This is a genomic window from Pseudoalteromonas sp. GB43 (assembly GCF_054923805.1).
Genome location: NZ_JBPCHJ010000003.1, coordinates 1 through 57671, shown reverse-complemented (window position 1 = coordinate 57671; position 57671 = coordinate 1). Strand labels below are relative to the sequence as shown.

The window sequence follows — 57671 nt, the reverse complement described above, 5'->3', positions numbered from 1 at the left end:
CTCAACAACAACTGATTTGCAAAATAACCTTTATGATAGCTTTTCAACTTACCTCTACTCAACTGAATTCAACAACAGTGAGGCAGTTAGACAAGCTTCATCATTACTCTCTACCGTATTTGATATGTCAAAGAGTGAATACCCAAAAACCAAAATGACTTTTCAAAACGCACAACAAAATGGGTATGAAGTGACAAGTCAATTGCACCGTGATATTCAAAAAGTATGGCGTGAACAAGAGAAGGAGCAATAAAATGGCTAAGAAAAGAGGTTCAGTCTCTCCGTTAGGCAATGCACCAGGCTCTCAAGAAGCCATTGCAGATAGTAACAAAAACCAAATAGAAAGCTTAGCAAAACGCTTGAAACTTGAAGCTGAAAAGAGCAAAACACCGCTTGAGGATGTGTTATCTCATCATCTTGGAGTAGTTAGCGTCGGGCAAAGTAAAATTTGGACATTAAAATCAGGCCAAAAAGCTACATTCACACCAGTTACATTGTCATATGAGCAGCTTAAATCAAATACGGTCGTCACTTTTGAAATCAACGACGAGAGCAGTCACTGCTCACAGAAGAATCACTTCAAGACTTATCAACATTAGATGATCAACAGTTCTACCCTGCAATTGGTAGGCGACTAGCTGATAATAAAATTGATGTACTAGATGGTTCTCGCCGCCGAGCCTATGTGTTAGATAAAGGCGGTACAATAAATACTTTCACAATGCTTGTTACTGATGATGAAATCACCTTAAGTGACGCAAAGGCACTCGCTACATCACTGCAATCAGTTAAAGAACACAGCCTTCGTGAGATAGGATTACGTCTAGAAAGAGACAAAGAAACGTACTTCAAAGAGTATGGCGAAAAGCTAACTCAGGCTGAATTAGCTAAACGTCATGGTCTGAGCCAATCAAAAGTAAGTAAGGCATTACAAGCGGCAACAGTCGATAATGATTTAATCTCTGTTTTCCCGGATATTTCACTGCTTAATCACAGTGACTATAAAATCCTTTTGTCTACACAAGCTCTACTGGGTGATCAGTTGTGTGACTTTACTGAAGATCTCAAAAGCAAAGCTAATGAACTGAAGATAGCTAAAGGTTTAATCAAAGAAGATTTAAAGGATATGCTAAGTAAACTAATAGCAAATGAATCAAGATCTTTTAAACCTTCAGTAGATAAAGCTGTAGTAACTACGCTTATAAAATTTGAAAATAAAGACCAATTTGCGCGTAAAAAGGTTAAAGGTAGAAATTTCTCATACGAATTTGGCAGAATTCCTAAGCAAATTCAGGAAAAATTAGATACCGCTATTAATGAAGTGCTAAGTGGTTTAGAAAGCTAATCATATGAATAAAATGGGTGAGTTTTTACGAGCCCATTTCTCATCTCATACACAACCGTCTGGTGAACTACCCAGCGACATCGGTTCACTCTGATCACTGGGCTTCTACAGTCTAGCTTAACAGCTAGGCTGCGTCTTTTTTTTCAGATCCAAAATCCAACTTCGATAATTCGAAGGCTTTCGTTTTAACAGATTGTTTCTGCTGAGATGCGGGTGTTACCCTTGCGACGATTCCAGCCGCAATTATATCTAATTCACCTGTACTAGCTATGCTTTTAGCAGCAGCTAGATCGCGGCTTTGATACGCTCCGCAAGCCGTACAAGTAAAACGCCTATCATTCAATGTTAAAACATGGCGTTGCCCGCACTCCGAACAAATTCCAGTGGACTTTTCAAAACGACCTATTTCATGATAGAGCTTGCCTTCTAGCTCAGCTTTGTACTTTGGAAAGCTGAGTTATCAGCCCCATTACGTTATCGGCAACCATACTACCATTGAACTTTTGCATCGCTTTTACGTTTAAATCTTCGAACACTAAAATATCATTTTCATTGGTTATCTGTCGTGAAGTTTTGTGCGCAAAGTCCAGCCTTTGCCTTGAGATTTTTCCGTGTAATTTATTGATGCGTTGTTTTGTTTTTTGCCAGCGATTTGAACCTTTGGTTCGACGTGCAAGCTGGCGTTGCAATTGATTTAACTTCTCTATTGCTTGCTTTAAAAACTTCGGATTGTCGGCCACGAAACCGTTCGAACCAACCACCGTTTGCTTTGAGTTGATGTCAAAGCCAGTGATCGTTTCAAAACTTGTTTAGCCGTTTTGCATTCCACTTCCTGAGTGATACTGCATTCCCATTTTCCGTGACGATATTGAACAGTGACGGTCTTAATTTTGCTCACTAGCTCACGATGCAGGACGATTGGCACTTTGCCGACCTTTGGGATGCTTATAGCGCCATTTTCGATTCGAATGCAATTGGAATTATTGACGGCTCGAAACGAGTCGTTGTGAAGTTTTTTCTTTTTGTATGAGACTTTATGCTTTGGAAAGCGCTGCAAACGAATCTTTGAAAAAGCATTCTTAACAGCAGCATGATAAATCTTTACAAAGTGCAGTCATGGTGTTCCAAGATATATCTGAATTGAATGATATCACTAAAAAAATGGGATTTTTGGCATCTCATGACTCGTTGACTAGACTACCTAATAGAAGGTACCTCCAAGAGTACCTTCATGCTCTTTGCACAGACTACTTGAAACTAAAGTCGCAGTTTGCAGTTTTATTTTTAGATTTAGACAGCTTCAAGATTATTAACGATACACTTGGCCATGCAAAGATGATGAACTGCTTCATATTATAGCAAAGAGACTTAGCAACCAATTACCATCAAGTGTATTTATAAGCCGTCTCGGTGGAGATGAGTTTGTTATTGTAGTCCCAAAAACGGATAACATCCAATATATGTGATTCGGTTTAATGGGCTCTATTGTCGCACCGAATTTTATGTAAACTATTTAAAGAGTATCCGGAAATTAAGTCAAACTTCATTTGTGATGATAAGCATCTTGACTTGATAGAACATGGAATTGATTTAGCAATTCGTGTTAGAAAATCAAGAGACTCAAACTATACACACAGCGCCTAGGCAGTTTTAAAGACATTCTTTACAAGGCAAAAGGAAGTAACGTCTCCCTACAAGACCATGTATATATATCAAACTCACGGGAAAAAAGAAGAATACCTTCTAACTCATAAACTCTCACCACATACTTTGAATATAAAATTTAAAGAATTTCACAGAACAATTCATTAACAGAAACGGTCAGATTTTGGAGTAGGAATTGTCCCAAAACTATTTGATATCAGCAAAGTTGATATAGAAGAGTTATGCCCAGAGTATTCATTGCTTGATGTCAATTTTTTTGCTTTGCACAACTGTGGTTCAAAAGCTTCAGCAACAATAAAATTAGCTAAAGAAGCGATCGTTAGTTTTTTAGACTCCAAAAGCTAACTTTGCCTTCCCTAGACACTATATAGCCATACTTGAATTATTCGCAAACTTTTTAATAATGTGTTTAGGTGCTGCAGGGATTGATGTGCTTAGCCTGATTGACTTATGGAGATTTCAATTTCATACAAGGAAACAGTCCACCCAGTAAAAGGCACTTAACTAACAAGGCTAGATACTATTAGCCCGATGAAGCATTTAACAATGAAAAAGTAATAATATAAGAAACCTAATATTATCTTTAATCTTATGTATGATTCATAAGGGGTTATGATAGTTTAAAAAACCAAACGATTTTGATGGTTCACAATCCTCTAAACAAAACAATAATCCCATCAGAAATAATTTCATGCCTAATTTAACATAACAGAATATTTTAGCTTTCGCAGTATATGACTTTTGGTCTCTTATACATTAAAGCCCTCTTCTGCAGCTCAGAAATACAAATTGTACGAGAGCCAATTCCAAGCAACTTAACCGACTTCCCCCAATTTGCTGTATGATACTTAACATCACTCTTGATAACCCCAAGCCAACTTGAAGCTCTACGGGTACTGACATCAAAGTGCTTAGCAAGTTTTTTTGCTGTGAAGTATCCACCATTTTCGAGCATAAATTCAGCTGCATCATTTACTGATAACATAAGGTCCTCCAAGTATTTCATTCGTCTGCAAGCATAGGTGGTCTAGTAACAGCAAAGCTTGGTTTCGTAGGCTTCTCAAGCGAGGTTTTCGACAATTGATACCACCTTTACGGTACGATTTGGGAAACCAGTATCAACCGTCTTATACTTATTGGATGTACGCATATTATATAGGAAAGCACTTTTATTTTCTGAAATTAAAAGTGCTTTCCCGAGGGATTGGGTCTTATAAAACTCCCCTTTCTCTAACATTAATTTAGTTACTGTTTTTGTCGATGCCATTTTCAAACCTTTTTAATTGTAGATTTTTAAACAATATCAAAAGATGAATTTTGCGCTCATTTTAAAAAATTAACTTAAAATGCCAGCCTTTGAGCAAAAGTCATTTTTGCTACAACCTTATGTGCACCGGCATCACAGACCTTGTTGATGGTTGAAATTACATCATCAACCAAAACGGTTGTACTCTTAATATTCTTTTGAGCTAATTGAAACGCGCTTAGGAACTTATCAAGTCGCGGGTTCCATTCATTTAACACCCATTTATCTACATTAGAACCTATAGCGCCATGAAGTGACTTCTCAACGCCTTATCAGATGATGCTTCTTATTTCATTAGCCGTTGCTAAATAGTATCGAGACTTACGCAGCTTCCATATGCAGAAATGACCGTCCAGCCGTTTTTAATTTCAAAATGCCTTTGTCACGGATATTAGGAGCGGTATTTAAGTCGCGATCTATATCCATAACTCCGCAGTTGGAACAACCCCACTTGCGAACTGATAATAGCATTTCTTCCATTTTATGACCGTAGCAAAGCAGGTTTTAGAGCTGGCGTAACACTGTTCTATTTTTATCACATGGTTGCCCTGCTCTTCCGCTTTGTAATCCAATTTATAAAAAAGCTGTTCCTGCTCGCATTAGCAATGTGCTTTGCCAGCTTGCGGTTCTTCAGCACATTGGCTGATTTCAGAGTCTGAACAATATTACTTGGTTTTCGTCAACAAGGGGTCGACTGAGTTTATGTTAAAATCAGCGCGAGCATTCGCTACTTTTTCGTAACTCTTGGTATATTCAAGCACCCTCTTACTGGCACAGTTAACAAATATTTGTATAGATATCGCTTCTGCTTTTGTATTAACTGTCGAAACGAACAATGGATATCCTGGCTCAATGGTTTTACTTCAATAGCTTGGCGATAAGCCTCCATAACAATTAATAATGTAACAGTTGATTTTTTTCCGATAGAGCATAAAGAAGTAATTTTTAGAGCTCTGATATCAGCTACTGATGAAGAAAAGGCTGAGCAACTATTTCTCTCTACTTACTTTGTTAACCGTTCCAACAACGCTATCGATGATGTGTATTTGATTAACTTTGAAACACTAACTTCACACTCCAACCTAAATTTTGTAACTATTGTCACATAGGATATAGAACAACCTTTGAATGAAGTGCTAACTAAATATTCTCCATGATTATTTTTTTAAAAAAGTCATATAGAACAATAACTAAAATATATCCACACTAAATTATTCAGGGTGAATTCGCCAAATTATTTACTTCAAAAAACATAAAGCCAGCCTTAGTGAACTACCCAGCGACATCGGTTCACTCTGATCACAGGGCTTCTACAGTCTAGCTTAACAGCTAGGCTGCTTCTTTTTTTTCAGCTCCAAAATCCAACTTCGATAATTCGAAGGCTTTCGTTTTAACAGACTGTTTCTGCTGAGATGCGGGTGTTACCCTTGCGACGATGCCAGCCGCAATTATATATAATTCACCTGTACTAGCTATGCTTTTAGCAGCAGCTAAATCTCGGCTTTGATACGCTCCGCAAGCCGTACAAGTAAAACGCCTATCATTCAATGTTAAAACATGGCGTTGCCCGCACTCCGAACAAATTCCAGTGGATTTTTCAAAACGACCTATTTCATGATAGAGCTTGCCTTCTAGCTCAGCTTTGTACTTTGAAAGCTGAGTGATCAAACCCATCACGTTATCTGCAACCATACTACCATTGAACTTTTGCATCGCTTTTACGTTTAAATCTTCGAACACTAAAATATCATTTTCATTGGTTATCTGTCGTGAAGTTTTGTGCGCAAAGTCCAGCCTTTGCCTTGAGATTTTTCCGTGTAATTTATTGATGCGTTGTTTTGTTTTTTGCCAGCGATTTGAACCTTTGGTTCGACGTGCAAACTGGCGTTGCAATTGATTTAACTTCTCTATTGCTTGCCTTAAAAACTTCGGATTGTCGGTCACGAAACCGTTCGAACCAACCACCGTTTGCTTTGAGTTGATGTCAAAGCCAGTGATTGTTTCCAAAACTTGTTTAGCCGTTTTACATTCCACTTCCTGAGTGATACTGCATTCCCATTTTCCGTGACGATATTGAACAGTGACGGTCTTAATTTTGCTCACTAGCTCATGATGCAGAACGATTGGCACTTTGCCGACTTTCGGAATACTGATAGCGCCATTTTCGATTCGAATGCAATTGGAATTATTGGCGGCTCGAAACGAGTCGTTGTGAAGTTTTTTCTTTTTGTATGAGACTTTATGCTTTGGAAAGCGCTGCAAACGAACCTTTGAAAAAGCATTCTTAACAGCAGTTTCTAAATCGCGAGCAACCTGCTGAGCCGCTGCTGAATCAAAAGATTTAATCCACGCAAACTCTTAGAAAGGCTTTAATTCCTTAAGAAGCGAGGCCATTTCTTTGTAAAACAAGAACGTCTTATCGTACTCATATCGACGCATATTTTCAGACAACAACAGATTCCAAATGCCACGCGCTGTCGCACCAAACTCAATAAGCTTAGCTTCTTGCTCTGGCGTAGGATTTAGCCTGTAGTTGTATCTGAGCGTCTTTTTCATGTACTGTATAGACTACTGTATAAGGTCGAGTTGTCAAGTTGGAATATGAAACTAAATCTCACTGCAAATATTTAATTGCACTTCATTTAATTCTGGTAGTTAAGTACAGAAAACCTTAAATATTCGCCAGGCAAAGAAATTAAAAAAAGCCAAATTCATCAGGTGGTTACACTATTCCACCTTAAATTATTCAGGGTGAATTCGCCAATTATGCAAGGTTAATTATTTCAAAAGTGCACATTATGGAATCAGGTTATAAAGCAATATTTGGATCAGCAAGAAGGTTTTAATTAGAGCCACAACTTCGTGGTGGAGCGCGTTTCACCAACACCTAGATTGACCTCGCTTAGGCTCTTTAGATTTAGATAGAGCACTAGGCGCTATCTGGTAGATTCCTAAAAGCTAAAAAGTAAAATTGCTCTCCATGGAAAAATAAAAGCAGGACATTCCAACAATTCACTACAATGATTCAAAAGTTCTTGAACTTAACAAGTAGCACTGAATCAAAACAAATAACAGGTGAAGCTCAGTACGAAGATGTCCTAAATTTATGTCGAGGCTATTTAACCTACATTTTCAATTGAGAACATAAGAGAACACAAGACCGTAGGAAGGCTATGTTTACACGAGCAACTTTTGCAAATGCACAGGGCTATGTAAGTCGCTCATTAATGAATGAAATGTTATTAGATAATTTGATAACATGGCAACGAATCAATCTAAACGGCATAGCTGGCTCTTCAATCCCCTGTCGCGACACTCCACCTTAATAAAACACTCGATGACTTCCTAAATAGTGAAAATGAAAAGCTCGGTATTATTGCCAACGCTCTATCAATTGAACGCGGTATAAAGCAACGAATACCTCATAGAAGCTGACCGTTAGTTTTGGAAAGTGGTTCTTTACAGTAGTCTCTTACAAATGAACAAATAAACTCCTGGTGTGATGCATTCGATGAGGAATATTACGAAGATGTTTCATTTCGACAACACCATGTCATTGTGAAGTCTTGATATGTGACAAACTTTATTCGTTAAGGTTGGTATATATCAACCTTAACCTTAGATCAGTATTTTACCAACCTAAGGCTTTATCATGCCTAAAACTAAGTATTTAGAGCTTTGAGTATCCTAAATTCACCTTAATTTGTTGATTAAACAAGCATATCAACCATCGAGTTAGTAAAACTCTGTTTTGTCCAAATCCATGAAAAAAAGCAAAAATCAGTAATTAATCTCCCCTTTTCATTCTATAGCCAAGATTACAATGACATGTATGTCAATTTAAAGAGTAAGTCACAATGTCACTAAAGAAAAAAATTACGGCTCTTGGTCTATTAGCAACTGTAAGTCTTTTAAGCGTATCTTCAATGGCTAAATCAATTAATCCGACAGAATTAAAACAAACACTTTCCCAAAAAGGTGATATCGAAGGTATTCAAGAACTCCCTGTTGAAAACTTAATGCTAGTTAAGACTAAATCAGGAGAAACATATTTTGTATCTAAGAATGGCCGCTTTGTCTTTCAAGGGCAGTTAATTGATACATGGTTTAGACGAACTATTGATGAGTTGAGCGAAGCAAGAAATGCTCACCGTGTTCCTCTTGAGAAAATGGGCGTAAAACTAGATGAGCTTGCAACACTATCATTTGGTAACCAAGACATACCTAAGCAAGCAACAATATTCGTTGACCCTAATTGCGGATACTGCCACGCCCTGTTCAATATAATTCAGCAATCTCCAGAAAAGTACAATGTCGACTTTGTACTAACAGCAATGCTAGGCAGCCAATCTTTACTTGAGTCCAAACGCCTAAATTGCGCTGTTGATAAATCTAAAGCTGTCATCGACCTTATGAACAAGACAAAACTAGCAACAGAAATGAGAGAAGACTGCGATGCAAAGGCTGTTCAAAAAGCACCTATCGTTATGGGATTGCTTGAGGCTAGAGGAACCCCATTCTTAGTTCGTGAAGATGGTTTAACCTTTAATGGGCTACCAAGCGATTTTGATGCATGGCTTGAGATGGAGTAACTAGCAATGAAAGAAATCTTTAAAATCAGCTCAATTCTAGCCATAGCCTCATTATTTTCTGGGTGTTCGGCATTTACGATTGGTGAAGAGGAATTTTCATGTGCAGGTAAACCGGAACTTGGTCTCTGTAAAGGGCCGATGGAGGTTTATGAGTTAACCAACAATCAAGACCAACTTGAGCACATGATGACTGCAGAATATGCAAAAAACGAAGGTGAAAAAAAGTCAAATTCAGAAGGAAACCAAAAAGTCATTTACGTTAATAGTGAAGGGGAAGACATCACATACGTATATGAACCAAGAAGTTTGCGAAGACAAAACGCACAGGATTATGACAAAGCCAACATTGTTGGTATCGCGAGCAATGACACAATGTCATATTCGAAACAATCACACGATGAGTTAGATGACTTAAGAACTTTCAATTACGTTCCAAATGATATCGCGCCAGAGCCTCTCGCTGTTCTAGAAGAAGCTAAAGCAATGCGTATTTATGTTGCTGCTTGGGAAGATAAGTCTGGAGATTTGAATATTCCAGGCTTCGTATATGTTGAATTACAACCAAGACGCTGGGTAACAGGCCATCAAGCTCAAATGCGCCCAAGTCGAGTATTACCATTTCAAACAATAAAGAAAAGCAAAGTAACAAGCCAAAGAAAAGAAACTATGGCCAAAGGTATCGATCCGTTGAGCATTTCTAGACCTCAGTCTGAGGCTAATAAGTAAAATAGGTGTATAGCATGCTGAATAAAATCCAAGAAGCTATCGAAAAGATATTGAATCCAGATATCGAAGAAACCCAGCAGAATTTTGCTGGCCCCCTTTGGCGAAGCACCATTGAAGATCAACAAAAGCTTCTCGGAGGTAATAAAGCCGCAGAATTAAACTGTGTAATGGAATATATTAAAGAATATCAAATGTTCTTAATGGAAGGCGGTTACATTGGATTTGTTATCGCCTGCCAACCAACTAACGGGGTAAACAACGAAATAAGAACAGCCTACGAAGGCTTTCTATCTGATGAGTTTCCTCACAACACATTAATTCAACTAAGCCTAGCTGCTTTACCACGAATAGATGGCTTTCTAAATGGTTACAGGCAACTACGAGGGAAGCGGATTGGTGGTGAAGACGGTGAGCTTGCTGATGCAATGAGCGAATCAGTAATTAATTATTACTCTAAAGCAAGAAAAGAGTCTCTTGATAAAAAATCAGGTATCCGGACAAGAGATTTTGAACATTGGATCACAGTAAAAATCCCAGTTAAAAACTTTATCCCTTCTGATAAAGAGCTCAAAGAGTTCCTAGAGATAAAAGATAGAACATATTCAATATTCGAAGGGTTAGGCTTAGCCCCATTGATTTTAAATGATGAAGAATGGCTTTCAAGAATGCAGACTTTCTTCAATCACTCACCTAATGCGCTTTGGCGAGATAAAGTAAAAATCAACAAGCTTGTCCCACTGGGTGCGCAAATATTAGAGCAGGGCGGAATAATTAACCGTGATGAATATGGTCTAGAATTTTCATCTTTAGATGAGAAATCAAATGGATTTGCTTCAGTCATGACCCTCAAGCAAACACCCGATTACTTAAACTACGGTGATATTATAAACCTGCTAGGTGATTGGCGTTTTGGCAAGCGAACGGTTGCTTGGAACCCATATTTAATGACGCTTAACGTACAGTTACCAAGTATTCATTCTGCAAATGAAGAATTTGATCGCCGTAACAAATGGCTAAAAAAACAAGCAAAAGGAAAAATGCTGGAGTGGGTTTCAACCTTAAAAGACCAAGCACAAGACTACTTTGCAATTGAAGATGAACTTAAAAACTCCAGATTATGTAAAATTAGCCTTAATTTAATAATCCTTGGTGGAAGTAAGAAAGAAACATTCACGGCGACTAGGAAATTGCAGGCATTCTTCAAGCGTAAAGAGTATAAATTCAACATAGAAACAATTTTGGCACCTAGCACCTTCTTAAACGCTTTACCTCTTGGCCTTGATGATGAATATATAAAATTATCAGACCGGTTTGATGAATGGACGGCAAAAGGGGCTGTATTTTTATTACCACATAGCGCGAGTTGGAAAGGAAACACTTCACGGCCAATTCTAGAGTTTGTCACGCGCTTTGGGCAAATATTCGGTTTAGACATATTTGAAACAGATGGTTCCTTTAATGCACTTATTTGCGCTCGCTCTGGAGCTGGTAAGTCATTTTTCAATAATAAGCTAATCACTTCATATCTAGGCTCTGGTGTTAAAAGCCGGCTTGATGTGGGCAGCGATACTGACGGCGCTCAAGTGTTTGTTATTGACAAAGGTCGCTCATATGAAAACTTAGCAAGCCAGTATAAGAATGCTCAATTCATTGACTTCAATGAGAACATGAAGTTTTCACTTGATCCATTTGCAAATATTGATGACTTTTATGGCAAAGAAGGTCAAGCAGCCATGGTTCATTCCTTGCTGAAAGCAATGGCGTCAGAATCAGGTGATTTAAGTGACTACCAATCTACAGAAATGCTTACAGTACTCACTGAGCTTTGGAACCTTAAAGGGAAAGATTCATCAATAACAGACTTTTCTGAGCTGTGTGAAAAGCACCAAGATGTTGAAATAAAGAGGATAGGACGCCAACTAAAACCATGGTGTGAAGGCGGTATTTTTGGAGACTTTTTTGGTAAGAAATACCCACCAATAAACTTCAAATCACGATTAATCGTTTGTGAGATGGATGAACTATCCTCGCAACCTCACTTATCACAATGTGTTCTGATGAGCCTTATCAACGCAGCTCAACATGCAATGTTTTTATCAGGTAACAAACAAAGAAAACTTTTCATTCTCGATGAAGCTTGGGAATACCTTAAAGACAAGCCGGGTAAAGTCAATTATCTAGCCGAGTTCCTTGAAACTGGTTGGCGTCGATTCAGGAAAACACGTGCAGCTGGCATTTGTATCACACAGAGCTTACTTGATGCTTACCAAAGCCAAGCAGGGATGGCCATTGTTAATAATAGTCCATGGAAGTTTATGTTGGCCCAGGAACCGGAAGCCGTTGATAAACTCAAAGAGTTAAAAGCGTATGATGGTACAGATCAAGACTATGATTTAATGAAAAGCGTTCATACTGATAAGGGCCATTACTCAGAAATCTTAGTGAGATACGGGCAATCGAGGGAAATAGTTAAGCTATTTGTAGATAAAGAAACCCAACTAGTTTACTCAACAGATCCAGATGACAGGGAGTTAGTAGACAAGTTTAAGTCTCAAGGTTATTCAATTAAAAAAGCTCTAGAGCTTGCAAATAAAGAGAAGGGTAGGGGGTAGTTACCTTTGTACATACACGTATATTGAAACGTATATTGAAATAGTCTTAGCTTGCTCTTTCTGGTTGGACTAATAGAACTTAATTAAATCTGACAGTCAATTGTGTACTAATTGCTGACCGTGGGACTAACAAGTTTCTGTCCTGAGGCGGGTTATGTAATTAACTCACCTTTGTCGGATAGACGACACCTGTTACCAAGTGTCGCCCTCCTAAGAACCGTACGTGCAACTTTCACTGCATACGGCTCAAGCCTTCACGAAGGCACCTAATTGGTACCCAGCAACTTATAAAGCAGCGAGATTAGGCTCATTCCAAGAGTTGCGGCATTGCCTCTTTGCTTTTCTCTTTGCCAAGTATTCTTGGTATAAAGGATCAAAAGGCGTAGCTTCACTCCTGATTTTCACATGTCTCTCTATTGGCACCTTAGCTATTTGAAATAGATTAAACTGACAATCCATATTCATGCTCTTCTGCCAACCGTGAAATTGCCATTAACATCGACGGTTGATAAAGTATTTCATGGCGATCCAAGTTTTTGATTTTGTTGGATGACGCCTTTTAGCCCAATGCCATAACGCTAGAAATAGTTTGTGGCTCACATATCCGAATACTTGTTTGGCAACGCAATGGCGATAGTAATTCGACCAACCCCTGAGTTTCGGATTTATCAACTTGATTAGATCGTTAACGGGGGTGGTTGCGTGCTTTTTAGTGAGTTCGCGCAAGTTACTCAGAAATATTAACGTGTTAGATTTACTCGGTTTAATGAGCAGCTTTCCTTTGTACTTCCTATGGTTAAAGCCTAGGAAGTCAAAACCACGGCTAATGTGAGTAATGTGCGTTTTCTCTTCGGAGAGCGTTAAGCCTCTGTGTGCTAAGAAGTCAGCAATCAACGGTTTGATATCGTTCTCCAGCACGTCCTTTGAAGTGCAAGTGACGACGAAATCATCAGCGTATCCTATAAAGTTGGCTCTCGCCCCATTTTTAAGTGCGGTGGACTTTATGCGTTGCTCAAGACCTGCAAGAGTCATCAGCATCAAGGTTGGAGATATGATCCCGCCTTGTGGTGTTCCCTCGTCAGTGCGATAGAACAGCCCTTTGTCCATAAAACCAGACTTTAACCATTGTTCCAACATTCGTTTATCTACAGCTATATTATTCATAAGCCATTGATGCCCAATTTTGTCGAAACAGGCTTTAATATCTCCCTCAAGAACCCATTGAGCGGATTGCTTTTTACTCAAACAGAGAAAACACTGAGCAATAGCATCAGCAGTACTTCTGTTGCGCCGAAAGCCGTAACTATTTGGGTCAGCAAGTGTTTCTGACACAGGCTCTAGTGCGAGAAGATGAAGCGCTTGCAGCGCTCTATCGACCATACACGGGATACCCAAAGGTCTGAGCTTGCCGTTTTTCTTAGGGATGTAGATACGCTTGAGCGGTTTGGCTTGATAAGCTTTTCTGCTCAATTGATTGACTGCTTTCATGCGGCGCGTATCCGTATTCCAGATGACGCCGTCTATTCCGGGCGTTTTACTGCCTTTGTTTTGTGATACTCGCTTAACAGCAAGAAGTTTTGCCGAATGCGAGTGAGTCAGTATCCACTGCAATGCTTTCGCTTTGCCGTGTTTACTTTCTCTTGTTGCTTTTGCAATACGCATCTGAAGCTTTAAAACGTGTGACTCAACAGTTTTCCAATTTATGGATTGCCATTGAGCACTGTCAGGAGAGGCACTAATCTCTTTTGAAATCATCATTTGCGTTTCTCCTTGAATAAAGTTCTTCAAATTCTCTTGCAAAGGAAGACCAGTCGGAAGTCAGCTCACTTTCGTGCCAGACAGACGTCTGTATCTGCATCATTACAATCCAGCCTTTGCTTTCTCCAACATCCTCTACCTGCATCACTATCAGCTATATAAGCTTTCCCAAAGGGAGTGATACAGGCTTACCGTGTTCCGTATGTTGCGCAATGTCAGGTTAGATGCCCGCTATAGTGCGGAGAGTTCAGTGATCACGAAAGAGCATGGGGCAATCTCTTTCCGACTCTCGCGCCTTTTGGCTACAGCGTATTAACCACTTCCGCTGTTTCATCATATAACGCACCTTACGCGGATTCACTTATGTTCATCATACTGACGATCCTAGCACTCACCCGATTTGTGGTTATCAGGAGGATCGTCCTCTCACGATTAAGATCCCGATTGGCGCATACCAACCTTCGTTACATTGTCAGAGCCGCTACTTTATTCAGGCTCCTAGGATCATCTGGTGATACAGATGGTTCACTCATTAAGCGGTGAACAGCGCTTCATACGACTTCACGTCGCACGCCCCAAAATGAGTTAAAGTGAATGCTCTAATGACGGCTTTGAGCGAATAGCGGTCATTAGAAAATTATTTTTCAACACTGATTTTGTGTCCAATTGCTATGTGTTTCTCCTATATTCAGGAAAACAACCCATTTGGTCGTTTTTACCTTTTTCATAATCTCTATAATGATTAAAAGTTTATCTGTAGCAACAAGTTAGTTAGTGTGGTAGAACTGGTACAATGATAAAAATGACCCGCGGCTCGGTAGAAAAACGACCCAATGAGTCGATATTAAATTGTTAGCTTCCAAGGAGTAAAATGCAACCAATTTGGATTGACAAGATAGAAGTTGCTAGACGACAGATTACTGAAGCAGTGACTCTGTTTTTTGAGTTACGTGATTTTGTAGTGATTCATACTGTTATTGCATCTGCTCATCAGGTGTTAATTGATGTGGGCAAAGAGCAAGGAATAGTAAGTGTAGTCAAGAACCCAAAAGGCATGACGAGAGAGGAATTCAGGAAGCATGTAAGAACTGTCAATGAACCTTATAATTTTTTCAAACATGCAGATAAAGATCCTGAAGGAAAGATAAATATCGCTCCAATTGAGAGATTTACATCTGATTTCATGCTTGATGCAATACTAATGCTTCAAAATATTTCGGGTGAAATTCCTCTCGAAGCAAAGATCTTCTGGAGTTGGTTTGTCAGTACATACCCAGATGAGCTCAGCGATTGTCCTGAAGATGGAGCCCTTAAGCACCTGATGTCTTTAGGGCTAAATGAGTGGGATTTTCCTACAATCAGGCAGTTTCTAACATTTGGTGAAATCATGCAGGAGGCTAACAAGTAAATCCAGGTGACGCCTAGGGCGCACCTGATTTAGGCGTTAGCAATTTAATTTAGCATTTAGAAAATCTTTTAACCCCTTTTGGTGTGTTCGAACGTTATTAAAAAACAATAATTAAAATTTCAGGAAAATATGAACAATAAAGTCTTTAAACCCCTCATCGTTAGCTCACTCGTTCTATGCAATTATGTCAGCGCTGCAGATTGTTATGATGTGTCACAAAATATTGCCAAACAACTTGAAGATAACTACGTCATTGAAAATACAGCAACAAGGTTAGCTCAGTTAATACGTTCGCAAGTATTTTTATCTGGTTGTGCACGTCAAAAGTCATCTGAAGATATTGCTGAATTTATGACCTTGGAATTAAACAAGATTGCAAATGATAAACATCTTTCTGTTGTTTATGATCCAAATTGGGTTAGTGAATTGAAAGAAGCGCAAGACAAAAGGCACACAAAATATTAGATGTACTTTGGAAAGAGTGTGGTTTTGCAAGAGTTGATGTGTACAGACAGTTGGCTAACTACCTAGAAGTTAAACCTAATGATTGTCATATTGGTAAATTCACCGAACAACAATGTGAATCAGCGATAAACTTTACGAAACTTATAATTTAATTATTCCACAATACCCGTTAATACTTTTGGCATTCCCAACCCATAGCCTTAATCAAAACAAAAGCCAAGGCCTCTTGCTAATTCTACGTGTTCTTCAGTCTCCAAGCCCTCAGCACAGACTTTACATCCGAAAGACTCGTTGAAAGTCGATACGAATTTAAAAACCTTCTGGCAGTTAATATCATGCAGAGACTTAATACCAAAGTTTCCATCAAGCTTTATCATGTACACATCAAGCTCGCATAGCATTTCAAAATTAGAGACACCGGTACCAAAATCATCAATCGCAAATAGATACCCATTTGCTGTCATTGAATTGGTGTTCACCAAAACATCATTGAACATCTTGTGCGAACAGGGGCGCTCAGTAATTTCAAATATCACTCTTGTCATATCAATTTTGAATTTTCGAAAATAATAATTAACCAGTCGCTTAAAGCCCTCAGAAGCAACTTGGGCAGGTTGTGACTTCTCATCGCCTTATCAGGCGATGCTTCTTATTTCGTTAGCCGTTGCTCGATAGTATCGAGACTTATGCAGCTTCCATAAGCAGAGACGACCGTCCAGCCGCCTTTAATTCCAGAATGCCTTTATCCCGGATATTTAGGGCGGCATTTAAGTCGCGATCAATATCTCTGGTACCGCAAGACGGGCAATCCCATTTGCGAACCGATAAGGGCATTGCTTCCATTTTATGACCGCAACAATAGCAGGTTTTAGAACTGGCGTACCACTGATCTAGCTTTACTAGGTGCTTACCTTGCTCTTTCAGTTTGTATTCCAATTTCGCAACAAAGCTATGCCATGAGGCATCAGCAATATGTTTTGCAAGTTTGCGGTTTTTCATCATATTGGCTGATTTCAATGTCTCAACTATCACCGCTTGGTTTTCGTCAACGAGAGTTCGAGAGAGTTTGTGTTGAAAATCAGCGCGAGCATTCGCTACCTTTTCATGACATTTAGCAATAAGTATCCGAGCTTTTGCACGATTAGCACTGCCTTTGGCTTTTCTGGATAGCTGACGCTGCTTACGTCTGAGATTCTTCTCAGCGCGTTTTACAAATCTTGGGTTGGCTGTCTTTCTGCCGTTTGACTCAATCGCAAAATGAGACAAACCCAGATCGACACCTGTCACTGCTCTTAACGTGTGGAGAGGTGTTGAGAGTTCCACTCCATCATCCGCAAGGATTGATGCGTAGAACTTACCTGTCTTGCTCAGGTTTACAGTGATGCTTTTAATCACACCCGCAATCTCACGGTGAACATTCGCCTCTATAGGCTTCATTTTTGGAAGCTTAATTGCCCCATCAAGTACCCTTACACCCACGCAGTGGTAGCTCGACTGCTTGCCATGTCTACGTTTGAATTGTGGATACTTGGCTTTCAACTTCGGATTAAAGAAGTTGTCGAAGGCTTGGTGAAGATTGATCACCGATTGCTGTAAGGCGATTGAATCATATTGCTTCAACCAGTGGTATTTGCGGGATTTCTTAGCAACGGCAAGCAGTGGTTTTATATCCTTTTTTGGATTCAGTGTGACACCATGCTTGCGGTACATGTGCGATTTTAAATGCAGCGCTTTGTTATACGCAAAACGCACGGCACCAAACTGAGCGATTAAAAACTCAGCTTGCTCTTGTGTTGGATAAATGCGTACTTTTGTTGCTTTTAGCATTTCATTGCTCACCTGTATAATTTCAAGATATTATCGGCTTATATTGGGGTTGTAAAGTGAGTGCATACAGCAAAGAGTTACTTCAAGACTGCCTCAAAAAAGGCACTGCCTGAGCAAATTGATTATTCATCTGGTATTTACAACGAAGTACAGGCGCAAGTTGTTTACTGGAGTTATGATCGAACAATTAAGGGAAGCTTTTGACTCAGTGTGTGTAAAACTTGAATGCGAATTGATAGAAATGGATGGTGAACAGGATCACGTTCATTTACTGATCTCATACCCTCCTAAACTTTCAATCAGCCTAATGGTTAACAACTTAAAAGCAGTTTCATCTCGTATACTACGACTACAAAACACGCACCTTACAAGGCAGAGCACAAGCTCCGCCCTATGGTCTCGTTCATACTTTGCTTGCACTGCTGGCGGTGTGACTATTGAAACATTAAAAGCTTATGTGGAAAGTCAATCAACCCCAGATTAAGACGCTATCGCGTCTTACGCCTTATATCCCCGCCCTAATCGGGCGAGGGTTTACGGCGAAATCGCTAAAATAATCTGGCCTGATGCGCGTCCGTTACCCAAATCTAACCACATTAGTGATTTATTATAACGAGAACCACGATTATCATTAGCAAAAAAACGCCCCATATCAGCACGAACCTTTGCTTTATCGAAAATTCACCGAGAAAACCCCGTGATCAGAGCGAAGTGATGTCGCGGGGATGAATCTGTGTCACCCCTGCTCTTGAATATATTTTCGTATTATCTCTGCACTAGCATTTCCTACAGAACACACAAAGTATCCATCAGACCAAAATGTTTTCTCTTTCTAAAATTGGTTTTTGAGGTAAGGAAATGATTTCCAGATTTTAGTAGTTGTCGCTTGTTTAATCCTCCTTGCGTACTAGCCTACAGAATATCGAGTGCCGATTGTAATCAGCATATGAATGTGATCTTTGTCTATTTCAACCTCTTCGATCCTGAAGTCAGAAGATAGAGAAACATCGAAAACCGTTTTCTTAACAAACTTACCCAGATTTCCGTTTAGTAAAGGTTTTCTTGATTTAACTACCAGAATTAAATGAAGTGCAATTAAATATTTGCAGTGAGATTTAGTTTCATATTCCAACTTGACAACTCGACCTTATACAGTAGTCTATACAGTATATGAAAAAGACGCTCAGATACAACTACAGGCTAAATCCTACCCCAGAGCAAGAAGCTAAGCTTATTGAGTTTAGTGCGACAGCGCGTGGCATTTGGGATCTGTTGTTGTCTGAAAATATGCGTCGATATGAGTACGATAAGACGTTCTTGTTTTACAAAGAAATGGCCTCGCTTCTTAAGGAATTAAAGCCTTTCGAAGAGTTTGCGTGGATTAAATCTTTTGATTCAGCAGCGGCTCAGCAGGTTGCTCGCGATTTAGAAACTGCTGTTAAGAATGCTTTTTCAAAGGTTCGTTTGCAGCGCTTTCCAAAGCATAAAGTCTCATACAAAAAGAAAAGACTTCACAATGACTCGTTTCGAGCCGTTAATAATGCCAATTGCATTCGAATCGAAAATGGCGATATCAGTATTCCGAAGGTCGGCAAAGTGCCAATCGCTCTGCATAGTGAGCTAGTGAGCAAAATTAAGACCGTCACTGTTCAATATCATCACGGAAAATAGGAATGCAGTATCACTCAGGAAGTGGAATGCAAAACGGCTAAACAAGTTTTGGAAATGCTCTCTGGCTTTGACATCAACTCAAAGCAAACGGTGGTTGGTTCGAACGGTTTCGTGGCCGACAACCCGAAGTTTTTAAAGCAAGCAATAGAGAAGTTAAATCAATTGCAACGCCAGCTTGCACGTCGAACCAAAGGTTCAAATCGCTGGCAAAAAACAAAACAACGCATCAATAAATTACACGGAAAAATCTCAAGGCAAAGGCTGGACTTTGCGCACAAAACTTCAAGACAGATAACCAATGAAAATGATATTTTAGTGTTCGAAGATTTAAACGTAAAAGCAATGCAAAAGTTCAATGGTAGTATGGTTGCAGATAACGTGATGGGTTTGATCACTCAGCTTTCAAAGTATAAAGCTGAGCTAGAAGGCAAGCTCTATCATGAAATAGGTCGTTTTGAAAAATCCACTGGAATTTGTTCGGAGTGCGGGCAACGCCATGTTTTAACATTGAATGATAGGCGTTTTACTTGTACGGCTTGCGGAGCGTATCAAAGCCGCGATCTAGCTGCTGCTAAAAGCATAGCTAGTACAGGTGAATTAGATATAATTGCGGCTGGAATCGTTGCAAGGGTAACACCCGCATCTCAGCAGAAACAATCTGTTAAAATGAAAGTCTTCGAATTATCGAAGTTGGATTTTGGATCTGAGAAAAAAAGCTGCCTAGCCGTTAAGCTAGACTGTAGAAGCCCTGTGATCAGAATGAACCGATGTTGCTGGGTAGTTCACCATCGTCATACCCTCTGATGTTTAAGTGAACTTGATGATTAGTGACCTTTCGCAACAAATAATCAAGCTGAAAACATTCTGATAAAAACGCATATCCTGTACCACCCGCACCAATTACTGATACATTTAATGGTTTAGAAATCCACTCTGATGAAATTAAAAGTATGTTTATTTTTTAACCTTTTAATATGGCCGGACATATAATGTGAATTATTCACAAGGCCGAGCTTAAAAACTCTCCCAAACGCATAAATCGATTTAACTCTCGCATTCTTACTTTTGCATTACTTAGGCTCCTTGTGTTGGCTTTAGCGATCCAAAATGCGAGCAAATTTTGCGTTGTTACAACTTCCTTTGCTTTAAGGGTCTTTTCGTGGTTTACGTGAGTAAAGTTTGAAGCCAGTACAGTTTTCTCAACATCATTCATGCCTTCATTCATTCAGTAATTGATGTGATTCTTTTTGGGTAAAGTTGCATTTCCTTGGCAAACAACTCCATTCGAATAAATATTCATCAGTGGCGCATGATACAAATGCGTATTTTCATTAGGTCGTTGATTACTTGGCAAAGCAAACACAATTAACCCATTTGGTTCTTCTTGTTTATCTTTTTCCAAACAAAAAAGAAGGGCAGGGTAGATAATTGAAAAGTTCGTCTTGGCGTTATAACTTATATACCAAAAAATACCTTTATGAGAAAGTTTGTGCCATATACTGTACCTTCTGCTGACCAATAGAAGTGGCTCACATCAAAGAAAAAGCCAAAGTACCATCAGGCTGTGCTTGTAGAAGCATTTCAGCAAGCTTAAATGGCAAGATACCATTCAAATCATCTACAGAATTTTCTAACTGAATAATATCCTTAGCCAATCTATGACCATCACTAGTGTATAACTTCATCTGATGAGAATTTATAGAAAAGTTAATATGATTTAGGAACGGTATTACATCGTTATTCGCCTTGCCATAAAAAATACCAGAAATAGCAGACTTAAATGAGTCAGCATCACAAGAAAATTGAAAGCCAATAGGAATTACAATTTTGGGAATAGGGTAGCTATCGCATGACATTGTAGCTATTGAAGCTCTTGAACGACCATGTTTAACAATTACTTTATTTTCATCGAATTGAAATTTTAGTGGCTTACTTTCATCGGTAAAGCTACTTATAAAAGTATTAAGTTTTTTGGCTTTGATACAAATCTCATAATCTTCAAACGCATCAATTGGTGAAGATTGCCTAACAATCGATTGAGTGTCCGTTCCTAGCACTTCTGCTATGCCGCCAATTAATGAGAAGTGGATATAATCCAACGCAGATATGTTGCATTTTGAGCCATTTGCTACACCACAAGCATCCACAAACAGATGTTTTGCGGTAGAGAGTGAGATTGAAAAATTCATGAATATGCCTTCTATTGTTTATTTAACAACAGAATGACAGCTAAATTACATCGTGCATTTTGCAAAGAACTAATTAGCTAAAGGTATTGAGCTTAGTTCTTTTTAAATACCAAATATCATTTTTAATTTGATTTGTTGAGAGCTAAGAATAAATATTAAGGATAATGATGGTTAAATATATAGGTTAGATCTTTAGGTTAGCGCTGTGGATTGTGTTATTAACTTATTGATTTTTATAGCTAATAAAAAATAAATGAGATTGCAATTACACGTTATTTAGATTGCAATTACACCTTACTTAGATCGCAACTACACGTTACTAGCACTTATATTGATATTATTATCAACAGGTTATAAAGGGTTGTCTGTAAAATATCCACAACGACATTGCTCAAGATCGCATTTACACTTTATTTCATTCACAATCACAGTTTGTTTTTTATTCAAAATGATTGAAAATAGGCCAAATTACTGTGCCAGATCGCAATTGCACGCTTCTCAGATCGCAATTACACCTTTTTTTACTGGGTTATTCACAGCCCTGCTGAATCCATACTACAGAAGTTTAGTGAATTTTCATTTGAAAATAGTTTTTTTTCGCCCGTTACCTATGTTTGTGTGTGGTACAATTCTGTAACCCACTGAAATGTATGTGTTTTATTTTTCAGATCGGTTTTACACTTTATTTTGTAATTTCTCTGTCCTTTTGAGAGCAAATTCTTCCGATTTATTTTTGACCAATAGTTTTAAGTTCACATCGGGTACACAGAAGTAAGTTGATGAAATAATAAACTGAAAATAAATCTCAGACCCTAATTACACGTTATTCAGTAGTTTTGTAGCTTCTCAGATCGCATTTACACTTTATTTTATGAGCTAAATTTTTGTGTCAGATCGCATTTACACGTTATTTTATGACTTCAAATTTCATCCCAGATCGCATTTACACGTTATTCTATAGCCTCAAATTTCATCCCAGATCGCATTTACACGTTATTTTTCGGCCTCAATTTTCATCCCAGATCGTATTTACACGTTATTTTTGAACTAAATCTTCACCTCAGATCGCATTTACACGTTAATCAAATAGATAGGTTTTGAACTCAGATCGCAGTTACACGTTATTCAAACTGTTACTCAAACTACCAGATCGCAATTACACGTTATTTTTAATAGGTTTATTAGGTAGTCAGATCACAGTTGCACTCTATTATCGCTCTGATTATAAAGAGTTTTTTAATAATGGTGCATTTTGCTGTGTTATTTATATAGCGATTTGATATATTTGAAATTCAAGTATGCGGGAATATCGGTATGAGAAAAAACAAACTTACAATAAATAATTTGCCAGAGACTATCAGCACCAAAGGGCTAGTAGTTCAGGAAGCCGCTGAGGTTGAGCAGCTTAAACTCTTTACTGATGTGCATTTTGAAGGTTTGAAATCTAATTCATTATCAAATACCTTTCCTTTATACGATTTATGGTCTCGTTTTGTAAGAGTTAAAACTACCATATACCCAATTAGACAAGCACCAGAAAGGCTCGTTAATTCTCGCTCTATTTCTGATAAGTTGGATGGTGTTGAATACACCGGTGAATTGCAAATCTCACCAGCTGTAATCAAAGGTAAAGAAACAGACTATGTTGCTTGGTCATCTGACCGCGAAGAAAAGGTAGAAAGGGCGCTTATTTCACTTGCAACAAAAGGCAATATTTCTAAGATTAATAACGCAAGCGGCACTCGTTACGCAATTCATTTTAAAATGAATGAACTAAATGCAGAGCTTAAGTCAGTTAATCAATCATTATCTTATCCAGATTTAAAGGAAGCGCTACTAATCCTGTCAGGGAGTCAACTGTCTTTTAACTACAGCACCAGCTCAAATGGTGAAGTAGAAACAAATGAAGCAAAAATGCCTTATCTGGGGTCAATTCATTTTTCTGGTAAAAAAGGGCCAAGCACTCAGAGATGCATTGTATTTCTTAATGAGTACATGGCTCAGCAAATTGAAACTGTATCTTATAAAGGATATTACTTTAACCAGGCGCAACAATTTAAGAGAACCTTATCTAGCTGGCTTACAACCAGACTTTATACATTGTTTAGATACGCCAGCCCCGAAAAGACGTATCACTTCATGCTTGTAAGAATAATGATTAAGTTTGGCTCTATTGAGTCAGAAGACATCACTGAAAATCGCTTAATCGCTATTCGCAGAAATATGACTTCAACAATGAAAGACCTTATTAATGCTGGCATTTTAGAGAAGTATGATATAGCTGCTGTAAAAGACGATGAAGGTAAGGTTATCGATTACAAGTACACGTTATACCCAACAGAAGGGTTCTGTGATGAAATCGTGTCACTTAACAAACACGCTAAAAAAATTAGAATCAAAAGCAATACGACGGAAGAAGTTGTTGAAACTCTTTTAATCGAGCAGTAAGGGGCAGTACATATATTGGTTATGGGGACTGCACTGTTAAAGTTGAACAGTGCAGTGGATTAATCTTAGTTAAGTTTAAACATCTTCTTCCACAGAAGATCATTAAACCAGCTATGTTTACTTTATCAATTTACACTGTGTTTTGGTTAAGCTTGTATCCAGTCATGGCAAAATTTCCCATATGGAAGACTGTTGCAATCTATTCAGAAATAACTTTATGCATATCGATGTATGCTATTTTCTTTGTTGCTTTTAATGACAAAGTTAAATGTGATAGTGCAGTTTGACTAGGGTTGGCTGGAAATTTCTTTAATCACTCCCTTCCAAAATTAATAAAACGAATTTTTCTTCTATTTCAATTTTTTTTCAGGCTTTATTGATTGGCTAAGTTGGTAAGTTAACTCTGAGTAATTCCAACAAGGTCTAATAATGAGTTATTTAAAGGCAGCGGCTTTAACTACTTTGATGTTTTCATTTAGCGCCATTGCTATCACAACTATCAAAGGAACGATGAATGTCTACAAACCAGAATTTGTCATCGAGAACAAATCAGGCACACTTATTTCAAACGTAAGAAACTTCAAGCTTGAGGCTCGCCAAACTGTTATAGACGATTACTGTACTGTCACTACAGATAACAATTTAGCATTACAAGGGGGAACCTTAAGCGCTGGATATTGTTTATTTGAATGGAATAACACGGCCGGTTATTCAATTGATGGATTTAAAGTTGAAGGCGTTGCTTCCAATTCAGGTCCGAATAGTATTGGCTACTCAATTTATTATTATTCAGGGTCAGCAAAAGCTAAAAAGTTAGTTGATACAAAAAACTTTATTTTTAATTTTGAAGCTCCAGTTAAGCCCACTGTCCAAAGATACTCAGTTAAGCTTGGAAACTCATGGAAAAGTGTAGGTGATCATACCAATTACAACCCCACAAACAAGTTTTCTGCAGTTAGAGTTAATGTTGACGCAAGGGATTTCAGTCAGAAGGTATCTATACCATCGCTAGGTAGCTGCACTGTAGTAAGTGGCGCTACGTCATGCGATATTTCATTTTCAGGAATAAAGCTTGGCGATGCTATTTCAAATAAAGTGGGCTCTTTAAGCTATCAAGTGTCAGTTGATTCGAGTAATAGTTATTGGGGAGTTAGTAACACCAAACATGCTTTGACTGTTCCTTGGACTTACCAACCAACAAAAATTGGCCTTTTTGAGGTTAATTCAATGCCTGCTAGTTATACGACAACAAAGACAATAAACGTTAATAGCAAATCAATTCAAGTTTCGAATAACACAGCTAAACTCGTTTTAAATAAGCCTTCAAGCGAGATTGTTGGCGATTGGTGGGCCCCATCTGAGTTAAATGTAAAATTCAGCCGAAATAGTCAGCCAACCATTTCAAGTGGCATCACCTATAGCGGGAATGTTCTATATACAAAAGATGGCTCACTAGTTACAGCAAATAAGACTATTACGAGCACTAAGAGAGAAAGTGTAAATGGTGCATATGTTTACACGTTCGATATGACGCAAATTGAAGATGGTTATTATGGTGCTTCTGTGGCTTTCACAAATTCAAGTGGCATCCCTTCTAACCAAAATTTTAATGGGTTAAGAATTAACAAAACTGCCCCAAAAATTGAAATTTTCAAATCAGGTGTTAAGCAAAATAACAGCAGTAACTTTGCATACAATCAAGAGTTGGTAATTTCAACTTTCAATTCATTTACAGATGACGTTGACCTGGTATCGATTCAAGTTAATTCTTCTAACGTTGCTTTTAACAAGCCAAAAATTGGTGTGGCTACAATACCTGACACTGTTATTTTCAAAAATGGCTTAAATACAATAAAAGTTACGGTCAAGGATACTCTGGGACATTTATATTCCAGAACAATCACACTAAATAAAGTTCAAGATGAAATCGAGTTTAAGATTAACAATTTAGGTGGTCGATTAGTATCTCACGTAAAAGAGTCTAGTTTTGAAGCAGTCCAAACTAAGTTTTCAGGTTTCTGTAACATTGTGACTAATGAAGCGGTTGCAATTGGTACCAACAAAAATGTATCTGGAAAGTGTTATTTTGAATGGGTTGGTATGGATGAGCTTGATAGAGATAACTTTTCTCTTAAAGGTCGATTGAGAATGAGCGGAGTTGTGCCTGTTGGGTATAAAGTGTTTGCCTATTTTGGCGCAGAGAAAGAGAAAACACTAATCAAGTCTGGAACTACTTCTTTTAACGTCGAGGCCCCAATTGCGCCTGAACTAACAAAATATTCTATTTATGTAGGGAATAAATGGATCGACAATAATAGCGATGTCAATCACGATCCAAACGCTCAGGTTAAAGCCATTTCAATCACTACTAAGCCAGTTAATTATTCACAACAGGTGATTGTCGATAATTTGGGGAGTTGTTTAATAAATGCTGGAAGTACATCCTGCACAATAAATATCACTCCTTATTTCCTTGGAAATAAAAATTACATTGGCTATGAGGATGGCATTGTTTCTCACCAGTTTAAGGTAAATTCAATTAATAAGTACTTTACTGATAAAGAAATAAACTCACAACCATTGTAAGTTGGGAATATGCATACTCTCGGGTAGAGCAAGTAAAAGTTAATGCAAGGGCTAGTGGTTTGCCATTGAGCTTTGGCTTGTTAGGCGCTTCTATAGATGTTGAGAACGAAACAGCGAGAGTTGTATTTGATAAACCGTCTCCAGCTATATCAGGTACATGGTGGCTTCCTAAATCGATTGAACTTGAGTTTAAAGTTAGTAGTTCGCACGAAGTCCTTAAGGAACTTGAATTTGACGGTACTACTCTTTTTAAAAACGATAATATTACTGAAGGTGAAACTGTAATAGTAAAAAATCTAACCGGGCCTGAAGTTATTAATAACAAGTTTATTTATACAGCTGATGTGCAGAGTGTACCAGATGGACACTACGATATTACGGTTACTTCAAAGTACTTATATTCAAAATCAGATAAAAAAGAATTTAAAAACGCTGCATTCTTATCTCGTAAGCAGCCATCAATTTCTATTTTCAGAAACAGCCAAAGTATGGAGGAAGATGATGAGTTCTACTTTGATAGTGAACTGTTAGTAGCAGGGTTTAATGGCTACGTAAATGGTGTCACTATTGAGAGTGTACAATCAAACGGCGTGCCATTAAGTTTAAATTCTGTTGGTGACGGTATTGTCACTATTAATGGCTTAACTCAGCAGTTATCACCAAAAGATAATGCAAAAATTAGTGTTGTAGTTAAAAACTCTTCAGGTGATAAATTTAATTATATTCTAAATGTTGTCTTTGCTCCTATGTCGTTTGATATAAAGCATCGTGAAAACGACTATCTACCGTTCAGACTAATTGAATTGGTTTATTTAGATTCTGAACAAGTGAGCGGCGAAGAGTGCCGGTTCTATAGTGAAAGAGACCTCGCGGTTAAATATGCGCGCAAAGGTGCTAAAAGCTGCATATTCAATTGGGTTAATTTACCAGAAGGCTTTGAAATATCATTGCGAGGTAGAACACCATCGGCTGTTGGTTATTTAGACAAAGCGCTTGTAGAAATTGAAAGCGATATTGAAATAATTAATGAGTTTGGTGAAACGCTGATCATACCTAATGAAAAGACACTGATTTCTTCTCAGGAACCAACAGGGATTTCAGTTGAAGCTAGCTCAAGGCGAGAACTTATAAACGGTTTTTATCCAGTTGAATACTCGGGTGGTGAAATTGTCAGAATGGGTACTGTATCGAGCCCAGGTTCATTAGATATGACATTCGACACCAAAGGGGTTAGCCAAACATTTCCGAAAAACCCTTCTACAAGAACAGGTGAAATATTTAGAACATCTGGTAGGTTCGATATGCCTTTTGAAGTTGAACGCAATCTATGGGAAGTATTCCCTATCGATTACAACGTTAAGTACCATAGAATGCCAGAAATAAATGCATCCCAAAGCATTAAAGCTTTAGTCGTTCCTGATAGCACACTTGGCGTTAATCTAGATTTTCAAGATGATCAGATCCTATCTACCGATGAAGTAACAGCTAAAATCAACCTTGGGAATTACAATCGAATCGATGGATGGGTTTATGACAAAAGCTCAATGGGTGAATGGGAAGTTTACATAGGTAAGTATGACAGAAGAAATATACCTGAACCATTAACAGAAACTGTCACAATAGATGAGAAAGGAGAAGCCTTCATAAAAATGCCAATGGAAGTTATTGGCGAAGAAAGTGGAATTTATGTTGCAGTAGCAAAAGCAAAAACACCTATACCTGATTATGAGTACTATATTCAGTCTGCTCGTGCATACTTTATTGTGTACAAAGGCACTAAAATTGAAGGGGAGCTAAAGGATGGCTTAATTAAGGACCGGATACCATTGAGAGCTTCAGCAATTTACTCACCTGAAGACCGAGCAGATGTTGGATCACTTGGCCGAGTTGTGTGGGAAGTTTCAAGTAACGGTTCAGATTGGAGGGAGTCTACAGAACATAAAGATACTTTACGTTGGCGTAAGCGATATGAAAACGAAGAAATTGAATACTTGAGAGTTAAAGTTGAAAATAAGTTTACAGGCGAATGGTCAACTAGCGGTACTCTAAAAGTTGTTGCTTATGAAAAACCTGAACTATTAATTCAACAAACTAATGAAGTTCTATTTAATGAAGCTGCAAAGTTCGTTTTGTATGACGGAGATAACCTCGTTCAAAATGGGGATGGTGTTATCGAGTGGTCAACTGATAATCGTAAGTCTTGGTTCACAGGTCCAGCAGAAATCTCATTCTATAAAGATGACTTTACAGGAAGAGATATCAATGCCCGAATGAAATATAACGGGATAGCAAGTGACAGTAGTTTGGGTGATGAAGCTTTTGTCGAAGCTAGGGCGCGATACTACTTCTTAAGAGCGCCACGATTCTATTTTGATTTAGATGTCCCTGATCTAGTCGAAGTCGGCTCTACACACCACATTAAAGGAAGCTCTTTCACTAGAACTGAGTCTATTAATGGTAGGACTCAAAACCAATGGGTGTTACCGGATGGGAAAGTAATAAATGATAGTGAATTTGACCTGACATTTAGTGAAAATCTTCTTGAAGGAAGAAACTTTATTCTGACCTACCAAGCTTGGGTAGAGGGGTCAAAGCAAGAGACAATCAACGAGACTAGAGTTCGTGTGAAAAGCTGGACATACGAGTTTCCTGAAATTGAACTAAACATGCCAGCTACAGTAAATTATATGCCTTCTAAACATATTGCATGGGTAGGCTTAGAGCGTCATTTTGCTCCTGGCGTCGAGTATACATATGAGCTACTAAAAACACCCGGAGTTAAAGTGTTAAATCAAGATGACGGCAAGTTTACTCTGCAGTTTTCCCAAGAAGGAATGAAAAATCTCACATTTAGGGTTACTAACAGCAGGGGACAAAGCAAAGAAGTAAGCCAAATTGTAGAAGTTTTACCTCCAACCCCATTAGAAATTGAGATCGTGCGTACATTCAGTAATGAATACCTGAGATATCCATTAGATGTATCACTTAGATCTCGTGTATGGCTTTCACATCCAGATGATAGAGTTTCAGTGTATAAATGGTACTTGGATGGCGAGCTTGTCATGGAAAGCAAGCGCTATAGAGAAAGTATTGGAGATTTATCAGTTGGTGATCATACTATCCGCGTTGATGTTGAAACTGAGTTTGGTCAGACAGGTTCGCAGTCATTTGAAGTGAGCGTGATACCAAATCAGAAACCAACCGGTAGTATTAATATGCATGAAACAGATCAAGTGTTTGAATTACATCTCAACTGTAATGACTCGGATGGTCGAATTGCTGCGACTACATGGCAGTTAAATGGTGAGTTACTAACGCATTCTCATAATATTATCCAATTCAGCAAGGATAAGCTAAAAGGTACAAATTATGTTGTAGGTAGATGTTATGACGATAGTTTCGAATACATAGATATCACTCAGACAATTCATTAAATGATATGTGAATATGGAAGCTGTTTTGAATGCTATATTCAAAAAAATGAACAGCCTATGATTGGGCTCAATTATTGCCAAAAATGAACCTAAAAAGCTATTTAAGACATGAACTTGGATATAAACATTAAGCTTAAGAGCGGTTTTTATAGCATCCGTTAAAATTAACTTTAACAAAATAACTCATAAATGTTTTGACGATATCAATTTACTTATTCGAAAATTTATATTAGTATAAGAGGTGTATTTTTATGAGGATTTTATGTCTAAAGCATTTTCAAAAGTCTTAGTAATAACGCTTATGCTATTTGCCTTTGTAGGGCAAGCATTTGCTTATTCTGCTATGTCTTGCGAAATGTCATTAGGTTCTCACGAATCACACATGAAGATGGATCATGGTGATATGAATAAAAGCAGTAATGGTCAATCAGAAGATTGTTGTGACGTTGAATGTATTTGTCCTGCAAATGCTTGCTCATCTACGACAGTCCTAAATTCCAGTGTTGACTCGACAGATATTCAAATATTGAGTGAATCTGTAGCTGCTATGCAATCTAAACAACCTCATTCAATTTCCACTTCCCTTTATCGTCCACCAATTTTTGCCTAATACAGGATTAGTGCGTCTAAATTTCGCGCACATGTAATTAATTTTTCTGTTAGTCAATATAGCGTCGTAGCGCTATAGCTATTTTCCAGCGATGTCTGGGGGCAAAAATGATCAATAAGTATTTAAAAATAGCAGTTCTAATGCTGCTTTCACCTGCGTTTGCAAACTCCAATGAACATAAGCATGCACACAATAACGACGTAACACCTTTGGAGTTAATCGTTTATAAAACCCCAACTTGTGGGTGTTGTAAAAAATGGATAACTCATATTGAAGACAAAGGGATCGTTGCGCATTCCAAAGATTTCCGAAACATCGGCAACATCAAAACTAAGTATGGTATCAAACCTAATTACCGTTCATGCCACACGGCAGTGAGTAGAAATGGATTTGCCTTTGAAGGTCATGTACCCGCTAAGTTTATTCAGAAGTTCTTGTCAGAAGAGCACCCCAATGCGATTGGATTATCTGTCCCAGCAATGCCTGTTGGCTCTCCTGGTATGGAAGTCGGCGACCGCTTTATGTCATATAACGTATTAATTTTATTTAAAGATGGAACGAGTAAAGTATATGCAGAAGTTAAGGCTTATGAGGAGCAATTCTAATGAGATTAAATGTTTCAAGCCTTACTCTAATTTCAACTTCGCTAATGCTCGGCTTGTCTGTATTCTCAGCTCAAGCTGAGAAAGTAGTGTCACTTGAACAAGCTATCACCTTGGCTCAGCAAAATGATCCTTGGCTTCATGGGAGTCGGTTAAAACAAAGCGCGGTTGAAAATAGAAGTATCGCTTCAGGTACTTTGCCTGACCCCAAAGTATCACTAGGGATAATGAATTTACCAACAGATACTTGGGACTTAGATCAGGAAGGAATGACTCAACTAAAGGTTGGTGTTTCTCAAATGTTTCCTAGAGGTGATAGTTTAAAGATTAAACAAGAGCAATTAAAAATTGAGTCAACGAAATTTCCACTGCTACGAGAGGATCGTAAGGCTAAACTGATAAGCCAAGTATCACAGTTATGGTTAGATGCTTACTTAGCTCAACAAACCATTAAATTGATTGAAGCGGATTGGGCGCTCTTTGAGCAGATGGCGGAAGTTACTAAAGCTAGCTACTCAAATGTTGTTGGTAAAACCAGACAACAAGATGTTATTCGTGCTCAATTGGAAATCGTGCAGTTAGATGACCGATTAACTTCGCAAAAGCAGAAACTAGAAACAACAATCGCTCGCCTTAATGAGTGGCTTCATATCTACGATGCTGCTGGCTTGAATGAATCATTTAACTTTGATACGCAACCATTAGAGTTTAGGGTTTCTAAAAAGTTGCCTGCAATTCATTTGAACAATTCAACAGTCCTAAAAGCATCTAATTACTCAAGAAATCTATTGGCTCAGGAGCTTTCGAATCACCCAGCCATACTTGCAATTGATATAAAACGCAAAGCTTCAGAAAAAGCAGTTGAGTTAGCTAAACAGCAATATGAACCGCAATGGGGTGTTAATGCTAGTTATGCCTATCGGGACAATATGCCCTCTGGTGATAGCCGAGCTGATTTATTTTCTGTTGGAGTAACGTTTGATTTACCCTTGTTCACCGAGAACAGACAAGATAAGCAAGTTGCAGCTTCTATTGCAGATTCAGAGACTATTAAAACCGAGAAACTATTACTGACAAAGCAAATGATCAGTATGGTGGAAAAGGAGCTTAGACAGCTTAAGCGTTTATCTGATAGGCAATCTATCTATCAAGAACAACTCCTTAAACAAACTCATGACCAAGCAGAAGCGTCATTGACAGCTTACACAAATGATGATGGCGATTTTGCCGAAGTTGTTCGAGCAAGAATCGCAGAATTAAATGCCAGAATATCAGCCTTAAGAATTGATGTTGACGCACTTAAAACAGTTGCTCGTATCAACTATTTCTTTGCACGTTCTCAATCTAACTCAAATGCTGAACATAAGTCGATGCAAACTTCACACAAAACTAATCAGCACTTATCCAATCAGCAATTTGGAGAAAAATAATGTCAACGAATACTAAAACAATTATTGCCATCATCATTGGTGCTGCGCTAGGCGCAGGAGTATTGAGCTTATATCAAGGTGCAGGGTCAAACAGTAATACAGATGAAACAACATCAGCAGAGAAAAAGCCTCTGTATTGGGTTGCACCGATGGATTCTAATTACCGCCGGGACAAGCCCGGTAAGTCGCCTATGGGGATGGATTTAATTCCTGTGTATGAGGAAGAATCATCTGGTGATGATTTTGGTCCCGGAGCAGTAAAAATTGCGCCTCATGTAGTGAATAACCTAGGGGTTCGCACTGCACCTGTTGAGCTGAAAAATATGCATACTGAAATATCAACGGTTGGTTACGTTCAATATGATGAAGATAAGCTAATTCATATCCACCCACGTGTTGATGGTTGGATTGAAAAACTCTATGTCAAAGCGGCAGGTAACCCTGTAGAGAAAGGGCAGCCTCTTTATACACTGTACTCTCCTCAGTTAGTTAACGCGCAAGAAGAACTTTTAATAGCTTTAAAGCGCGACAATAGTTCCTTAATTTCGGCGGCGAAAGATTGCCTTAAAGCGTTACAGCTTTCAGCAGATTTCATTCAAAAGCTAGAAAAGACTAGAAAAGTTCAGCAAACCATCACCTTTTATTCACCACAAGCAGGTGTTGTTGACGGTTTGAAGATTAGAGAAGGCTTTTATGTCAAGCCGGGAAACACCTTATTAAGCATTGGTCAACTAGATCAAGTTTGGGTTGAAGCAGAAGTGTTTGAACGTGACGCAGCCTTAATTAAAGAAGGACTGCCTGTATCAATGACACTGGATTATTTACCCGGAGAGGACTGGGCTGGTGTCGTTGATTATGTTTATCCAACATTGAATAGTAAAACACGCACACTCAGAGTGAGACTGAAGTTTGACAACCCAGACTATCAATTAAAACCAAACATGTTTGCACAAGTCTCTATTCACGCTAATCAAGCTGATAGCACGATACTCGTACCTAAAGAAGCCGTCATTCGCACAGGTAAACAAGACAGAGTTGTACTTGCCTTGGGGGATGGGCAATTTAAGTCTATCGAAGTGACAATTGGTCGGGTTGATATCGATAGTATCGAAATCTTAGAGGGTCTTAATGAAGATGATGTTGTGGTGACATCTGCTCAATTCTTGATTGATTCTGAATCAAGTAAAAACTCTGATTTTAAACGAATGACTCATGACGAAGTGCCTAGCTCTGTTTGGATGGAAGGCGAAATCAACAGCGTCATGGCGGGACATCGTATGGTTAATATTACTCATGGTCCTGCTGAGGCTTGGGATTGGCCTGAAATGACAATGGACTTCGATGTAGGTGAAAAGGTAGATATTGATTCACTGAAGTCTGGTCAATCTTTGCACTTTGAAGTGAGCAAAACCGAAGAGGGTGGATATGAAGTTACTGGAATTCATATCATGAGTGAGCCTGCTGATATGAGTGAAGAAGTATCATCAGCAACAGTATCAGGTTTAATTAATGCGATTGATATTGATACACGGATTCTAAATATTAGCCGAGGCCCAATAGAGAAGTGGGATAGACCTGCTGCGACGATGGATTTTATCGTCGCGGACAATATAGAAATAGTTGATTTCAATGTTGGTGATAATGTCACTTTCACTTTTGAGGTTAGGGATGACTTAGTTATCACTGAAATCTCTCTTGAATCAGATGAACAACACGGCAAGGAAAATAAAGCTGCTGTTGATCATTCTAATCATTAAGTGGGAGAAAAATAATGATTGAATCAATTATTAGATGGTCTATCGGCAATCGTTTCTTTGTTTTGTTGATTACCTTAATTATCGCGTTTGGTGGTTTGTATTCATTACAAAAAACGCCAGTAGATGCACTCCCAGATCTTTCTGATGTGCAGGTGATAATTAAGACGAGTTATCCGGGACAGGCACCACAAGTTGTGCAGGATCAAGTGACATTTCCACTTACTACAGCGATGCTATCAGTGCCGGGGGCGCAAACTGTTCGTGGTTACTCATTCTTTGGTGATTCCTACGTCTACATTATTTTTGATGATGATACTGATTTGTATTGGGCTAGAAGCCGAGTACTTGAATACTTAAGCCAAGTAGCATCAAGCCTGCCTGATTCGGCAAAACCTCAATTAGGACCTGATGCAACAGGTGTGGGTTGGGTATACATTTACGCTTTAACAGATAAGTCTGGAAACCATGATCTAAGCCAATTAAGAAGCATTCAAGACTGGTTCTTAAAGTATGAACTACAAACTGTTCCGGGCGTGTCCGAAGTTGCCGCCGTTGGTGGTATGGTTAAGCAGTATCAAGTGCAAGTAGATCCTGACAAATTGAGAGCTTACGATATTCCTCTAAGTTTAATACAAATAGCCTTACAAAAAGGGAACAAAGAAACTGGCGCATCCGTTGTGGAAATGGCTGAAGCTGAATATATGGTTACCGCAACGGGGTATATTCAATCAGTTAGTGATATAGAGAAAATTCCACTTGGTATTAACGAACAAGGCACGCCGTTGCGTATTGGTGATGTTGCCAACGTTAACCTTGGTCCTCAAATGCGCCGTGGTATCGCAGAACTTAATGGCGAAGGCGAAGTTGTTGGTGGTGTTGTCGTTATGCGCTTTGGTGAAAACGCTCAACAAACCATAAATGGGGTAAAAGAAAAGCTTGAGTCGCTCAAATCTTCTTTACCAGAGGGGGTGGAGGTTGTCCCTGTCTATGACAGATCGAAGTTAATAGATCGTGCTGTTGATAACCTTTGGAGCAAGTTGCTAGAGGAGCTTGCGGTCGTGGCTATTGTCTGTGTTGCTTTCCTATTTCATCTTCGCTCATCAATTGTGGCAGTTGTTACTCTACCATTAGGTATATTGGTGTCATTCATCATCATGTATATGCAAGGCATCAATGCCAATATTATGTCTTTAGGCGGTATCGCTATTGCTATTGGTGCGATGACTGATGGTGCAATAGTGATGATTGAAAATATGCATAAACATATGGAGAAAACACCACTAACAGATGAAAACCGTTGGCAAATTGTAGCTAAGGCTGCGAGTGAGGTAGGCCCTGCATTATTTTTTAGCTTGCTGATCATAACTGTCTCATTCTTACCTGTGTTTATCTTAGAAGCGCAAGAAGGAAGAATGTTTTCACCGCTCGCCTATACAAAAACCTATGCAATGGCTGCATCAGCAGGCTTGGCAATAACATTGGTGCCTGTTTTGATGGGCTACTTTATTCGAGGCAAAGTCGTCTCTGAAAAGAAAAACCCATTAAATCGATTATTGATTGCTATCTACATGCCTGTTTTAAAGCAAGTCATGAAGTTTCCAAAATTGACAATAGTCGCAGCAGTATTAGTGACTATCGTTGGTTTTTGGTTTGTCGATAAAATTGGTAGTGAATTCATTCCGCCATTGGATGAAGGCGACCTTATGTATATGCCTACTACATATCCCGGCATTTCAATCGGTAAAGCAAGAGAGTTATTGCAGCAAACGGACAAGCTTATTCGCACTGTGCCAGAAGTTGAAAATGTATTCGGTAAAGTAGGACGAGCTGAAACCGCAACTGACCCTGCGCCTCTAACCATGATTGAAACCTTTATTCAATTGAAGCCACGGGAGGAGTGGCGAGAAGGCGTGACAACTGAGTCGTTAAAAGCTGAGTTTGATAAGTTGGTTAAATTTCCGGGCTTAACCAATGCTTGGGTCATGCCAATCAAGACCCGCATTGACATGTTAGCTACAGGTATAAAAACGCCTGTCGGTATTAAAGTCGCCGGACCAGAACTTGATGTAATTCAGGATATCGGCCAACAAATAGAACAACTCTTGCCAGAAGTGACAGGCACAGCGTCAGTTTACTCTGAACGAGTTGCAGGTGGACGATATATCAAGGTTGATATTTCACGAGATAAATCAAGTCGCTTTGGGTTAAATATCGAAGATGTCCAACAAGTAGTTTCTACTGCGATTGGCGGTATGAATGTGACACAAACGATAGAAGGTCAAGAGCGTTACCCTGTTAATCTGCGCTATCCGCAAGATTATCGAGATTCTCCTGAGCAGCTAGCACGATTACCTGTTGTAACACCAAGTGGTCAACGCATTGCACTAGGTGATGTTGCTGATATTCGAGTAGAGAATGGCCCACCGGGTATTAAAAGTGAGAATGCCAGAATCAATGGTTGGACTTTCATTGATATTGATAGCGTTGATGTAGGTACTTATGTTGAAAATGCTAAAGAACACTTAGCAAATAACCTGACATTACCAGCAGGCTATTCAATTACTTGGGCTGGACAATACGAATATATGGAAAGAGCGAAAGAAAAGCTCACCTATGTATTGCCTTTAACACTCGCCATTATTGTTATTCTGCTTTACCTGAATTTCAGAGCGTTTAGTGAAGTGGCTATCATTATCGTTACCTTGCCGATGGCAATGATCGGTGGGTTATGGTTGATGTATCTAGAAGGGTTTAATTTCTCAGTAGCTGTTGGTGTGGGCTTTATCGCTCTAGCTGGTGTTGCGGTTGAGATTGGCGTGATAATGCTGGTTTATCTTAATCAAGCACTTGCTGAGCTTAAGGAAAAAGCGGTGGAGCGAGCAGAACTCATCTCAGATGATGCATATCAAGATGCATTATTGCACGGTGCTGGCTTACGAGTTCGTCCAGTAATGATGACGGTAGCTACAATCATTATAGGTTTAATGCCTATTTTATATGGTACTGGTACAGGTTCTGAGGTCATGAGCCGCATTGCTGCTCCTATGGTAGGCGGAATGACAAGTGCTGTGCTGCTCACGCTTATTGTACTCCCTGCAATTTACTCAATCATTAAAAAGCCTGAAGTAAATGCCTTTAACAAAGAGCTTTCTAACGTGGAGCCTGAGAATAATGCTTAGCACGGCTAGAAAATATCACAAATGGCTAATGGCATTTGTCGGAATACAATTCCTCTTCTGGTCTATTACAGGCGTGTATATGGTGACTATGGATATTCACTATATACACGGCGAAACCTTGGCTAAGAGTGAGGAAGCCAAAATAGATTTAGCAAGTATGGATTACTCCATTGTAAAGCTAGCTGCGGATTATCCTAAAGCTAGCCAAGTTACACTTACTCAAAGTATGGGCCGTCCTTTGTATTCTTTTATTAATGGAGAAAATGGAAAAGTAGCAATAGATGCTAAAACTGGAGCTGTTCAGGCCCTTGTAGATGAAACCAAGGCTAAAGAAATCGCACAATACCATTATGCGCTGAATCATCAAATCGACAGCATAAGGTTGATTAAGTCAGCGACAAACTTGCCTGCTGAGTTGTCCCCAAGGCATTTACCTGTTTGGAGAGTGACGTTTGAGCAATTCTCCACACCGACATTTTATATAAGTCAACAAACAGGATCACTTGTTGCCAAGCGTCATGATTACTGGCGATTGTTTGATTGGATGTGGCGGTTCCACATTATGGATTACTATGATGGAGAAAACGTATCAAACTGGTTTTTGTTCTTGGTCGCAACTCTAGGTCTAATGGGAGCAATTACTGGCGCAGTATTGACTTATTACCGAGTGCTTTCCCCAAATAAAAAGAGAGTCATTTGATGCGACTATTTAAGTTAAATACAACGATACACAAGTGGCTTTCTTTATTTGTTGGTTTACAACTGCTTATTTGGTTGGGAACGGACATTTACTTCAATTTGATGGATCACAGTAAAGCCAGTGGTAATGAACTTAGAGTTCATTCTCATCATGAAGGTAGCATTACAGGCTTTGACCTATTCCCTATTAAAGACATTACTAGTAATGCTCCGCAGGAAGTAAACCTTATATGGGTTTTACATCAGCCTTACTATCATTTTGTGTTCGATAAGGGGCAGCATAGCTATCAAGAGCGCCACTCAAAGCTATTTGATGCTGTAACAGGAAAGCCATTTAATTTGTCTGAAGAACAAGTACTAACTTTGGCAAAAAACTCCTACTCAGGACAGGGTAAGTTAACTACTCCAGTGTTATCTCAACCTCCGTTTTCTGATCACGTAAGGCAGCAAAATCCTATGTGGCAAGTTGCCGTTGAGGATGAGAACAATACAACTATTTATTTAGATAGTATTACAGGTCAAGTACTTCGCCATGCCAATGATGATTTCAGATTGAAAGATCTGATGATGAAGCTTCACTTTATGGACTATGGCAATTCTGGAGGATTTAACCATTGGTTGATCATTGCATTTGCTTTTGCAACGCTATTCCTTTCAATTACTGGTGTTACTTGGCTGATACAACAGTATAGAAGTGGTTTACTGAAGCTAGGTTGGGGCACTAACAGGCAAAAAGTGGCAGTGACGTTTTCCAATGAAAATACTATTACTGACATCTCAGCAGTTGGTCGCTCAACTGTATTAGAAGGGCTAGCTAGTTCACATGTATACCTTCCTTCAGGTTGCGGTGGTGGCGGTACTTGTGGCAAATGCGTGTTCTTAAGTTCAACTAAATTACCTATCACACTATCTGAACAGGAACATTTATCTCAGGAGCAACTTAAGGAAGGTTATCGGCTTGGATGTCAGCATAGGTTCTCTGAAATTAGTTCGATTGAAGTTAATACTGATCGCAATATTGAAAATCATGAGCTAGTTGTGGTTGCGACTAATTTCATTACTCCTTTTATCAAGGAAGTGAAATTTAAGCTGAAATCAGGCAAACAGTTGGCATTTAAAGCTGGTGCATATATGCAATTTGATGTGCCAGCAGGGATGAATAGCTTACGTCCAGATGATATGCCAGAGTGCTATGAAAAATACTGGGATAGCTACTATCATGGAAAATTTTCTCATAACGGTGTAACTCGCCACTACTCATTAGTTAACTTTGACGAGGAGTCTGATGAGTTAATGTTTAATATCCGTTGGCAGACCGCAAAGAATGGTTTTAAAGCAGGAATAGGTTCAAGTTATTTAGGTTCACTCCAAGTAGGTGAAACGATAACTGCAAGAGGCCCTTTTTCTGATTTTTATGCCACTTCAAATAAAAAAGTTAGTCGCGTGTTTATAGGTGCGGGTTCAGGACTTGCACCACTGAGGTCTATTATTTTTGAACAGTTGAAAAAGCATAAAGATAAAAGTGGTTTGACTCTTATCTATGGTGCGCGAACTGAAGATGACTTGCTATACCATAATGAATTGAAGTCACTGAGTGAGAAGCATAAAAACTTCTCTTATATTCCTACTCTTTCTAATCCTTCAGAAGAATGGCAAGGGCACTCAGGCTATGTTCAAAAAGTACTTCTGCCGTATATGAACCAAAAAGCAGAACTGCATTTGGCTGAGTTTTACTTGTGCGGTCCAGAAGCAATGATGAGTGAAGTGGAAAAAATAATTACAGATGCTGGGATTCCAAGTAATCAAATTTTCAAAGATAAATTTAGTCGTTAATCCATTAAATAAATAGAGGTATATATGAAAACATTAATTAAACTTTTAACCATAATCAGTGTTGTTTTTAGTAGTGCAGTATTTGCACATGTGCATCTTGAAAAAAGCGTGCCTGCTGATAATGCAATGCTAATGAATACTCCAGAAAAATTGACATTGGGATTTAGCAAAGAGGTACGTGTAGTTAAAGTTACGTTGAAAAATAAAAAAGGTGAAAATATTAAATTTGACTTTAAACCATCAAAAGAAGCTTCCAGAGAGTTTTCATGGGAACTACCTAAATTAGCTCCAACAAACTATATCGTTGATGTGACCTATTTAGGTAAAGATGGACATAAAATGAAAGATAGCTTCGGCTTTATGGTTCATTAGTAAGGCTGTGTGATTGATATGGAAATGTATATCTGGAATACAGTCATTGTACTGTCAAAAATTGTATTTTACGTCGGCTTTGCCTGTATTGCCGGCTATACATTTTTCAGACAAATTTTTGAGCATAATGAATCTCATAGTAATGCTGTAATAGCGAATTTAACGTGGACAAGAACTTATATAGTTATGGCTTTGATCGCTAATATTACTTGGTTCTTTGCCAGTACTGGTGCAATGGCAGAAGAGGGAATTCAGGGGGCGATAGACGCTGATATATTGGCTATTATGTGGGACTCCTCTGTCGGCACTGGAGCTTTGCTTCGAGCGCTTGGGCTAGTTACCGCAATAATCGCTTTAGCTTTAAGGTTCAAACTCGCTGTGAACTCGTACTTAAAACAAAGCGCTTTAATGTTGAGTTTATTAATCCTTGCATACTCATTCACGTTACTGGGTCATATTTCTGAGTTAGGCACAATTGAAAAAGGCTTGCTTATTTTGCATGTGCTCGTTATGGCATGGTGGTTTGGGGCGTTATTGCCACTAAAACAGGCTTGCCATCAGCTAAGTTATGCAGAACTTCATTTGCTGATGGAAAGCTTTGGCAAACAAGCAAGTTTTACATTGAGCCTATTGTTGGTAGCAGGCCTCTGGCTCGTGATTCAATTGGTCGGAAGTCTTGATGCACTAATAAGCTCAAGTTACGGACAAACACTGTTGTTTAAATTGGCCCTTGTAGTGTCTATTTTGGCACTTGCTGCTAAACATAAACTAATACTCGTTCCACAACTTAAAAATAGTCAAGGCAGAGAGGCTTTATCTAAATCTATCTCGATAGAAATGGTAGTAGCTTTTGCCATTTTATCTGTAACGGCTGGGCTTACTAGTGTTGTTGGCCCTGCAAATTAAAACCTAAAAGAGAGAATGAAAATGAAAACAATAAATATATTACTCGTTTTATTAATGACGTTTAGTTTCGCAGCAAACGCTCATGGTGATAAGAACAAAGACAAAGGTTTGTTTAAAGGTATAGATACCCCAGCCGCAAAAGTTGTTTTGGCATTTCATCAAGCACTTGAAACTGGCAATCAAAAACAGGCTAGAGCGCAGTTAGCGGATGATGTCACCATTTTCGAGGGAGGCCGCGTTGAAAGGAGCGCTGATGAATATGCTCATCATCATATGTTGTCGGATATGAAGTATTTAGCAGCGATGAAGAGCGACACACTTGAACATCAAGTGACGATACTTGGAAATACCGCTATCTCTGCGTCGCGCAGTCAAACTACAGGTACTCATAAAGGTGTTGAACGCGATTATCAAGGCATGGAAACGATGGTGCTGGAAAAACAAAATGGTGAATGGAAGATTAAGCACATTCATTGGTCACATTAATTTATTGTTCAAACAACGGAGAGTAAAATGAGAAATAACAATCCATTACATCAAGTTTCTACGCCACGTAGACGCTTTGTACAAGGATTAGCTGCTGGCGGTGTATTAGCTGCTTTTCCAAGTGTTCTTCATGCAGCTTCATCTTTGCTTGCTGGAACTTCAACAGGTACTGCGCCCGAACTAAGTGGGGAAGTCATAGATCTGGTGATAGATGAGTCACCAGTAAACTTCACAGGTGTTGTAAGAATGGCTACAACAATCAATGGCTCAATACCAGCTCCTACCTTGCGCCTCAGAGAAGGTGATGACGTTACTATCAGGGTAACGAATAAATTATCAGTGCCGAGTTCAATTCATTGGCATGGGATCATTCTTCCGTATCAAATGGATGGCGTACCGGGTATTAGCTTTAAAGGTATAATGCCGGGTGAAACCTTTGTTTATAAATTTAAGCTGCAACAAAGCGGCACATATTGGTATCACTCACACAGTGGTTTTCAAGAAATGACAGGTATGTACGGCGCATTAATTATTGAGCCAAGAGAAAAGGATATTATTAGTGCTGACAATGAGCATGTCATCCAATTGTCTGATTGGACTGATGATGACCCAATGGATTTGTTTCGCAAGTTAAAAGTACAGAGCGATGTATTTAACTTTAATCAACCTACTGTTCCAGAAGTTTTTTGATGACATTTCAAATAGCAGCGTTTCAAATGCGCTACAACGCCGGGAAATGTGGAATAAAATGAGAATGAACCCTACAGATCTTGCAGACTTATCAGCATCTGCAATGACTTTTTTAATGAATGGTTGTGCGCCTTTGACAAATTGGCGTGGAATGTTTAAAGCTGGCGAAAAGGTTAGGCTTAGATTTATTAACGGTTCTAGCAATACGTTTTTTGATGTAAGAATACCTGAGCTGAAGTTAACAGTTGTACAAGCTGATGGACAAAATGTTGAACCTGTGACAGTAGATGAATTTAGATTTGGTCCCGGTGAAACTTATGATGTACTTGTCGAGCCAAAAAATGACGCATATACGATTTTTGCACAAAGCATGGATCGCTCAGGTTATGCTAAAGGTACTTTATCAATGGCACCTAACGTTGATGCACCAGTACCTTCTTTAGACCCCGTTGAGTGGTTAACGATGACAGATATGATGGGCAATATGACCCATGATAGTGTGCATTCTACAATGGCTGATACGGCAGGTATGTGGGGCATGAATTCTAATAAAATGGATCATAGTGCAATGGGTCATGGAGCGATGGCAATGGATCATAGTAAACATGGAATGACTAAAAACCCATTAGCTGTTGCTAGCACTAAAGTGCGTCATGCAAAAACAGAGTATGGAGCTTCTGTTGATATGCGTGTTGATATGCCTAGAACAAACCTTGATGATCCCGGTATAGGTTTACGTAAAAATGGACGCCGTGTTTTAACACTTGCAGATTTACATTCTCTTGAGGGAATTACAAGCCAGCAAGAGCCTGAGGCTGAAATTGAATTACATTTAACTGGAAACATGGAGCGTTATAGCTGGTCATTTGATGGCTTGGAATTTGGAAAAAGCACGCCAGTTCACATGAAGCATAATCAACGTTTAAGAGTTATTTTACAAAACGATACAATGATGACACATCCAATGCACCTGCATGGTATGTGGAGCGATTTGGAGAATGAAAAAGGTGATGTACAGGTTCGTCGCCATACTATCCCTGTACAACCAGCGCAAAGAATTAGTTTTTTAACAACACCTCATGACGTAGGTCGCTGGGCATGGCATTGCCATTTATTATTCCACATGGATGCAGGTATGTTTAGAGAGGTAGTTGTATCATGAGAAAATTAATACTAACCAATACGTTAAAACTATTATTAATAGGTTTGCCCCTTATAAGTGTATCTGTATCTGCAAAAGATGAGATGACTGAGATGGGTGATTCTAAAATGCAAGCACAAGGTGGAGATGCACCTAAAGATGCTAGAGACCCTCATGCTTATGCCGCAGGTACAACATTGACTGAAGGTCCTTATGCACTCAATAGCGACAAACGACTGACTTTGGCAGATGAGCATTCATTTTACGCGCTACTAGGGGATCGTCTTGAATATAATGAGCAAACAAACGCAGGTGTTTTTGACTTTCAGGCATGGTATGGCACTACTTTTGATAGATTAGTCATCAAAACTGAAGGAGATTTTAGCGAAGGTAATTTAGAGGAGAACCAAACAGATTTTCTATGGATACGCAATATCTGCTTATTGGGATACACAAGTCGGTATTCGACTTGATTACAATAACGAAGGTGAAAACCGCAAATGGCTAGCTTTTGGTTTACAAGGTCTAGCCCCCTACTGGTTTGAAATTGATATGACTGCGTATTTAGGAGAGCAAGGTAATAGTGCATTTTCGATCGAAGCTGAGTATGAGCTATTACTTACTCAAAAGTTAATTGTTCAACCACGAGCAGAGTTGACGCTTTACGGTAAGGATGACGTCCAAAATAACCTTGGTAGTGGCTTGTCTAGCAGTGCTATTGGTTTTCGGGTTCGTTATGAGTTTACCCGCCAGTTTGCTCCCTATGTTGGCGTTGAGTGGACAAATAAATTTGGTAATACAGCCGACTTTGCGAAGTTAAATGGGCAAAGTACTCGTGATACTGCTTTTGTTGCAGGTATCAAGTTCTGGCTCTGATGTGAAGAAATACTATATTGACTTGATGAGAGCTACCGCAACTATATTGATGGTAGCTTTCGTTTTTTGGGATTTAAACCATTTTAGTTATGTTAGGAAAGGCCTAGCTAATAGTTTTTTTGGAAAGAACTAAGAGCAGTAATAGTAAGCTACTTCTTGTTTTCAGTCGGTGCCAGTCTGGTGTATACCTATCAAGGTGGAATATCAGCTAAGAAGTAAAGTTGGCGAATGGTTAAGGTTAAAGAGTCAAGGCAAAAAACATCGCCATTGAAAGACCTACAATAGGCCATTTTATCACTTTTGATGAACGGGAATTGGATGTGCCCGGGATAGAACCGATTGTTGCAAAGTACAGCGCTTAAAGCTGAACAATTGGAAAAATGATCCCTTACTCAATACCTAATTATGAGCGTAGGGTTTTTATTTCTTTTAATGGTGCTCATGCTTGGCTTCAATCTCATGAGTATAAATTAGACACCCCTTTTATACTTGTGAAGTTTAAGCTGTTTAAAAAAGTAAAAAGTAAAAAGTAAAAAGTAAAAAGTAAAAAGTAAAAAGTAAAAAGTTTAGGTTTTAGTTCAAAGGTTGATCAAGATCATAAAATTATTTTTATAAAGTGGCTAATATTGTAGGTGCTAAAGAAGGAATGATAATGTTTGGACTTTTCAGGTGGTTTAAAATAGTAATAATAACTGTGTTGCTTACGCAGCATGGCTTTGCTATTGCTAAACCAATGAATTGTGAAGAGCATCATAATGGCTCATCCGACACGCATATTATACAACCAAGCAAAAATATGCATCATCAATCAATGATTGACAATAGTCACTATCACACTGAAAATTCGCAAGATTCTAAAAACCGTCATGGTGATGAAGACTGTGAAAAATGTAAAGCTGGTGATTGTGTTTGTTGTGAAGGCGGTTTTTGTACAAGCTTTCATTTAAATGCCTATCTTGTGGAAGCGCAAGACGAAGGTATTTGCAATATTCATTCTGAGCTAATTCTACAGCGTACACCCCTACCAAAATCTGGTATCCATCTCTTACTTTATCGTCCACCAATTATTGGCTAATCACAGGATCAGTGCGTCTTTTTTTCGCCACTCCCATCAAAAATAGAATGACTTATTCATTGATTTAAATAATCAATTGTTTTGAACGATTAGTACGATATTTGGAAAGGCATTATGAAAATGCTCAAGTTATTGCCATTTACAGTAATTAATACTGTCGATTTTGGCCGAGATTCCTCTTTTTACCAAAAATTAGTTTTTAGCTTTTGCATTATTAATCACGAATAATCACTTGACCTGTGTCTTAGACACAGGTCTAAGCTGTAGGTGAGAGTACAAACTTAGGTGAAAAACTAAGGAGTAAATATGAAAGTAGCAGAACTGTCAAAAAGCCTTGGAACGACTGCTGATACGGTGCGCTATTACACGCGATTGGGACTGTTAAAACCTGCTAAGTCAGTGAACGGCTACAAGTCATACTCGAATAAAGAAGTATCGAGACTTAAGTTCATTTTAAGTGCCAGAAATCTTGGTTTTTCCGTTGCTGATATCAAGCAAATTCTTAATGAATCTGAAGATGGTACAAGTGCGTGCCCATTAGTCAGAAGCCTCATCAAAGAGCGGCTTGAAGAAACAGAAAAACAGTTTCAAGCAATGTTGGCACTTCGAGGGAAAATGTCTTCAGCGCTTTCTCAATGGGAAGAAATGGAAGACAAAGCGCCGACTGCAAACATGGTTTGTCATCTCATCGAAAACTTTGAACAAATTAAAAAGGCATAGGAGGAAAAATGGTAACTACTAATACAAATATAGAAACCGAATCAGGCTGTTGCTGTCAGGCAAAAACTCAATCCTCTTCGTGTAAAAGTAAGGAGAATACGTTGGAAAAAACATCACAAAGCCAACAGCTCATCATTGAAGGCGCTGGGTGTGCTAGCTGTGTAGGCAAAATTGAAGGGGCGTTAAAGGCAACTCATGGAGTCGTCAGTGCAGAAATGAATTTTGCTGATAGGACTGTAACAGTTTCTGGGACAGCTAAGACAGAAGAATTGATCAAAGCTGTTGAGTCAGTGGGGTATAACGCGAAGCCAATTGATGATAGCTCAGCAACAGATGCGCTTGACGAGAAAGAGGCGGCGGATTGGGCATATTACAAAAAGCTAATGCGCGATACGTTTATTGCCCTTTCACTCGGCGTTCCTTTGATGATCTACAGCATTGTAGTTGGAGAAATGACAGTTGAAACAAACCTTGAACGCATGTCTTGGCTGGTTGTCGGTATTTTAACTTTTGGTGTTATGTATTTTTCAGGTAAGCATTTTTATGTTGGCGCTTGGAAAAGCTTTAAAAACCACTCCGCTAATATGGACACACTAATAGCTTTGGGAACAGGTACAGCTTGGGTGTACTCAATGGTTGTTGTGTTTGCACCTGACGCCGTTCCATTGATGGCTCGGCATGTTTATTTTGAAGCGACCGCCATGATCATTGGCTTGATTGATTTAGGTTTAGCATTAGAAATAAAAGCCAGAGGTAAAACCTCTGAGGCCATTAAACGTCTTATCGGCTTGCAAACCAAAACGGCAACCGTGGTTCGTGATAGCAAAGAAGTTCAGATTGGTATTGAGCAGGTTTTACTTAACGATATTGTGAAGGTAAAACCGGGTGAAAAAATTCCCGTCGATGGTGTGGTATTGGAAGGACACACGTCTATTGACGAGTCCATGCTGACAGGTGAACCGATGCCCGTTGAAAAAGCCGAGGAAGATGAGGTTGTCGCTGGCACGTTGAACAAATCAGGCATGATTTTATTCAGAGCCACACGTGTTGGTAAAGATACGGCGCTTGCACAGATCATCAATATGGTGAAACGAGCGCAAAATTCAAAACCGCCGATTGGCCGCTTGGCCGATGTTATTTCCGCCTATTTCGTTCCTGTAGTCATGATCATCTCGGTGTTAAGTGCGTTAGCATGGCTTAACTTTGGCCCTGAGCCAGCAATTGCTTTTGCTATCGTATCAGCAACTACTGTGCTTATTATTGCCTGCCCGTGTGCTTTAGGCTTGGCAACACCCATGTCTGTCATGGTCGGAGTAGGAAAAGCAGCAGAAGCCGGAGTACTTATTCGCAACGGTGAGGCACTGCAAACCGCCTCTAAAATCACTGCCATGATTTTAGATAAAACGGGCACTATTACTGAAGGGGCACCTAAGGTAACCGATATTGTTTTAGCAAAAGCTACTGACGAAAAAGACGTACTACAGCTTGCAGCAAGTTTAGAAAGCGGCTCAGAGCACCCTTTAGCGCAAGCGATTGTTGAAAGTGCTTTAGATAAGGATATTGAGTTACTAAAAATTGAATCGTTTAATGCTATTACGGGTTTTGGTGTAGAAGCAAACTGTAACAATAAAGTCCTGCTTTTTGGTAACGATAAACTAATGAAGTTAAAAGGCATAGACCTCACAGGCTTTGTTGGAAAAGCCCAGTCTTTAGCCAAAGAAGCCAAAACACCTATGTACTTTGCTGTAGATGGTGAACTTGCCGCAATCATTGCTGTCGCAGATCCCATTAAGTCAGACTCAATCTCTGCTATCAAACGGCTTCAGGCTAATGGTATACGCGTCATCATGTTAACAGGTGATAACAAGGAAACCGCTGCCGCTGTTGCCAAAAAAGCAGGTATTAGCGAATTTCTTGCTGAGGTGCTGCCAGAAGATAAAGCCAACAAGGTGAAAGAGCTACAAGGCAGTGGCGAAATTGTTGGTATGACAGGAGATGGCATCAACGATGCTCCTGCGCTAGCGTTAGCCGATGTTGGCTTCGCCATAGGCACAGGGACTGATGTAGCTATCGAAAGTGCTGACATTACCCTAATGCGTGGTTCACTTCATGGCCTTGCCGATGCCATAGCGGTAAGCAAAGCTACTTTACGAAATATCAAACAAAACTTGTTTGGCGCGTTTGTCTATAACGTAGCCGGGATTCCTTTTGCTGCGGGGGTTCTATACCCCTTCTTTGGCATTCTGCTTAGCCCTGTAATTGCAGGTGCTGCAATGGCGTTTTCGTCATTGACTGTAGTGTCAAATGCAAATCGACTTCGCTTGTTTAAAGCAAAAGAGCATTAAGGAGAATCACAATGATGGTTATTAACTTATTAGGCTTAATGTTAATCGCGCTGATTGTTTGGTGGTTTTGGCTATATAAACCCAATAAAACAATCGTTCAAGGTAATGAAGTACTCATTGAAGTGAGGGATGGCGTGTATTCCCCATCCTCAATTCAGGTGTCTGCTAGCCAGCCTGTCACTCTGAAGTTTATGCGCAAAGATCAATCCCCCTGCGCTGAAACAATGCTTATTCCTTCATTGGATATAAGCGAACAGCTTAAATTAAATGAAATTACTCAAATTACCCTATTGAACTTATCACCGGGAGAGCATGAGTTTCACTGTCAGATGCAAATGTATCGCGGTGTCTTAAAAGTCGTTTAGGAGGGCAATATGAAAAATCAACACCCTAATTTTTGGTCAACACCTACAGGCTGGGCTGCACTGGCACTTATTGCCGCAGTGACCTACTTCTTAGTGCTTGAGCATGGTCAACATACGCTGCAATTTCTTCCCTACTTGATTTTATTGCTATGCCCCTTGATGCACGTATTTATGCATGGCAATCATGGTAAACATGGTCACGATCATTCACATGCGCCTGATGAAAAAAAGGAAGAGAGCTTTCAAGAACTCACGGATAAAAATGCAGCCTATCGCGATGGCTACATACAAGGGTTAGAAAAGGCACGTAAGGAATCACATAAAAAGGAGAGCAGTGATGAATGAAACATATGATTATGGCTTATGGTCAATGGTGATACTGAACTCAGCAATTTTTATCTTTTTTGCCTTTAGTTTTGTCAAACCAAAAACATCAACTGATTGGAGAAGTCTAAGCGCGTTCTCTGCCTTTATTGTTGCCCTATTTACTGAAATGTATGGCTTTCCTTTAACTATCTATTTTCTGTCGGGGTGGCTGACGGAGACCTATCCAGAAGTAAATTTCTTTGCGCATGAAAATGGGCATTTATTACATACTTTCTTTGGATTTCAAGGTGATGCCCATTGGGACCCATTTCATATAGTGAGTATGGTGTTTATTGTTGCAGGTTTCTTTATGTTGTCTTCAGCATGGAATGTATTGCATCACGCGCAAAAACATCATCAATTGGCTACAACTGGATGGTATGCAAGGTGTCGCCACCCACAGTATGTAGCTTTCATTCTAATCATGTTCGGCTTTTTATTGCAGTGGTCGACAATCCCAACACTTGCGATGTTTCCGATCTTAGTCGTTGTTTACGTCAAGCTAGCGAAACGCGAAGAAGCACAGGCGATTGCTGAATTTGGTTCGGAGTACCACAGGTATATGGAATCGACACCAAGTTGGATCCCAAGTTTTAATAAAAGTGTAGAAGGTAAAAATCATGAAAACGTTAACTAAATCAATTTTATTTATTGGTTCACTACTGATAACCACTAGCTCATTTGCCCAAAACAATGAGCATAAACATGAAGGTGCGAACAAAGCTGGTATGCATCAAGGCATGACAATACCACATGAGAACATGGGAGAAATGCATAAAAAGATGATGGAAATGAAAAAGGAAGTCCATGCCATTAAAACTGAAAAAGATCCTGACAGGCAACAGCAGATGATGGTTGAACATCACCGTTCAATGATGAAGATGATGCAATCCATGCACAAAAACATGGAAGAAATGCCAATGCATCAACAAATCAAGATGACTGAACATCATTTAGAAATGATGGAGAACATGATGCCGCAGATGAACCGGAAAATGGAAGAAATGAAAGATAGCAATCAACAGCATTCACACAAACATTAGGAGAAAAATTATGAGCGATTTAGATCATAGAGTTGGCGTTAGAGAGCAAAATTTAGTTGTTCGAAATCTAAAGCTTAGCAATGTCACAGAAGAAAGCTGTGACGAGTTAGTAAAAGAAATAGATCAGCTTTTTGGTATAGATGAAGTTAGTTACAACATCAAAGAAGGTGAAATACACCTTGCCTATGATGCCGCAAACGTAAGCCTTGATGGGATTGAGGAGGTAATCCGTAAGTATGGCGCAGATGTTCATGATGATTGGTGGACACATACTAAAGAAAGTTACTATAAATTTGTTGATCAGAACATCAAAGATAACTCTGTTCATAAGCCTTGGAGTTGTCATCAAGCACCTTCGGGGGCTGGCCGGAAAAACAAATGAATTCATAAAAAAGTGTATAGATAATTAGTTAGTCAAATGAGGTAACAGTGATGAAAACACCCTATATAAAAGCTCTTTTATTGCTTACATTCGGTTTATATTTAGTGGGTTGTTCCAATACCACTTTTTATCATAAATACATGATGAGGGGTCAGGTAGTAGAAAGTTCTGATAATCGAACTCTAATCTGTATTGGTGCTAAGCATGGTGCAGAGGTTGGGCAAAAATACAGTGTTATTAGATTCCATGAAAGAATAGTATTGAGTGAAGGTGAAGATCCCTACACTATCGAAAAGGTAGGAACGGTACAAATTACTAAAATTGTGAATGATCATTTCGCAACTGTAAAGCTAGTGTCTGGTGACATTGCAGCGAAAGATATGGTGGAACTTGAAAACTAATAAAGTGGTGGCGAAAGCCACCACAAGAGCATAACAATAAAACTTAATGAAAAAGCTTTAGTGTTATTTTGTACAACCTCTGAGATTGTTTGCTCAGTTCTGGTTATCTTGATGCCAGTACGACAGAAAAAATGTTACATATGGATTAGAAAGGTGTGGGCAGGCATCCTAGGTCTAATCTTAACAGTTAAGGGGCCGCCGAATAGAGCTATACCTTTACATCAGCAGCATAATCAATGCTCCCGCGATCATAAATAAGTTTTCAGATAGCGATACAAATCCAAGTGGCACACTGCTATCGCCGCCTACACAGGCACACTTTAACTGGCGTTTGTCAATGTAAACGGCTTTGAAAACTGAAATTGCTCCAACTGTGCCGATAAACAATGAAAATGGTGCCACTGCGAGAGGCTGTAGTTGGGCAACCATACCAATACCTGCATATGCTTCAATGAAGGGATAAATATAACCATATCTTATCCATCTCATCGTTAGTAAATCATAAGTAATAAACGAATTTGTGAAACTGTATAGGTCTTTCAGTTTTTGCACCGCTAAGAGCGTCATTGAAAAAGCTATAAATAGCATCAGTGTTCTGATGGAGATAAATGAGTCGGAAACAAAATGTTGAAATGCGACAGCAAGAAGGAGACTGTAACTAATTTTGTGTAATTGCCTATCTCAAATTACCCTTTGGATGGGTTAAGGATAGGCAGATGAACATGAATAAGAAAGAACTTGAAGCTTTCGCAAGAGAAGCCGCCAAAGGGATTAAATCCTCTTAGGACCTAAACGAATTTAGCCAGATGCTCAAGAAAATCACCGTTGAAGCGGCACTAAATGCAGAGATGGATGAGCATCTAGGTTATGAGAAGCACCATAAATCAACTTCTACAAACAGTCGCAACGGTAAAAGTACTAAACGAGTTAAAACTGAAGATGGTGAATTTGAACTCGACACTCCTCGTGACCGTGAAGGCTCCTTTGAGCCAAAGTTGGTCAAAAAGAACCAAACCCGCTTTACGTCCATGGACGATAAAATCCTCTGGCTTTACGCGCAGTGTATGAGTACCCGTGAAATCGTCAGTGCATTGGATAAATGGTATGGTGCTGAGATATCGCCTACGTTGGTGTCTCGTGTCACGAACGCGGTTATTGAGCAGGTAATTGAATGGCAATCTCGCCCTTTAGACGCTGTTTACCCTATTGTTTACCTAGACTGTATCGTCGTTAAAGTTCGCCAAGATAAACGGGTTATCAACAAGTCCATTTTTCTTGCATTAGGAATAAATACCGAAGGCCATAAAGAGTTGATGGGAATGTGGATTGCCGAGAATGAAGGTGCCAAATTCTGGTTAAATGTGCTGACCGAACTTCAACAGCGTGGTGTAGAAGACATCCTCATAGCGTGTGTTGATGGCCTAAAAGGCTTTTCAACACATTATTCCCTCAAACCAACATTCAACTGTGTATTGTGCATATGGTGCGAAATTCATTGAAGCATGTTTCATGGAAAGACTACAAGGCCGTTACAGCAGACCTCAAGCGCGTTTACCGCTTAGCCACAGAAGATGAAGCCTTACTTGAATTAGAGCGCTTTGGTGATGCCTGGGATAGCCAGTATCCGCAGACTACAAAATCATGGCGCAATCATTGGCAAAATCTAAATACGCTTTTTAATTATCCTGAGGATATTCTAAAGGCAATCTACACAACCAATGCGATAGAGTCGCTTAACAGTGTGATTAGGAAAGCGATTAAGAAGCGAAAAGTCTTCCCGAGTGATGACTTAGCAAGAAAGATGGTTTACCTTGCAATTCAAGATGCCAGTAAAAAATGGACAATGCCCATTCAAAACTGGCGTCAGGCGATGAGTCGATTTATCCTCGAATTCGAGGAACCCCTCGAAAGACATATAAACTAAGTGGCAGCTACACAGAATCTGTTACGGGGTCAAGACATTGGCGAAATTTGCCTTAGTTAACAATCTAATTAAATAATTCAAAGCTCAACTTCATTATGCTCAACTCTCTAAAATTGATTAGATATTAAAACTTTACCAAACAAGTGCATTAAGACAGGAAATGTCTAAGTTAAAAAAAAGGTAGCCTCAACCAAAGGCTACCTTTTTTTATACTAGAGTTCTTTGGAGGAGACTTTAGTATGTTGTTAATGTACCACAAATATTCTCTTAACCCCCCAAAAAAAGTTCAATACGAAAGAAAATCTCAGAATTACTCAAAAATCCCACTGTAGAATTTATTTACGTTCTCACAAAAACAGTTAGCTATGAATAGCATAAAGTTAAAAAGCACAATCATAGTCTGCCTTACACTACTAGGCTTATATGGGTTAGCGGAATTATTTTTTGCTCGCTTCACATTTTCTTTTCCTACCTTTCAAGAGCAGTGTTTGTATGCTCGCATGTTCATAGTCGACAAGCGTGATAAGGATATTAAAAGGGGTGATTTAGTTGCATTCAAATTTAACAAGGAAGATAAAAATTTTGATAAAGGGCTGAGCTTCATAAAAATTGCAGCCGGTGTTCCAGGAGATGAAATCAAATACTCGCCAAATGAAATGTATGTAAATCGAGTCGAATCTGAAATTGCTGGAATGACGCATGCCATTAATTTCTTACAGTTAAACCCAAAAGAGTATGAGCGACAAATCACCTTGAATGAAAATGAATTCTTTATGGTTGGTGAGACTATTTATAGCTATGACAGCAGGTTTTGGGGGCCAATAAATGAAGAGGACATTTTGGGAAAAGCATATGCAATTTTTTAAGTCGATAGTCTTTCTTTGTGCGTTTTCAGTTTCGGTAAGTGCCAATCAAAAAAACGAATATGATGTTTCTAGTTTTCAAGACGCTGCGAATAAGGCTGTCGAGAAAGCCAAAGAAAATGGGTGGTTAAAAGATATAGATAAGCCAACAATTCAAGAGAAAGATATAGCTTTAGCCAAGTCAATTGCAGATCAGGCTGTTGTTATTTCCAGTGAAACAATGAAGAGAGCGCTTCCACAACAACAAAATAAGATTGATTTATTAGAAGGTACAGATGGCGCTATTTTCGTAAGTTTCTCAATGCCCAGAAGAGCACTTATTGATGCCTTCCAAGTGATTAAAGAGCATAACTTAACAATTTTATTTAGAGGGCTAGAAAAAGGGGCTACACACATATCATCGACGATGAAGCTTATTCAGAAATTAAGTGCCATATCAAAAGTAGAGCCAAATGTAGGAATAAACCCACTAAGATTTAAAGAGTTTAATGTAACCGGTGTACCAACTATCGTCATAAGAAATGGTAATAAGCATCTTATTGCTCAGGGCACATTGAATGCGCAATATGCAAAAGAGCAGTTTGATCAAAAACAAGGCGATTTCAAGTTTGAACCATTAGGTCAATTATTCAATATTGACGAACCTGACATCATAGAGCAAATGAAAGCTGTAGCAGGCAAGATTGATTGGGCTGAGAAGCAACGTTTAGCAAAAGAAAGGTTCTGGAAGAAATATAAAACTTACCCTCTCCCCACGTCAGATGAATCTAAGCAGTGGCTAATAGATACGACTGTTCGCGTAACTCAAGATATCAAAAATGGCCGTGGAGAAATATTGGCTCGAGCTGGCGACATAACAAACCCTTTAAAACAATACCCTATGCATTTAACCATTTTTGTAATTGATCCCTATGTGAAGTCACAGGTTGATTGGGTTAAGGAAGAATTAAAATCGATATCAGGACAGTTTCAGATTCATCTAACCCATATGGATAAAGACAAAGGGTGGGATGACCTTAGTAAGTTTCGAAATGAGTTTGGGGCACCAGTTTTCATTTTGCCTAAACAAGTTATTGAGAAATTTAAAGTGGAAGCTACACCAAGCAAAATCGAAACACAAAGCAATGGCTATTTACTGGTACGTCAATTCGATTGGAGTGAAAAATGAAATTAATTTTAGTTGGGTTAGGCGTTTTGGGTGGGATCTATTTAAGTTACGAGTACCCCACTGTAGCAAAGCAAATTTGGGATACCGCTTGGCATTACTTTCTAATCGCATTTAATTGGTTAGAGTCAAAAGTGGGCCAATTGTAATGCGCTTTACATTGATTTCCCTTATTTTCTTAGTTGCTTTATTTTCAACGCAAACAAAAGCTGAAGGTAACGCATGCAATAACGCGAATGTATTTAGCAACATAATAAATGAAGTTTGTTGGTCGTGCTTCTTGCCAGTACGATTGATGGGAGTAGGTCCAAAACCAAATGGGGCTGCACCTGACCAATCGATTTGTGCTTGTAATGATGCTCTTGGAATCCCGGAGTTTGGCTATCAACTGGGGTTTTGGCAGCCGTCTAGATTAGTCGAACATGTGAGAGTTCCATGGTGTGCACCCGCATTAGGGGGAGTTAGGCTTCAGGATGATCTATTTTCATTGTCGACTGGAGTGGATGTTAAAAGCTCCGGTGGTGCAGACTTGGCAACGTACCAATACCATTACTATTCATACCCATTATTTGCGATGTTGGAAATTTTGTATTTGCCTAAATGTGGTGGTGAATATACAGATTTTGATTTGATGTACCTTAGCGAGATTGATCCAACTTGGAACAATGATTTGCTCTCAATTTTACTATCCCCAGAAGCATTTATATTTGCAAATCCAATTGCAAAAGCGTGGTGTACTGCGGATTGTGCCGCAATTACAGCAGGAGATGTTCAAGAATCTACATATGGTTGTGCTGGCTGCGACGGAAGTCTCTATCCATTTACTGGAAATGTTTATCATGGTGAGTCTGGTACGCGTGTAACTTCTCTTTTGACACAACGTGTACTTGCGAGTTTGCACCGAAAGGGGTTGGCTAGAAAAACAATCGGAGAGGATGCAATGTGTAAACCCGAGTTTTGGCCAATGATCCCCAAATCCCAGTATAAGCTTTCGATGCTTCATCCCGTAGCTGAAGCTGATATAAACTCCCCCAATGGTAAGTGCTGTCACCCATTGGGGGAGTCTGAACATAAATGGTCTACAGCGGCAGGTGGTAGAACCATCCCAGGTCTTGAAGACTACCTATATTTACTGTGGCGGTTTAATGACTGTTGCGTAATTAGTTCTGGTATTAATGTGCCTTCAAAATAGTGAGTAATTGTACTTTCTGTTCCAAAACTGGAATGGTTTCTGAGAAGAATGGAATAGAAAGTCTTTTATGACAAGGCTTTTAGCGCGGAGGGGAATATCGATATTTTTGATTTTCTGATAAGTGTTATTCAGCCATAAATGCTCTTTGAACAAGATATTACTCCACGTATTGTCAGTTATGAATAAAAAAACACTATATACGCGACTTTCCTTCTTCATAGTATAAAAATGAATCAATTAGTGACATTGCGCATTAGGGGGGGGTTGCAATAAGATCTGTAAGTAGATGGAAATATTGCGTAAATGTAAAAACTAGTGCTATTCTAGTTTCGCTATTCAAGGAAGGAGTTTGTCCTCGTGTTGTCATTCCAAACCCTCGCAATGTTGTTCCTACTGGCTATTTCTAACTTAAGTATTTGGCTTGCAGATGGTTTCATTACATTTATTGCATTTACCGATAATGTCGCAAGTATGACTTTTTCACAGCTACTCAATGCAATGACAGAGCTTAATTTGTTTGTGATTTTAGCATTACCTGAATACTGGCATGCGAATTCCCATCATTCATTTTTGGAAGCTCCAGCATTTTGGTTTGAGCCTGCAACAAGTATTGCTGCGTTCATCACGTTTGGCTTGTTATTGCTATTTTCAAGTATTGTTCATTCGTTAATAGGTTACACAATTGCAGCTATCATGCTTGTACTTGGGATTGGCTATATGTTAGTCAGCTGGGGTATTTTAGTGGATGTAACAGAGCCACAGCAGGTTGGCTCATTTTTAAGCATCGGTGTACAGGGCTTGTTAGTTCATTCGATATTTTGTTTTGGATCTTTGCTATTTATAATAATAAAAAATGCGTACTACAAAATATACTCTATTAATAATATTAAGCTTGCTCAGTCATTTTTGCATTGCAGGTGATGTAAGTTGGCAAAAACAAGCAATAGAGCAAACAAGGCTCAATGTTATTTTTTTGTTAATATTGCTATTTTTGCCGTTGTACAGGAATTAACATTATGGCAATTAGTAAAAAATAACGAGCCAATCAACATCATTATTAACAAAGTGAGTTAGACACCTTAACACAATTATTGAATCGTCATGGTTTCCATCAAAGTGTTAACAAGCTTGATGATAAATCTGGGTTTTTATTAATCGCAGATATAAATAACTTTAAACCTATTAATGATCGTTTTGGGCATAATATTGGTGATAAG

Annotated in this window: 50 protein-coding genes and 10 pseudogenes (1 of these 60 running past the window's edge); 46 read left to right on the top strand and 14 right to left on the bottom strand. The window is 39.0% G+C overall.

The annotated features are described in order from the left end of the window. The 3 genes from ACRWSG_RS22360 to ACRWSG_RS22350 all read left to right on the top strand — a co-directional run. Positions 1-253, top strand: the 3' end of a protein-coding gene (locus ACRWSG_RS22360; protein ID WP_462167580.1) for a ParA family protein. Its footprint begins 959 nt before the window's first position; the window shows 253 of its 1212 coding nt (coding positions 960-1212); its start codon lies beyond the left edge, outside the window; its stop codon occupies positions 251-253. 1 nt (position 254) lies between these two features. Further along, positions 255-599, top strand: a complete 345-nt coding sequence (locus tag ACRWSG_RS22355) for a hypothetical protein (protein WP_462167579.1) — start codon at positions 255-257, stop codon at positions 597-599. Between the two features lie 86 nt (positions 600-685). Beyond that, positions 686-1345, top strand: a complete 660-nt coding sequence (locus ACRWSG_RS22350; RefSeq protein ID WP_462167578.1) for a ParB family protein — start codon at positions 686-688, stop codon at positions 1343-1345. A gap of 124 nt (positions 1346-1469) precedes the next feature. On the opposite strand, the gene ACRWSG_RS22345 is transcribed toward ACRWSG_RS22350, so the two are convergent. Beyond that, a complete protein-coding gene (locus ACRWSG_RS22345; protein WP_462167709.1) occupies positions 1470-1751 on the bottom strand; it encodes a zinc ribbon domain-containing protein in 282 nt (93 codons plus the stop codon). Between the two features lie 25 nt (positions 1752-1776). Next, positions 1777-2085 (bottom strand): transposase, encoded by a 309-nt coding sequence (locus tag ACRWSG_RS22340; protein WP_462167577.1) that lies wholly within the window; start codon positions 2083-2085, stop codon positions 1777-1779. 376 nt (positions 2086-2461) lie between these two features. Between ACRWSG_RS22340 and ACRWSG_RS22335 the strand changes: the two genes are divergently transcribed. Further along, positions 2462-2704, top strand: coding sequence for a diguanylate cyclase domain-containing protein (locus ACRWSG_RS22335; protein ID WP_055022495.1), 243 nt, complete (start codon positions 2462-2464; stop codon positions 2702-2704). Beyond that, a complete protein-coding gene (locus ACRWSG_RS22330; protein ID WP_082423040.1) occupies positions 2689-2811 on the top strand; it encodes a diguanylate cyclase domain-containing protein in 123 nt (40 codons plus the stop codon). The genes ACRWSG_RS22335 and ACRWSG_RS22330 overlap by 16 nt, the downstream gene beginning before the upstream one ends. A gap of 917 nt (positions 2812-3728) precedes the next feature. On the opposite strand, the gene ACRWSG_RS22325 is transcribed toward ACRWSG_RS22330, so the two are convergent. The 4 genes and pseudogenes from ACRWSG_RS22325 to ACRWSG_RS22310 form a co-directional block, all read right to left on the bottom strand. Beyond that, positions 3729-3995: a hypothetical protein gene (locus ACRWSG_RS22325; protein WP_055022496.1), complete on the bottom strand. Its 267-nt coding sequence runs from the start codon at positions 3993-3995 to the stop codon at positions 3729-3731. A 737-nt stretch (positions 3996-4732) separates the two neighbouring features. Then, positions 4733-4891: pseudogene (locus ACRWSG_RS22320) on the bottom strand (zinc ribbon domain-containing protein); the annotation flags it as partial. 754 nt (positions 4892-5645) lie between these two features. After that, complete coding sequence (locus ACRWSG_RS22315) at positions 5646-6662, bottom strand: RNA-guided endonuclease InsQ/TnpB family protein (RefSeq protein ID WP_462167708.1); 1017 nt, start codon at positions 6660-6662, stop codon at positions 5646-5648. 12 nt (positions 6663-6674) lie between these two features. Beyond that, positions 6675-6872 carry a helix-turn-helix domain-containing protein gene (locus tag ACRWSG_RS22310; protein ID WP_229677686.1) on the bottom strand — a complete coding sequence of 66 codons (198 nt, stop codon included), beginning with the start codon at positions 6870-6872 and terminating at the stop codon, positions 6675-6677. 38 nt (positions 6873-6910) lie between these two features. Here ACRWSG_RS22310 and ACRWSG_RS22305 point away from each other — a divergent pair. The 4 genes and pseudogenes from ACRWSG_RS22305 to ACRWSG_RS22290 all read left to right on the top strand — a co-directional run. Continuing rightward, positions 6911-6985, top strand: a pseudogene (locus ACRWSG_RS22305) (IS200/IS605 family transposase); the annotation flags it as partial. A 1188-nt stretch (positions 6986-8173) separates the two neighbouring features. Next, positions 8174-8908: a disulfide isomerase DsbC N-terminal domain-containing protein gene (locus tag ACRWSG_RS22300; RefSeq protein ID WP_462167576.1), complete on the top strand. Its 735-nt coding sequence runs from the start codon at positions 8174-8176 to the stop codon at positions 8906-8908. Positions 8909-8914: 6 nt separating this feature from the next. After that, complete coding sequence (locus ACRWSG_RS22295; protein WP_199528355.1) at positions 8915-9634, top strand: TraV family lipoprotein; 720 nt, start codon at positions 8915-8917, stop codon at positions 9632-9634. Positions 9635-9648: 14 nt separating this feature from the next. After that, complete coding sequence (locus ACRWSG_RS22290; RefSeq protein WP_462167575.1) at positions 9649-12246, top strand: TraC family protein; 2598 nt, start codon at positions 9649-9651, stop codon at positions 12244-12246. A 285-nt stretch (positions 12247-12531) separates the two neighbouring features. Here the strand turns inward: ACRWSG_RS22290 and ltrA are convergent. Further along, positions 12532-14004 (bottom strand): annotated as a pseudogene (gene ltrA / locus ACRWSG_RS22285) (group II intron reverse transcriptase/maturase). Positions 14005-14875: 871 nt separating this feature from the next. Between ltrA and ACRWSG_RS22280 the strand changes: the two are divergent. From ACRWSG_RS22280 to ACRWSG_RS22270, 3 genes are all read left to right on the top strand, one after another. Beyond that, the gene (locus tag ACRWSG_RS22280) at positions 14876-15412 is read left to right on the top strand and encodes a hypothetical protein (protein ID WP_055022424.1); all 537 of its coding nucleotides are present in this window, start codon (positions 14876-14878) and stop codon (positions 15410-15412) included. Positions 15413-15541: 129 nt separating this feature from the next. After that, complete coding sequence (locus ACRWSG_RS22275) at positions 15542-15877, top strand: hypothetical protein (protein WP_462167574.1); 336 nt, start codon at positions 15542-15544, stop codon at positions 15875-15877. After that, entirely contained in the window at positions 15838-16029 is a 192-nt protein-coding gene (locus ACRWSG_RS22270) for a zinc-finger-containing protein (RefSeq protein ID WP_462167707.1), read from the top strand. Before ACRWSG_RS22275 ends, ACRWSG_RS22270 begins: the two co-directional genes overlap by 40 nt. Positions 16030-16077: 48 nt before the next feature. Here ACRWSG_RS22270 and ACRWSG_RS22265 read toward each other — a convergent pair. Both ACRWSG_RS22265 and ACRWSG_RS22260 read right to left on the bottom strand, forming a co-directional pair. Continuing rightward, a pseudogene (locus ACRWSG_RS22265) lies at positions 16078-16482 on the bottom strand (EAL domain-containing protein); the annotation flags it as partial. A gap of 79 nt (positions 16483-16561) precedes the next feature. Beyond that, positions 16562-17704 (bottom strand): RNA-guided endonuclease TnpB family protein, encoded by a 1143-nt coding sequence (locus tag ACRWSG_RS22260; protein ID WP_036973776.1) that lies wholly within the window; start codon positions 17702-17704, stop codon positions 16562-16564. A gap of 64 nt (positions 17705-17768) precedes the next feature. Between ACRWSG_RS22260 and tnpA (ACRWSG_RS22255) the strand changes: the two genes are divergently transcribed. Then, on the top strand, positions 17769-18188 hold the full coding sequence (gene tnpA / locus ACRWSG_RS22255; RefSeq protein ID WP_036973777.1) for an IS200/IS605 family transposase: 420 nt from the start codon (positions 17769-17771) through the stop codon (positions 18186-18188). Positions 18189-18440: 252 nt separating this feature from the next. Here the strand turns inward: tnpA (ACRWSG_RS22255) and tnpA (ACRWSG_RS22250) are convergent. Next, positions 18441-18836 (bottom strand): annotated as a pseudogene (tnpA, locus tag ACRWSG_RS22250) (IS200/IS605 family transposase). 38 nt (positions 18837-18874) lie between these two features. On the opposite strand from tnpA (ACRWSG_RS22250), the gene ACRWSG_RS22245 reads away from it, so the two are divergent. Both ACRWSG_RS22245 and ACRWSG_RS22240 read left to right on the top strand, forming a co-directional pair. After that, the gene (locus ACRWSG_RS22245) at positions 18875-19375 is read left to right on the top strand and encodes a helix-turn-helix domain-containing protein (RefSeq protein ID WP_462167573.1); all 501 of its coding nucleotides are present in this window, start codon (positions 18875-18877) and stop codon (positions 19373-19375) included. A 21-nt stretch (positions 19376-19396) separates the two neighbouring features. Further along, positions 19397-20179 carry an RNA-guided endonuclease InsQ/TnpB family protein gene (locus ACRWSG_RS22240; RefSeq protein ID WP_282658937.1) on the top strand — a complete coding sequence of 261 codons (783 nt, stop codon included), beginning with the start codon at positions 19397-19399 and terminating at the stop codon, positions 20177-20179. A 196-nt stretch (positions 20180-20375) separates the two neighbouring features. Here ACRWSG_RS22240 and ACRWSG_RS22235 read toward each other — a convergent pair whose 3' ends face one another. The 3 genes from ACRWSG_RS22235 to ACRWSG_RS22225 are packed head-to-tail and all read right to left on the bottom strand — an operon-like array spanning position 20376 to position 21564. Continuing rightward, complete coding sequence (locus tag ACRWSG_RS22235) at positions 20376-20588, bottom strand: hypothetical protein (protein ID WP_462167572.1); 213 nt, start codon at positions 20586-20588, stop codon at positions 20376-20378. A gap of 12 nt (positions 20589-20600) precedes the next feature. After that, complete coding sequence (locus ACRWSG_RS22230; RefSeq protein ID WP_462167571.1) at positions 20601-20894, bottom strand: hypothetical protein; 294 nt, start codon at positions 20892-20894, stop codon at positions 20601-20603. Between the two features lie 10 nt (positions 20895-20904). Continuing rightward, complete coding sequence (locus ACRWSG_RS22225; RefSeq protein WP_462167570.1) at positions 20905-21564, bottom strand: DNA polymerase III subunit beta family protein; 660 nt, start codon at positions 21562-21564, stop codon at positions 20905-20907. 1314 nt (positions 21565-22878) lie between these two features. On the opposite strand from ACRWSG_RS22225, the gene ACRWSG_RS22220 reads away from it, so the two are divergent. The 24 genes and pseudogenes from ACRWSG_RS22220 (at position 22879) to ACRWSG_RS22105 (ending at position 51310) form a co-directional block, all read left to right on the top strand. Further along, positions 22879-24012 carry a replication protein A gene (locus ACRWSG_RS22220; RefSeq protein WP_462167569.1) on the top strand — a complete coding sequence of 378 codons (1134 nt, stop codon included), beginning with the start codon at positions 22879-22881 and terminating at the stop codon, positions 24010-24012. Positions 24013-24441: 429 nt separating this feature from the next. Next, a complete protein-coding gene (locus ACRWSG_RS22215) occupies positions 24442-26598 on the top strand; it encodes a hypothetical protein (protein WP_462167568.1) in 2157 nt (718 codons plus the stop codon). 65 nt (positions 26599-26663) lie between these two features. Continuing rightward, positions 26664-30032: a hypothetical protein gene (locus tag ACRWSG_RS22210; protein WP_462167567.1), complete on the top strand. Its 3369-nt coding sequence runs from the start codon at positions 26664-26666 to the stop codon at positions 30030-30032. Positions 30033-30294: 262 nt separating this feature from the next. After that, positions 30295-30642: a hypothetical protein gene (locus ACRWSG_RS22205; RefSeq protein WP_055022005.1), complete on the top strand. Its 348-nt coding sequence runs from the start codon at positions 30295-30297 to the stop codon at positions 30640-30642. 107 nt (positions 30643-30749) lie between these two features. Then, positions 30750-31247 carry a DUF411 domain-containing protein gene (locus tag ACRWSG_RS22200; protein ID WP_055022006.1) on the top strand — a complete coding sequence of 166 codons (498 nt, stop codon included), beginning with the start codon at positions 30750-30752 and terminating at the stop codon, positions 31245-31247. Next, positions 31247-32674 carry a TolC family protein gene (locus tag ACRWSG_RS22195; RefSeq protein WP_055022007.1) on the top strand — a complete coding sequence of 476 codons (1428 nt, stop codon included), beginning with the start codon at positions 31247-31249 and terminating at the stop codon, positions 32672-32674. The genes ACRWSG_RS22200 and ACRWSG_RS22195 overlap by 1 nt, the downstream gene beginning before the upstream one ends. Beyond that, the gene (locus tag ACRWSG_RS22190) at positions 32674-34431 is read left to right on the top strand and encodes an efflux RND transporter periplasmic adaptor subunit (protein WP_462167566.1); all 1758 of its coding nucleotides are present in this window, start codon (positions 32674-32676) and stop codon (positions 34429-34431) included. The genes ACRWSG_RS22195 and ACRWSG_RS22190 overlap by 1 nt, the downstream gene beginning before the upstream one ends. 14 nt (positions 34432-34445) lie before the next feature. Continuing rightward, positions 34446-37610: an efflux RND transporter permease subunit gene (locus ACRWSG_RS22185; protein ID WP_462167565.1), complete on the top strand. Its 3165-nt coding sequence runs from the start codon at positions 34446-34448 to the stop codon at positions 37608-37610. A 79-nt stretch (positions 37611-37689) separates the two neighbouring features. Next, positions 37690-38310, top strand: a complete 621-nt coding sequence (locus ACRWSG_RS22180) for a PepSY domain-containing protein (RefSeq protein ID WP_235419340.1) — start codon at positions 37690-37692, stop codon at positions 38308-38310. Further along, the gene (locus ACRWSG_RS22175) at positions 38310-40142 is read left to right on the top strand and encodes a 2Fe-2S iron-sulfur cluster-binding protein (RefSeq protein WP_462167706.1); all 1833 of its coding nucleotides are present in this window, start codon (positions 38310-38312) and stop codon (positions 40140-40142) included. The genes ACRWSG_RS22180 and ACRWSG_RS22175 overlap by 1 nt, the downstream gene beginning before the upstream one ends. Before the next feature lie 24 nt (positions 40143-40166). Further along, positions 40167-40514, top strand: a complete 348-nt coding sequence (locus ACRWSG_RS22170; protein ID WP_016708251.1) for a copper resistance CopC family protein — start codon at positions 40167-40169, stop codon at positions 40512-40514. A gap of 18 nt (positions 40515-40532) precedes the next feature. Continuing rightward, entirely contained in the window at positions 40533-41420 is an 888-nt protein-coding gene (locus ACRWSG_RS22165) for a copper resistance D family protein (RefSeq protein ID WP_045979603.1), read from the top strand. Between the two features lie 15 nt (positions 41421-41435). Further along, positions 41436-41906, top strand: coding sequence for a YybH family protein (locus tag ACRWSG_RS22160; RefSeq protein WP_008467847.1), 471 nt, complete (start codon positions 41436-41438; stop codon positions 41904-41906). A gap of 27 nt (positions 41907-41933) precedes the next feature. Further along, positions 41934-43758: pseudogene (locus ACRWSG_RS22155) on the top strand (copper resistance system multicopper oxidase). Continuing rightward, positions 43755-44613, top strand: a pseudogene (locus tag ACRWSG_RS22150) (copper resistance protein B). The pseudogenes ACRWSG_RS22155 and ACRWSG_RS22150 overlap by 4 nt, the downstream one beginning before the upstream one ends. A 652-nt stretch (positions 44614-45265) precedes the next feature. Then, positions 45266-45688, top strand: coding sequence for a hypothetical protein (locus ACRWSG_RS22145; RefSeq protein ID WP_004589264.1), 423 nt, complete (start codon positions 45266-45268; stop codon positions 45686-45688). Between the two features lie 306 nt (positions 45689-45994). Then, positions 45995-46408, top strand: a complete 414-nt coding sequence (locus ACRWSG_RS22140; RefSeq protein ID WP_045979599.1) for a MerR family transcriptional regulator — start codon at positions 45995-45997, stop codon at positions 46406-46408. A 101-nt stretch (positions 46409-46509) separates the two neighbouring features. After that, a complete protein-coding gene (locus tag ACRWSG_RS22135) occupies positions 46510-48753 on the top strand; it encodes a heavy metal translocating P-type ATPase (protein WP_462167564.1) in 2244 nt (747 codons plus the stop codon). Between the two features lie 11 nt (positions 48754-48764). Next, positions 48765-49118 carry a cupredoxin domain-containing protein gene (locus ACRWSG_RS22130; protein WP_004589267.1) on the top strand — a complete coding sequence of 118 codons (354 nt, stop codon included), beginning with the start codon at positions 48765-48767 and terminating at the stop codon, positions 49116-49118. Positions 49119-49127: 9 nt separating this feature from the next. After that, the gene (locus tag ACRWSG_RS22125; protein WP_055022013.1) at positions 49128-49463 is read left to right on the top strand and encodes a DUF2933 domain-containing protein; all 336 of its coding nucleotides are present in this window, start codon (positions 49128-49130) and stop codon (positions 49461-49463) included. After that, the gene (locus tag ACRWSG_RS22120; protein ID WP_462167563.1) at positions 49456-50121 is read left to right on the top strand and encodes a methyltransferase family protein; all 666 of its coding nucleotides are present in this window, start codon (positions 49456-49458) and stop codon (positions 50119-50121) included. Before ACRWSG_RS22125 ends, ACRWSG_RS22120 begins: the two co-directional genes overlap by 8 nt. Further along, positions 50105-50527: a hypothetical protein gene (locus tag ACRWSG_RS22115; protein WP_055022014.1), complete on the top strand. Its 423-nt coding sequence runs from the start codon at positions 50105-50107 to the stop codon at positions 50525-50527. Before ACRWSG_RS22120 ends, ACRWSG_RS22115 begins: the two co-directional genes overlap by 17 nt. 10 nt (positions 50528-50537) lie before the next feature. Next, complete coding sequence (locus tag ACRWSG_RS22110; protein WP_019677951.1) at positions 50538-50909, top strand: hypothetical protein; 372 nt, start codon at positions 50538-50540, stop codon at positions 50907-50909. Positions 50910-50959: 50 nt separating this feature from the next. Further along, on the top strand, positions 50960-51310 hold the full coding sequence (locus tag ACRWSG_RS22105) for a hypothetical protein (RefSeq protein ID WP_004589646.1): 351 nt from the start codon (positions 50960-50962) through the stop codon (positions 51308-51310). A gap of 216 nt (positions 51311-51526) precedes the next feature. On the opposite strand, the pseudogene ACRWSG_RS22100 reads toward ACRWSG_RS22105, so the two are convergent. After that, positions 51527-51964, bottom strand: a pseudogene (locus ACRWSG_RS22100) (MauE/DoxX family redox-associated membrane protein); the annotation flags it as partial. A 152-nt stretch (positions 51965-52116) separates the two neighbouring features. Between ACRWSG_RS22100 and ACRWSG_RS22095 the strand changes: the two are divergent. The 7 genes and pseudogenes from ACRWSG_RS22095 to ACRWSG_RS22065 all read left to right on the top strand — a co-directional run. After that, positions 52117-53234 (top strand): annotated as a pseudogene (locus ACRWSG_RS22095) (IS256 family transposase). Between the two features lie 365 nt (positions 53235-53599). Next, positions 53600-54100 (top strand): signal peptidase I, encoded by a 501-nt coding sequence (lepB, locus tag ACRWSG_RS22090; protein WP_055022015.1) that lies wholly within the window; start codon positions 53600-53602, stop codon positions 54098-54100. Continuing rightward, positions 54087-55265, top strand: a complete 1179-nt coding sequence (locus tag ACRWSG_RS22085) for a TrbC family F-type conjugative pilus assembly protein (RefSeq protein ID WP_462167562.1) — start codon at positions 54087-54089, stop codon at positions 55263-55265. The genes lepB and ACRWSG_RS22085 overlap by 14 nt, the downstream gene beginning before the upstream one ends. Continuing rightward, positions 55262-55411, top strand: coding sequence for a hypothetical protein (locus tag ACRWSG_RS22080; protein ID WP_155950869.1), 150 nt, complete (start codon positions 55262-55264; stop codon positions 55409-55411). Before ACRWSG_RS22085 ends, ACRWSG_RS22080 begins: the two co-directional genes overlap by 4 nt. Next, positions 55411-56454, top strand: coding sequence for a TraU family protein (locus tag ACRWSG_RS22075; protein ID WP_462167561.1), 1044 nt, complete (start codon positions 55411-55413; stop codon positions 56452-56454). The genes ACRWSG_RS22080 and ACRWSG_RS22075 overlap by 1 nt, the downstream gene beginning before the upstream one ends. Before the next feature lie 357 nt (positions 56455-56811). After that, entirely contained in the window at positions 56812-57375 is a 564-nt protein-coding gene (locus ACRWSG_RS22070; protein ID WP_199529172.1) for a hypothetical protein, read from the top strand. Positions 57376-57530: 155 nt separating this feature from the next. After that, a pseudogene (locus ACRWSG_RS22065) lies at positions 57531-57671 on the top strand (diguanylate cyclase domain-containing protein); the annotation flags it as partial.

Excerpts from the sequence above, each read along its gene's own strand:
- ACRWSG_RS22275 (WP_462167574.1), top strand. The coding sequence starts at position 15,542 with ATGAACAATAAAGTCTTTAAACCCCTCATCGTTAGCTCACTCGTTCTA.
- ACRWSG_RS22130 (WP_004589267.1), top strand. The coding sequence starts at position 48,765 with ATGATGGTTATTAACTTATTAGGCTTAATGTTAATCGCGCTGATTGTT.
- ACRWSG_RS22335 (WP_055022495.1), top strand. The coding sequence starts at position 2,462 with ATGGTGTTCCAAGATATATCTGAATTGAATGATATCACTAAAAAAATG.
- ACRWSG_RS22180 (WP_235419340.1), top strand. The coding sequence starts at position 37,690 with ATGGTGACTATGGATATTCACTATATACACGGCGAAACCTTGGCTAAG.
- ACRWSG_RS22260 (WP_036973776.1), bottom strand. The coding sequence starts at position 17,704 with ATGCTAAAAGCAACAAAAGTACGCATTTATCCAACACAAGAGCAAGCT.
- ACRWSG_RS22170 (WP_016708251.1), top strand. The coding sequence starts at position 40,167 with ATGAAAACATTAATTAAACTTTTAACCATAATCAGTGTTGTTTTTAGT.
- ACRWSG_RS22160 (WP_008467847.1), top strand. The coding sequence starts at position 41,436 with ATGAAAATGAAAACAATAAATATATTACTCGTTTTATTAATGACGTTT.
- ACRWSG_RS22110 (WP_019677951.1), top strand. The coding sequence starts at position 50,538 with ATGAGCGATTTAGATCATAGAGTTGGCGTTAGAGAGCAAAATTTAGTT.
- ACRWSG_RS22125 (WP_055022013.1), top strand. The coding sequence starts at position 49,128 with ATGAAAAATCAACACCCTAATTTTTGGTCAACACCTACAGGCTGGGCT.
- ACRWSG_RS22200 (WP_055022006.1), top strand. The coding sequence starts at position 30,750 with ATGATCAATAAGTATTTAAAAATAGCAGTTCTAATGCTGCTTTCACCT.
- ACRWSG_RS22080 (WP_155950869.1), top strand. The coding sequence starts at position 55,262 with ATGAAATTAATTTTAGTTGGGTTAGGCGTTTTGGGTGGGATCTATTTA.
- ACRWSG_RS22120 (WP_462167563.1), top strand. The coding sequence starts at position 49,456 with ATGAATGAAACATATGATTATGGCTTATGGTCAATGGTGATACTGAAC.
- ACRWSG_RS22145 (WP_004589264.1), top strand. The coding sequence starts at position 45,266 with ATGTTTGGACTTTTCAGGTGGTTTAAAATAGTAATAATAACTGTGTTG.
- ACRWSG_RS22295 (WP_199528355.1), top strand. The coding sequence starts at position 8,915 with ATGAAAGAAATCTTTAAAATCAGCTCAATTCTAGCCATAGCCTCATTA.
- ACRWSG_RS22140 (WP_045979599.1), top strand. The coding sequence starts at position 45,995 with ATGAAAGTAGCAGAACTGTCAAAAAGCCTTGGAACGACTGCTGATACG.
- ACRWSG_RS22225 (WP_462167570.1), bottom strand. The coding sequence starts at position 21,564 with ATGAATTTTTCAATCTCACTCTCTACCGCAAAACATCTGTTTGTGGAT.
- ACRWSG_RS22355 (WP_462167579.1), top strand. The coding sequence starts at position 255 with ATGGCTAAGAAAAGAGGTTCAGTCTCTCCGTTAGGCAATGCACCAGGC.
- lepB (WP_055022015.1), top strand. The coding sequence starts at position 53,600 with ATGAATAGCATAAAGTTAAAAAGCACAATCATAGTCTGCCTTACACTA.
- ACRWSG_RS22220 (WP_462167569.1), top strand. The coding sequence starts at position 22,879 with ATGAGAAAAAACAAACTTACAATAAATAATTTGCCAGAGACTATCAGC.
- ACRWSG_RS22115 (WP_055022014.1), top strand. The coding sequence starts at position 50,105 with ATGAAAACGTTAACTAAATCAATTTTATTTATTGGTTCACTACTGATA.
- ACRWSG_RS22185 (WP_462167565.1), top strand. The coding sequence starts at position 34,446 with ATGATTGAATCAATTATTAGATGGTCTATCGGCAATCGTTTCTTTGTT.
- ACRWSG_RS22105 (WP_004589646.1), top strand. The coding sequence starts at position 50,960 with ATGAAAACACCCTATATAAAAGCTCTTTTATTGCTTACATTCGGTTTA.
- ACRWSG_RS22300 (WP_462167576.1), top strand. The coding sequence starts at position 8,174 with ATGTCACTAAAGAAAAAAATTACGGCTCTTGGTCTATTAGCAACTGTA.
- ACRWSG_RS22310 (WP_229677686.1), bottom strand. The coding sequence starts at position 6,872 with ATGAAAAAGACGCTCAGATACAACTACAGGCTAAATCCTACGCCAGAG.
- ACRWSG_RS22165 (WP_045979603.1), top strand. The coding sequence starts at position 40,533 with ATGGAAATGTATATCTGGAATACAGTCATTGTACTGTCAAAAATTGTA.
- ACRWSG_RS22085 (WP_462167562.1), top strand. The coding sequence starts at position 54,087 with ATGCAATTTTTTAAGTCGATAGTCTTTCTTTGTGCGTTTTCAGTTTCG.
- ACRWSG_RS22235 (WP_462167572.1), bottom strand. The coding sequence starts at position 20,588 with ATGAATGATGTTGAGAAAACTGTACTGGCTTCAAACTTTACTCACGTA.
- ACRWSG_RS22290 (WP_462167575.1), top strand. The coding sequence starts at position 9,649 with ATGCTGAATAAAATCCAAGAAGCTATCGAAAAGATATTGAATCCAGAT.
- ACRWSG_RS22205 (WP_055022005.1), top strand. The coding sequence starts at position 30,295 with ATGTCTAAAGCATTTTCAAAAGTCTTAGTAATAACGCTTATGCTATTT.
- ACRWSG_RS22195 (WP_055022007.1), top strand. The coding sequence starts at position 31,247 with ATGAGATTAAATGTTTCAAGCCTTACTCTAATTTCAACTTCGCTAATG.
- ACRWSG_RS22175 (WP_462167706.1), top strand. The coding sequence starts at position 38,310 with ATGCGACTATTTAAGTTAAATACAACGATACACAAGTGGCTTTCTTTA.
- ACRWSG_RS22280 (WP_055022424.1), top strand. The coding sequence starts at position 14,876 with ATGCAACCAATTTGGATTGACAAGATAGAAGTTGCTAGACGACAGATT.
- ACRWSG_RS22245 (WP_462167573.1), top strand. The coding sequence starts at position 18,875 with ATGAAAAAGACGCTCAGATACAACTACAGGCTAAATCCTACCCCAGAG.
- ACRWSG_RS22325 (WP_055022496.1), bottom strand. The coding sequence starts at position 3,995 with ATGTTATCAGTAAATGATGCAGCTGAATTTATGCTCGAAAATGGTGGA.
- ACRWSG_RS22190 (WP_462167566.1), top strand. The coding sequence starts at position 32,674 with ATGTCAACGAATACTAAAACAATTATTGCCATCATCATTGGTGCTGCG.
- ACRWSG_RS22075 (WP_462167561.1), top strand. The coding sequence starts at position 55,411 with ATGCGCTTTACATTGATTTCCCTTATTTTCTTAGTTGCTTTATTTTCA.
- ACRWSG_RS22215 (WP_462167568.1), top strand. The coding sequence starts at position 24,442 with ATGAGTTATTTAAAGGCAGCGGCTTTAACTACTTTGATGTTTTCATTT.